Source organism: Thiospirillum jenense (assembly GCF_014145225.1).
GTDB lineage: Bacteria > Pseudomonadota > Gammaproteobacteria > Chromatiales > Chromatiaceae > Thiospirillum > Thiospirillum jenense.
Genome location: NZ_JABVCQ010000003.1, coordinates 1 through 57671 on the forward strand (window position 1 = coordinate 1; position 57671 = coordinate 57671).

Sequence of the window (57671 nt, forward strand, 5' to 3'; positions counted from 1 at the left end):
GTTTTCAAAAATCAATATATTTGAATAGCTGCATCGGTTAAGTTGCATCAACACTCCAATATCTCGTATAGTTAAGTATACCAGAACATTGGCTTGGTTGACTCAAGCCAGTGCGACTGGACTAATCACTTTAGATTTATTTGATTTTAATACAACTGCGTGATTTTAATGACAAAACAGACTTCATTTACGTCAACTGATGTCATCGGCTATCGTGCTGATATTGACGGATTACGCGCCCTGGCCGTCATTGCAGTCATCATTAACCATTTTCATCATGATTTACTGCCCGGCGGATATTTAGGCGTAGATATTTTCTTTGTCATTTCGGGCTTTGTAATTACCGCATCACTGGCGCAATCCTCACCAACAACACGCGGTGCATTTCTCATTCATTTTTATGCGCGGCGCATTCAACGGCTATTACCGGCACTCATAGTGTGCATTATTGTAAGTGCCATTCTCATTTGTTTAGTGGACCCAGAGCCAATTAAATCTTTACGCACCGGCGTTGCAGCTTTATTTGGTGTATCAAATTTTAATTTATTAAATCGTGCAACAGATTATTTTGCACCTGCGACCGAACTGAATATCTACACGCATACCTGGTCATTGGGTGTTGAAGAACAATTTTATTTGGTTTTTCCGCTATTAATGTGGTCATCTGGTATTTTCCAAACACCACACAATGCACGACGTTTATTATATTGGATAGCCGTTTTATGTGGGATTTCGGTCGTCATTTTTGTATGGATATATGCCATTAACCAGCCCGCTGCTTATTTTTTAATGCCCATGCGATTCTGGGAACTTGGCACGGGATGTTTGCTTTACTTGGGATTAAAAACCCATTCACACTTTGCCGGGTTTTGCCGCACAATTCCATTATCATTACCCGGGTTAACTCTTTTCGCTGCGTTATTTGTTCCGCCTCAATGGGCAGTTCTAGCGACAATTACTACCGTTATAAGCAGCGCGATCATCATAGCCAGCACCCGCCCACACACTATCACTTATCAAGTATTAACAACGCCCGTGATGATTTATATTGGCCGTTTATCGTATTCGCTATATCTGTGGCACTGGGTAGTATTAGCAATTAGTCGCTGGACAATTGGGATTCATGCTTGGACGGTTCCATTGCAGTTAATAGGAATCTGTGCGATTGCCGCCGCGTCTTATCATTGGATTGAAACCCCGCTGCGGCGCGCTCAGTGGTCATCTATTCATTGGCGCACCATAAGTTATGGTTTAGTTACAGCCATTACCGCCGCGCTTTTATTAAATGGGTTAATTGCATTGTCGGGACAGATTTCACAGGCGTTATATCCACCCCGCTGGGATGTTCAAGCGGTGAGTCAATTTCCACCTTGCCCATTTATTAATCAGTTTGACCTCAGCAAGTTATTTAACCAAATGCCGGCAAACCAATTGAATGAGCAATCAAATTATCAGCCAAAATTAGTGGTGGTTGGCGATAGTCATGCGGGACAATTATGTCGTAGTTTATTTGACGCACTTATACAACCAGAGCAATATACTTATAGCAGCCTGACACTCATTGCGCATCAACAACTGGCAGCTAATAACGATTTTTTTACTTATGATGCGCCTCATTCAATACGTTATCTTGCGCCAAATTCATTCGCCGCATCCTTCACAATTGGTGACATTATTGTCTTTTCATGGTCACGCGATCGGTTTAAACTTTGTCCTTTTGATGGTGAAGAGCGGACTTGTGATGATACAATTGGATTACAGCAGTTGACGGGTTATTTAGATGAATTGGTACCAATACTGGTGCAACGTGGAGTAAAAATCTTATTTGTGGGCGATGTGCCAAAATTGTGTTCCACTAAAACATTTAAGCGCGGATTAAGGGGAATTGGCGCCTGTCCTGATACGGTCTGCTGTGTATCAACAACCATTTCTCAACAAGATGCTGCGGCATTAAATCAGGTATTTCGAGCGTATTTGCATTATTCACAAGTGTACTTTCTTGATCCACATATTCAACTGTGTGACAATGATTGGTGTCAAGGCACCCGAGCGGGGCAATTATTATATTGGGATGAGTTGGCGCATTTGACTCCGGCAATGGGTGATGTTCTCAGTGAATTGTTTCGTCCGTTTTTGTCCCGCCGTGAATAATAAATTGGTTATGTGTTTTTTATTAGATACAATTGCTTAAAACCCGGTCGGTTGGGTTGTGCAATTGATTTGCTACTTCGCACGTCAGCCATTCTCTTCTGGAATAGAATCAACTCATGTCAACGATCCACCAATTGTCAATTCTCGCTTATCATCAAATTGGGCAATTTGCAGCCATGCGCCAGCACCGTGCTAATTATTGCGATCAAGCGCGATTTGCACAGCAATTGCGATTACTACAGGCGTTTGATTATCGCGTATTAAGTTTAGATCAAGCGCGGGCAGGATTAAGTGGGCGATTAGTGCTGCCACGCCATGCGGTGGTATTAACCTTTGATGATGGCTACGAAAGTTTTTATACCACGGCGGCGCCGCGTTTATTAGCATACGGTTGGAATGCAACGGTGTATGTCATTAGTGGTTGGTTGGGGCAGCGAATGCATTGGCATCCACCACAGCCATTGCGCGCCGAGCCAGAGTTGCTTTCAACTGAACAAATCCGTGAATTGCATCAATTGGGGTTTACAATTGGTTCGCACACGCATCATCATCGCCATTTAGCTGAATTGCCGCCACATGAACAGCGGAGTGAATTAGCCGATAGCAAGGCGGCATTGGAAGATTTAATTGGTGCAGCAGTGACGCATCTGTGTTATCCATTTGGCAGTTTTAATGCGACCACGCTTGAATTAGCGGCGGCGGTTGGTTATCGCACTGCTACGACCTGTTTGCGCGGTGCGGCGACCACTGCCGATCACCCACTATTATTACCACGCAAAACCATTTCTTTTGGCGATAGTTGGCTGGGTTATTTATGGAAAGTGCGCTATAAACATGCACCAACGGCGGAATTAAAACATTGGCGAGCGCGAGTTGAGAATGGTGATTTTGATTAGCGGTTAATTCAACGTGGTATTTAGAGTTGATAAATAGATTGTTAATTTTAATCGCAACATGCTCTATTGATTTTTGTTTTCCATATTGGAAACAACTCCCCGCCATTATTTCTTCGTCATTACAATTAACGCCCCCACCTCGCCCGCTTGCAGCCGCTGGGCATGAAACCGCGCCAGCGGATCCTCAGGATACTGCGCGGTTAATTGCGTGAACGCCGCGAGCGCCTCAGGTGCGGCCGCCTCCAGCAACGTGTACGCGGCCAAATACTCGCGCACCGCCGCGTCGGGCAACTCACGACAGCCCAGCGGTTCGTGAATCGTGATCGGTTCCGTTTTGCCTTTCAAAATGATCTGCCCGACGGGACGCGCCGGCTGCTGCGTTTGTGCCAGCGTCGCGCCGCTCACGCAAATGTGCGTTCCCAAATGCGCATTTAACGTCTCCAGCCGCGCCGCGGTGTTAATCGCATCGCCCAGCGCCCGATAATCGAGAATCGCTTTGCCGCCGAAATTGCCGACCATCACCATGCCGGTATGGACGCCGATGCGCGTGAGACCAAACGGCAATCCCTGTTGCTGCTGACTGTTGCTGAAGGCGCGGGCAAAGCGTTCCATTTCCAACGCGCAGGTCAGCGCCCGTGCGGCGTGATCGGGTTGCATCACCGGTGCGGAAAACATCACCGCCACCGCGTCCCCGACAATGCGATCCAATGTGCCGTCGTGGCGAAAGGCGATTTGAATCATGCCGTCGAGATAGTCATTCAACCGCGCCGCCAGCAGCGTCGGTTCGTGTTTTTCAATTAGCGAGGTGAAGCCTTGCAGGTCGGTCATCACGAACGAGCATTCGCGGTACACGCCGCCCAATTCGAGCAGTTGCGGGTCGGCTTGCAGACATTTGACGCGGTTGGGCGAGACGTAGCGTGAGAAGGCGTTGTAAATCCAGCGGCGCTCCTGTTCAGTTTGGACATAACGCGGCACGGCAATGGCGAAAAAGAGCGCGCTGATGGCGAGTGCCGGGTAGAGCGGGTCCCACAGGCGTTGTTGGGCGATCAGGAGCCACGCGGCCGTGCCAAACAGGCTGGTCAGCACTAGCACCGTGAATAGCACCGCCCAGATCGGTTTGAGGTAGCGCAGCAGTACCGCCAACGCCAGCCAAGTGATGAGTAGTACGGCGATGAAGAGTCCGCGTCCCGCTTCGAGTGGCAGCAACAGTTGTCCGGTGATAATTTGTTCCACCAGTTGCAAATGTCCCTCCACGCCGGGCACCCTTTCACCAAACGGGTTGTAAAACATGTCGCCCAGTTTTTCAGCAGTAGCGGCAATAAAAATTAAATGACCGGCGATTTCGCGCTTGGGTATTGTGCCGGACAAAACCGCTTGGGCTGATAGGTAGCGTTCCTGCTGCAATCGCCGGTAATGCAGATGAACCGAGCCGTCAAGTCCGCAGGGGATGAAGTCTGAATCAAGCATCAGACCATCCAGCCCGTAATTATCAATCGCGGTTACGTCTAATCTGCTGTCGGGTGAATAATAAATCCAGAATGCCGCCAGTCCTAATGCCGGGTATAGGTTGTTTTGAATGTAATGCAGCAATGGCAGAGCGCGTGAGAAGGATTCATCTTCTCTGGGTCGCATCGTTGTAAATCCAATTCCCGCCGCCGCCGTTTTAAGCTGCGGCAAAATCGCCAATTCGCCGTCGTAATGCGGCAACCACTGTTGCGCATTATTCCAAACTGCAATGTTTGGACGCACAACCGAGCGTTGGGTGGCCGCCGTCGCTTCAACATCCAGCGAAGTACTCAACACCACCTTGCCCCGCGTGAAACTAGCCGCGAGTTGGGCATCGTGTGACGGCAGAGCGCGCAGTTGGCGCTGCAAATCGGGATGCGCCGGCCAGAGCGCGGCTAATTGCTGTGGATCGGTGCGGTCGGGTTCAAAAAACAGGATGTCAAATGCAATGGTGTCCGCGCCCAAGTCAAACAACCGCTCGACCAACGCGGCAATGCGGTTGCGCGGCCACGGCCACTGCCCGAAGTGCTGGAGACTGGCCTCGTCAATGGCGACCACGCGCACCGGCAAATCGGGTTCAAACGTGTTGGGATAAATGCGCTGGAGTTGGTCAAAGGCGATGTCGCGCAGGCGGGTACGCAGCGGCGGTTCATCCCACTCGACCCACAGCGCCGCGCTCACCACCACCAGCGGCAGGATCAGGACGATCAGCCATTGTCGAAGGCGTGAACAGCGCCGGGCAGTGGTCATCAGATGCGGCTGAGTTTAAGGCGGCGGGGGCTGACTGCCCGGCGGCGGTGGCGGGGGTTTAGTACCGGCCGGCGGTCCCGTCTGCAACTGGTCTGACGTGAGGCCATCGGTGCCGTGCAAATTAATTTTCCCGCCCCCCGGCCGCGGCATCGCATTAGCAGTGGTCACGATGGCACTGCCGCCGGCATGAACCAGCACCGTGCCGGCCGCATTGGTCACGGCAACACTGCCCGCGTCCACCGCGATGTGCAGCACGCTGTCTAGCCGCAACGAGTACGCCGTGCCGCGCACCGCCAAATTGGCCAAGCGGGTTTTGAGACGGTAGCGATCCTTGTCCATTTTACCGGTCAGGGTGCGCATCAACCCGTTGACCAAACTAAAGTGCGCCCGATTGGTTTTCTGCGCACCGTATTGGTAATCGTTGACGGCAAAGCGCGTGTGACGATACAGCGTCAACAACGTCGCATCGGTGAACCGCACCTGCACCTCGCCCTCGCCGACCGCCAGCGTATCGCCACTCAACAGCGCCTGCTGGCGCGTGGCCGGTAACACCTGCCCAGCGCGCTCGATGCTGACCTGTCCCGTCAGCGCCAAAATGGCACCGGCAATCTCCGCCGCCCGCAGCGGGGTCATGCTCCCCAGCGCCAGCACAACGCAAACGATCACGGCGTGACGGCGGGTGCGTGTCAACAGTGGCGTGTGTGTCATCGGCTGAATTCCCATTTGACTTGCAACATGACCAGATGGCGGTCGTATTCGTACAACTCTAAATTGGACGGATTGCGGGTATAGACGTAGAGCGGCAGCAGGTGCCACTGATCGGTCAGCCGGTAATCAGCGGACAAGCCAAAGGTGTAAATCCAATCGCGGCGCTGGATGTACTCGTTCCGGCCGGGATCGGAGAATTGGTGATCAAAATCGTCGTAACGCCGCCGCTCGACCGTCAAACTGGTCGCCAGCGACAGGCGGTCGTTCACGTCTAACGTGCCGCTGATCAGTCCGCCGTGCAGGTTGAAAGTGAAATGCGGTTTGGCGCTGTCCTTGACCTTATCCACGCCGCCGTAAAATCCGTATTGCAACCGCCACGGCTGGTTGATGGGCGTGTACTCGGCCGTCGCGCCCACCACGCGCCGCACCGAATCATCAATCGGGTGATCGGGGTAGGTGAAATCCACATATTGCAAATAACCGGTCAGTTGCGTCTGATCGTTGATAACACTCGTCCAACTGGCGTAGCCACCGAGCGCCTGGCGATACAGCGTGTCACCGAGCGAATAACCCTGCGCCAGCGCCGCTAATCCCCACACCTGCCGCCCGCGCCGCGTCATCACGCCCAGATTGAGATTGGCCACGCCCTCGTTATCGTCGTGGTGTGAGGGATACAGACTGTGGCGCAGCGTGGTACTGCCGACCAACACGCTGTTGTCACCCAGCGGCTGGCTCAGATTCAACCCCGCCTCCCACTGCATCACGCCGTCAGCCGCCGCTCGTGCAGAGCCGGTTTCGGCCAATGTGCCGAGGGCGTCCCAGTACGCCGGGATAAACAACTGTTTTTGCACGGGGCCGGCGGTCAAATTGCTGTCCCAGCCAATGCCGGTGAGAACGTAACCGGAGAGCGACAGCCCGGCGTGGGTTTGATCGAGCCGCGTGCGCACCGCCGCGAGGCGCTGCTGCTGCGCCGGCGTCAGCGTTGTCGGCACCAGCGCCGTCGTCACCTCACGCCCCAACAGCCGATTGCCGCGCTCGGCGTAAATCTCCGCCATCCGCAACCGCGCTTCGACCTGCTGCGGGTCAGCCATCGCCACCCGTTCGTACGCAAACAGCGCCGCGTCACTCCGCCCAGCGCGTTCCAACGCCTGCGCCAGCAGCAAATTGAACGCCGGATCAGCGGCGTGATTGACCAATTGCGCGTCGAGCGCGGTGATCGCCGCATCCACTGCACCCGCCGCGAGCAGCTGGCGCGCCTGCGTTAAAACTGCCGCCGCGTCCGCCGCCGCCGCGAACGGGTGCGGTAACATCAACAGCAGCGCGAGTGACCCGATCCAGCGCGTGGCACGGTGTGGCATGGCAAATCCCCACGAATAATTGAGCCGTGCTTGACACTACTCGACTCGTGTGATTTTTGTCAAAAAAACCGGTGCGATTGGTTAATGCGCAGGGCAATAACATCGCTAAAACCGCGCTAATGATTGATTGAGAAATCAAATAACTGACCCTTGCGGACAAATCCTTGAAAACCATCGCGCTGGGGATCATAAATGGGATCAGGTTGATAATGATACAGCCACATTTTTTGTTTAATCTCCACCGGCAACGTGCATAATTCGGTATAGTGCGCATGAACCGGCGTATTATACGCGGTGGTTTCGCAATCATGGAAAATCACATCCGCCACCGCGCCCGTTTTAATAATGATCTCGCGCTCAAAGCGGGTATCGGTTGAAATCCACACCCGCGGCCCGTCCGCCGTGTTCAATAATAAACCATAACTGTAATGATTATGCGGCGGTGAACCGACATCAACATGCAGCATTGGTATTAACGTGAATGTGATCTTTTCCCAGTGAAACGTGGCATGAGCAGCGAGCGGTTGACAGTTGAAATAATCGGTTAATGTTTGTTGTCTGCCTTCAATCCGTCCCAACCCGCCGCGCAAACTGCATTCCCATAATTGCTGCATCATGCGTTCTTCTATAAATAAGTGCGGTTTAGGCGCGGTGGGATTAAAAAACGTACTAAACGCCAACCATTCCAATCCGCCAATATGATCGGCATGTAAATGGGAAATATACACCGCGTCAATCACATTGCCGACAGTGCGGCCATCAATACCGAGTTCCGCTAATGCAAAACGCGCATCTGTTCCGCAATCCATTAACAACCGTTTGCCGCTATCGGCAGTGATTAACAGATTGGATTGATAATACGCCGGTGTGGTGAACGCCGCGCCAACGCCAATAAATTGAATGTTCATGCTCTGTGTTACGTTCGTTAAATCAACAGTGTTGCCGCTGTTGCGTGTTAATAAAACCTGATGAGTACCAATCCGTCAATTCCACAAGGAATCACCATGTGCGCACTCACCGAACAAGAATATAACCGGATTATTTTATTTCAAAAAGTCCCGCAAGGACACATGCAGGATGTATTAGCGTCCTGCGTCATTCGTATTCTGGACGCGGGCGAATTGCTCTTATCCCCCGAACAGGAAAACGATTGTTTGCATATTCTCGTGTCCGGTACGCTGGGTATTCATTTCAAAACATTGGATACGCCAGAGATTCGCGTCATTATCGCTGGTGAATCGGTGGGCGAATTATCCTTGATTGAACAACGCTGGCCGTCCGCTTATGTCATTGCCAAAGACCCCTGCCGTGTGCTGTCAATGAATAATGAGACGTTTTGGCAATTGGTGGATGTCTCCGGTCAAGTGGCGCGTAATTTATTAGGGCAACTCGCCAAATGGCTATTGAATAATACCGAAAACCTCGTTGAAAACCGTAAAACCATTGCCGCACTCCATCAACAATCTATGCACGATGGTTTAACCGGCGTTTATAATCGCCGCTGGTTCGATCACGCATTAAATGAGCATCTCTCACGCAGCGTTCGCAGCGATAAACCCATCACGCTAATTTTATTAGACGTGGATCATTTTAAGCATTATAATGACACGCAGGGACATCAAGGCGGCGATCAGGCGTTAATTGCACTGGCGAATGTTTTACAGGAGCGGGTGCGACCAGCCGACAGTGTTGCCCGCTATGGTGGTGAAGAGTTCGCTATTATTTTGCCGAATACAACCATTAAAGAAAGCGCCGTGATTGCTGAACGGCTACGGATGGCAGTTGCATTACAACCTATTTATACGCCCGACGGTAAACAACTCCCCAGCATCACCATTTCGCAAGGTCTCGCGCAAAGTAGCAGCGTCATCACTACTCCACAATCTTTAATTGAATTAGCCGACGCGCAGTTGTATCGCGCCAAACAAGCGGGGCGGCATTGCTTTTGCTATGATTAGCTAATGAAAAATCAGCAGCTATGGCAAGCGGATTTCATGTATAGTCAATCTAAGATAACTTTGATTCCAATCCAGTAATGAATCCGCAAACAACATCGTCATTCCCGTGTCTGCGGAAACGACGAAAAGCAGAGCGCCAGTTCAATAATTATTTTATATTGGCTTAACTATAAGCATAACAAAATAATAAAAAACCTATGTCAATTAACGAAACCGTTGCCGTTACTCCAGCAGAACGGATCAATCCAACCCTGATTTTATTCATCGATGCCGACAATCAGTCATCGCGCCACGCCGGCAGTTTATTTGCTTTATTTGAGCAAACCTTTCATTACCGTATTATTGAAGCAGTGATTGCCGGCAATGCCCAACATCACGGCGTTGAGCAATGGCAAGCGGCGCTCTTGAACTGCAATGCCGATCTCACTGTAACGACTTATGTCGTTGAAAAACAAAAAGATGCGGCGGATGTGGCGTTAATTTTGGCATTGGGCGCGAATCTGGCGCGCTATCAACAGCAACACAGTTGCGTAGTGTTGGTCTCGGCGGATGAGTTATTTGCCACTGTTGCGCGGCAAGTGCAGGCGCTCGGCGGCCGCATTGTGTTGGCTCATGGCAACAGTAGTGTATTAAAACGACACGCGGAATTGAGTGTGATTCTGTTGCCAGATGACACGCCTGTTGCCACCAACTCGCCGCCCGTCGTCGCGCTAACCTGCGCAGTAGTTGCGCCATCGGCCACGCCGGCTGTCCCCGCGCTGCCTGCTGCAACCGACATTGCTAAACTAGTGCGGCTTGTGCAGGAACAGTGTAAAAAAGCCACGGGTGGTGGTTACGCAACAAATGAAGTAGGGCAGGTGTTGGCGAAATTGGGGTACGATCAGGCGGCGCGGCGCAAAATTGTTACCAGTATTCCCGGGGTGACAACGTATAAAGAGGGCAGCACCACATATTTGGTGTTTTAATCGCCCGCATCGCTCGCTCAACTCTTTTATTTTGACCCGGCAACCCAAATATCGGTTGACAAGCTGAGGTTGATCGCAACGCAGCCCAATTCACCTATTTAATTCACTTCCACTCATTTAATCACGGAGAAAATGCGTATGTTTCCTGATCGCACCGGTCAACCCGTCCCCCACGTTGTGTTTCGCACCCGCACCGATCATGATTGGCTGGATGTCACCACCGATGAATTATTCAAAAATAAAACGGTGATTGTGTTTTCATTACCGGGTGCTTTTACCCCGACCTGTTCATCCACCCATGTCCCGCGCTTTAATCATTTAGCCGCTACTTTCAAACAACACGGCGTTGATGACATCATTTGCATGGCAGTCAATGACACCTTTGTGATGAATGCGTGGCAAGAAGCCGAACGGGCGCACAATTTACGCTTCATTCCCGACGGCAATGGTGAATTCACCGAAGCAATGGGATTATTAGTAGATAAGGATGACATTGGCTTTGGCAAACGCTCGTGGCGTTATTCAATGCTGGTGCGCAACGGTATTATTGAAAAGCAATTTATTGAACCGGAAGAACCCGGCGATCCATTCAAAGTGTCAGATGCCGACACCATGTTGGCTTATTTAGCGCCAGCGGCTAATAAACCATTAGATATTACCGTCTTCACTCGCCCCGGCTGCCCCTATTGCGCGAAAGCAAAAGACCTGTTGAAAAAGTCCGGCATGGACTTTGAAGAACTGGTGTTAAATCGTGATTACACCGAATTAAGTTTGCGCGCTGTTGCTGGTGCTACGACCGTCCCGCAAATCTTTATTGGTGGTCAAAAGATCGGTGGTTCGGATGACCTCGAAACCTGGTTTAGCAAGCGTTAATCGGTCATTACAGATTTAATTGTCTCATTAAATCATCCGGCTCCAGCGGGCGTAAATCGCGCAACGGTTTAATACGCAACCTGCAATTAAACTCGCGTTAAATGATTTGCTACTCGCTGGGGCGTTTATCCGTTCATCACGGACTCTCCATCCCTTTATTATTTCCCCATTGTTATTCAGGAGGCACATGTACTCAATGATTAAACCACAGCATTCACTGACGACACTGGCATTGGCGACGGTATTAACCAGCGCCACCCTGCCTGCATTTGCCAATGAACCTGCCGCCACCGCGTTAATTAGCGGTGAGGGTTTTCAAGTCACCACCGACATGGTGGATGCTGAATTGCGGTTTCGCCCCAAATTACAATCGCAACAGATTCGTTTGAATGATGGGGCATTGCGCGAATTGATTGATGATTTTTACCGCCGCGAAGCCGTGGTTGCCGAATCACAACGCGAGCGGGTCTGGGAAAATCCCGCCGATGCGTATCGTTTGGAGCGAGCGCGTAAAGAAGAGTTATTAGCGATCATGTTAGATCGGCAACGCGCTAAGTTATTAGCTTCATTGCCGGATTTCACTGCAAAAGCGCAAGAAACCTTTTTAGCTAATCAAGCAAATTATCAAATCCCCGAAACCGTCAACGTCGCGCACATTTTATTAATGGCGAAAACCGATGAAGATAAAACCAAACGGCGGGCGGAGGCAGAGGCGATTTTAGCGCGGGTGCGTAAAGGTGAAGATTTTGGGCAATTAGCTAAACAATTATCCGAAGATCGCGGCAGCGCGGCAGCGGGCGGGCAATTGGGTTATTTCCCACGCGGGCGAATGGTGCCGGCATTTGAACAAGCAGCATTTGCATTAAAAGCGCCCGGCGATCTGAGCGAGATCATTACCACACAATTCGGGTTGCACATCATTCGACTAGACGGCAAACAGCCGGCGAAAACGCAGACCTTTGATGCCGTGAAAGACTCAATTATTGCCGGATTAAAGCAAAGTTATGTGCGGGATAAATTGCGCGATTGGTATCAGCAAATGACCGATCCAAGTCGAATCAAAGCCGATCAAGCGGCAATAGACGGGTATATTAAACGTACCGTTGAAGCTGCGAAACAAGAGCCGCAATTGACTATTCCGAGTGGCGATAAAATCGCGCCTGGCGGCAATAAAAAATAGCAGGTTTTATCAGTGTGAGTAGGGCGGTTTAATCAACCACTGTCGCGTGATTAATCACGCCATTTTTAATCGGCATTGCACCGATTGAATTGTCAGCCAAGCGAGCAGTTATTAATTAACAACCACTCGCTTTGGCGCCGTGTTTAATAATCAGCAGGTCGCGTAATGATTACCAACGACCGCCACCACCGCCATTGCCACCACGTCCACCGCCACCACCACCACTGCGTGGTGGACGTTCAGCGCGTGGTTTCGCCTGATTGACCCGCATCGGGCGTCCTTTCAACGGCGTTTCATTCAGTGCCTTAATCGCCGCATCCGCTTCCGCATTATTCGGCATTTCGACGAAGCCAAAGCCTTTTGATTCACCGGTAAATTTATCGGTAATCAGATTGGCACTTTCGACGTCGCCGTAGGCAGCAAAGGCCTCGCGCAGTTCGTCTTGGGTCACGCTATAGGCCAGGTTGCCAACGTAAATATTCATCAGTCGCTTCTCGCTCAAAAGAGTGCATTGCAAAAAAAACTGTTCCAATAATGACAATCACCGCCGTTTTTATTTAACAACAACGGTATTTTCATAGCGTCACCCGAACAGGATTGATGACGCAGGGCCGGCCACCGCCCACCAACTCACAGCGCCCACGCCCCACGCCGCCGGGCAATTGCCGACGCGCTGGATGCTGATGCTATCAGTCGTTGATGGTGAACGATCACTGCCGCTACTTGCCGGCCACTGCTGACCGTTTGACCATGCCACACCGCGTCGCGTCTTGCTTGAGTGACAAGACAGCGGACGGTTGGCATACTCTAACAGATCAGAGTGACCGCAAAGAGGGGAATACTGCCGCATTTGAAGGGCGACGGCAGCTTGAAAATGGGGAGAGCGCGGTTGATGACCAACCCATTGCGAAATGGCAATGCCATGATGTGGCGGGTGGCGCATCATTAAATTGGTCAACCGGCACTGAATGATTGTTCGACAACATGACACAACGCTGTCCGCGCTTGCAAATAATTGCGGTGTATTGGCACAGCGCCAGTCGGCAGTGCGAACTAAATGTGAAGTCGAGGTCGTCAAACGTGCGTCACGCGATACGCCTAGCGGTGGGCGTTGATATTCAGGTTAAGAATACGCGAAAATTTAGCACTCTGCAAAAAAATGTTGCAGTTGTATCACCACTGGTCAGACCGGCGGGGCGGTTTATTACCAATGGGTGGGGCGCTACCCATCACTTCTGCGCCAGCACCCATTGCACACCGCGTCCAATGAATAGAGCGCCGCATTGCAATTAACTCGCTCATAATTAATGCCAAATCATTAACCAGCGCCGCTACCGTTATGCCACCAAATCAATTTGCTGCATGGTGCCGGCGCTGCCGTTTTCATTTAAAAATACGCCAGATGAGCGCACCTGTCCGAGCAGTTCATTATCGGTATTTTTAATCGCAAAAGGCGTGGCGACATGACCAAGATAAATCGCACCGACGCCGCGCTGCCCGAGGCTCATTAATTGGTCATTTCCGCTCTCATCTTTCGACCAAATGCGCAGGCTATTATAGATGCTATCGTTTTCATCAATCCAGCCATTGCCGTCATCATCATAGTTAGCCAATTCAGAAAACCCATTGCCGCTCATTGCGCCAAATAATTCTTTGCCGTCGTTAATCACACCATCTTGATTGCGATCTAATGCCAAAAAGCCGCTGTTGGGGCTGACAAATGCAATTTGATCAGCTTGACCATTCGCGTCAATATCGAATTGATAACGGGTAGCAGTTAATTGCGCTGCCGTGCCACCAAAGTTCACAACCAGCGGGTCTTTCATACGCGCTGCGTCACCCAGCCGAATACTCACATTTTGTTCTTGTAAAAACTCCCGGCTCATGTTTAATTCAATTGCTAAAGTAATTTCACGCCCATCAGCAGTAGTCACCACCCCAGCGGCAGTGAATTGCGTTGATTCACTTTCATAATGCCGCGTATAGGCATCATATTCAACGCCCCACCCCACCGGCGCGGCCGCTTGATTATTACCGCCATTGCCCCCACCATTCGGATCAAGATGCGCCAAGTCTCCCGCAGTTGATTGCGCGTTGGCTTGCGCGTCAGCTAATTCTTTAGCAAATTGTCCCGGCGGCGCTAAGTGCAATTTTTTACCGGTCAAAACCTCAATCATTCTAATTAACAACGCCATTTTCAATTCATCTTCCGGCGTCATTTCCGCATCAGCATCCGCCACCTCTTTGGTTGGCTGCATCTCCTGCGCCGCAGAAGACAAATGCACCGCGCCAGCCGAGCGCTCCGCCGGACGTGCAACACTGGGGCGGTTGTTGTCAAACGCCGGCCGCTGATTGCCCGTCCACATCCGCAAGCGTTCGTGTTGCACCTGCGTCGTCACCGCCTCGCGTTGACTACCTAACTGCATGATAGAAGAAGTAATTTTCATACTCGATTGCTCCCGCGTGGCCGTAAAAATGTGAGGTTTACCCAGGGTATCGGCAGGCGACAGGCAAACTTAAACCGTGATGGCGATCACAGTTGCCAAGTTGAGCGGCCGGTTGGGTTAAAATCAGTTTTAATATCCTGCCCCACGATTGTGTTTAGATTTTAGTTTCATAGTTGCCATGCCTTTGAATTCCACCTGTCTTGCTCAACTTGGCTTGCGTCAGTCACCGTTTGAATCCAGCCCCGAGCCGCGTTTTATCTACGACGACGCGCTGCTGGAAAGTTTGATTGAACTGGCACAGCGTACCCTCGCCCAATCTAATGCGCTGGTAGTCATCACCGGTGCGGAGGGATCAGGTCGCACCACCCAATTGATGCGGCTGCTCGGCTTACTGCCCGACACCACCGCCGTGATCGCCTTCCGCGCCCGCCCCAACACCGCATTTGACGCGGTGGAAATGACCATCCGCCACACGCTGCGTACCAAAAGCGCCGCCCCGACCACCGAACAGCCGCTGGTGGATTTATTAGCTGACCGCCTGCGCAACGGTGCCGCTCAAGTATTAGTGGTGGATGACGCACAATTGCTCGTCACCGCCGCCATCGGGCAAATTTTTCAACTGCGCCGCCGTCTGATTGACCTGGTTGGTCAGGCGCCACGACTGGTGCTGGTGGGCGATCACACCCTGACGCAAATGAAATGGCCGGCGCTGGATAAACGTGACGAGGAGCGCGTGGTGTATTTGCACCTCCGCCCGCTCAGTCGAGAGCAGGTCGCGGCGTATTTACGCTTTCGCCTGCGAGCTGCCGGCGGTGCCGATCCTGAAACGCTGTTACGGCGAGCGCCACTGGATCGCTTGCATCAAGGCAGTCACGGCTTGCCCGCGCAGTTAAACAGCCTGGCAGAAGCGTGGTTATTGGAACTGTGCCAAGCGCCGCCCCCCGTGCCAGCCGCCCCGCCTGAACCGCCCGTCACATCCCCGCCGCCCGCCGTCACTGGTGCAGCCGCGACCAAATTATCGCTGTGGCAACGACTGCTGGCGCGGTTGACGGGACGGCGCGCCGCGCCACCGTCAGCCGCAACGTCAATCAAAGCGGACGCTTCATCACCCGCCGGGAATAAAAAAACCGCCGCAGTTTTAATCCCCATTTGGCAGCGGCGCTGGTTTATTCCGACCGCGGTCGGCGGCATTATGATCATTGGGTTAGTGCCGGTATTTTGGCAATGGCCGTATTCACCGCCGCCGCCGCCGCATCAAGACGGTCAATTCGCCCCCACGCCGCCGCTGGTTGAAACACCCGCCACGCCCGAGCCACCGCCGCCCAGCGTTACCCCAGTTGCCACGTCACCAATGCCACCGCCCGAACCGCCATCCGCTGAGGCTGTAACGCCCATGCCGCCTACACCCGCCGACGTGCCACCGCCGGCCCCGGCAACCACTGACCCCCCCCCGCCCGCCGTCGCACCGCCAGTGACGCAATCGGATCGTGATTGGCTCATGGCAGAAAATCCCAATCATTTAACGGTGCAATTGATAGCGGCGGAAACATTAGCAACGGCACAAGGACATATCACGCCTTACGGATTACAAGAAGTGCGGTTTATTTCCACGCGGGCGCGTGATCGTAATTACGTCATTGCATTATTCGGCAGCTTTCCCAATCAAGCCGCCGCCACGCAAGCAGTCAATGCGTTACCAGCGCGCCTGCGTCAACAAGGGTATTGGATTCGCAGCGTCGGTTCGGTGCAGGATTCATTGCGGTGAAATAACAACACGCAATTGAACACGGTCAACTGATACGCAAATTCAATCAGAAAAACTGATCATTTGATTACAACACCAATTAAATGCAGCCGTCATTCCCGCGAATGCGGGAATCTAGCGACGTTGCATTCTGGTTTCCGCTGGCGCGGGAATGAAGAAGCCGGGGCGCTACTTCAGTAAGTATTCCCATTCATTCTGAGTTTATTGCCTATCAACGCCCGCCATTAAACACATTAACCAACTCATTCGGCAAGGCGCGTTTCTTTCCTGACTGTTGATGAATACACACATGCACAGTCGTGACCGTGACCGCCGGTGGATTCACCTGGTTGATTGAATTAACCGATTGCCCAGCCACCGGGACGAATTGATATTGCAATGTAAAACTGCTGTTTTTTAATTCGGCAATACTCAAAATAACATCCACGACATCACCATGCCGCAATGGCGCATGATAATCGGCGCTGGCATGAACCAATGGCAATGCAAACTGTTGCTCACGCACTATCTGCGCTAATGAAAAACCCTGCTGCGTCATCCATTGTTCATAGACATCATGCGCATATCTGAACACCTGCGCAAAGAACATCACGCCCGCCGCATCAATATCATGCAAAGTCACAGTCAACCGATAATTTGCATTTAATAAAACCATCAGTGCGCCGCCTCCCAATTATCACTAACGCCAATTTCAACCCGCAATGGCACAGTTAAACTGGCCGCGTTTTCCATTAACTGCCGAATCATCTGACACGCCTCAGTCGCCGCGTCGGCAGTCACCTCAAATACCAATTCATCATGCACTTGCAGAATTAAACGCGCTGGAAATTGCGCTCGAATAATCCATTCATCTACCGCAATCATTGCCCGTTTAATGATATCAGCCGCGCTGCCTTGTAATGGCGCGTTAATTGCCGCCCGCTCCGCTGCCCGCCGCCGTTGTTGATTACTATGATTTAAATCAGGAATCCATAAACGCCGCCCAAATAAGGTCGTCACATAGCCATTATCAATCGCTTGGGTGCGCACCTGTTCAATCAATGCTTGCACGGCGGGATAGCGCGCAAAATAGCGTTCGTGATATTCCTGTGCCGCGCTGCGTTCAATTCCCAGCGTCCGCGCTATACCAAATGCTGACATGCCATATAATAAACCAAAGTTAATTGCTTTAGCGGTATGTCGTTGATCTGGCGTAACTTCTGCTAATGGAATCTCAAATACCTCAGCGGCGGTGGCGCGATGAATATCTTCACCCTGTGCAAAAGCCGTTAATAGCCGTTCATCATTCGACAAATGCGCCATTAACCGCAATTCTATTTGTGAATAATCGGCGGCCAGCAATTGATAACCGGCGGCGGGAATAAACGCACGGCGAATGCGGCGGCCTTCTTCACCGCGAATTGGAATGTTTTGTAAATTGGGATCGGTGGAGGATAATCGCCCGGTGACCACCGTCGTTTGTTGATAATGGGTGTGAATGCGCCCGGTCATTGGATTGATTAAACGCGGCAGTTTATCAGTATAGGTTGAGCGCAATTTAGTTAAGGTACGGTAATTCAGAATTAAACGCGGTAATTGTTCGCCCTCGTCAGCCAATTGTTCCAATACCGATTCGGCAGTTGAACGAGCGCCACCGCGTGTTTTCGTTTGACTGGTTAATTTTAATTGGTCAAATAAAACGGTGCTGACTTGTTGCGGCGAATTCAAATTAAATACTTGACCGGCGCAGTCGTGCGCTTGAGTTGCTAATACCGCAGCGCGGGCGGCGAATTCTTCACTCAAAACGGCTAATTCTTGGCAATCAATCCGTACGCCAACCTGCTCCATGCGCATTAACACCGCTGCCAGCGGTAATTCCAGCGTTTGATAGAGCGTCAATAATGCCGGCGTCACGTTTAATTGTGATGCCAGCGTTTGATACTGATTAAACACGGCGGCGAGTTCAAGCGCGGCGTGAGGTAATACTGACTGGGTGGTCAGGTCAATTAAAGTCAATTGTGCCGTGCTTTGATCGGATGTGAATTCAGGGTCGCTCGGCGCGGGGGATGTGTGCCGCACTCGACCATTAAAAACGTATTCAGCTAATAATACATCGTGAATGGTGCCGACTATTGCAATGCCCAGTTGTGCGCATAAATGCAAATGCCGTTTCAAATCTTGCACAATTAACACGGTCTGCGCTGCCGATAATAGCGGTTGCAATGCCGTAATGATGGTGGCGCGATCTAATGCTGTGTCAGTCGAATTAAACGGAATATCAATAATGGTGTTGGCTGAATGAACTTCGACCGTTGCTGAGTCAGATGCCGAATGAATCGCAAATGCAATGCCGGTGATGTGATTCACCTGATCGTGATGATTGCGTCGCCAATCTGTCGCATCATCTGTGAAAATTGTCACCGCACATTGCGTGGTTTGAGTTAATAACGCGACGGCGTGATTGAATGAATCGGCATTAGATACGCGCAGATAACGCGGCGCCGTGTGAATAGAATGCGATGGCGCCGGCGGTAATGTGGCTAATAACCGCCGTGCCTCAAGTCGTGTGTACCAATTGCGCAAACTATCATAATCCGGCGGCTGCGGTTTTAATTCGGTTAACTCAGGCATGGCGGGCAATTGGCAATCAATCGTGACCAATTGCCGCATTAACGGTAATTGATGGATGACGCTGCGCAAGCTGTCACCGACGCGCCCGGAGATGGTGGCCGCATTGGCGACGATGCCGTCCAGATCGCCGTAAGTTGCCAGCCATTTCGCCGCTGTTTTCGCGCCGCAATGCGGAACACCGGGCAAATTGTCGCTGGGATCGCCAACCAATGTGAGGTAATCGGCGATGCGTTCGGGGGCGACGCCGAACTTGGCAATTACGCCGTCGCGGTCAAGATGGCGCTCGCTCACCGGGTCAAATAACGTGACGTGATCGTTAACTAATTGCGCTAAGTCCTTGTCAGACGTGAAAATTAATGTGGTGAAGCCGGCGGCGGTGGCGTGCGTGGCGAGGCTGCCAATCACGTCGTCGGCTTCAATGCCGGGCATTATTAATAATGGATAGCCGAGGGCGCGAATAATCAATTGCAATGGTGCGATTTGCGCAATCAAATCATTGGGTGACGGCGGGCGATTGGCTTTGTATTCGCTGAATAATTGATCGCGGAAGGTTGGCTCGGGGGTATCGAATACGACTCCGAGATAATCGTATTGATATTGATTGAGTGATTTGTGCAGACTGTTTAATACGCCAATTAATGCGCCCGTCGGTTCGCCATGTGCATTGGTTAATTTGGGGAGGCCGTGATAAGCGCGAAATAGATAACCGCTGGCGTCAATTAAAATGAGTAATGGTGCAGTCGTTTTCATTAACCCGGTCCAAATGACGGTACTTTCGGTGGCGCGGGACGTGGCGGCGCGGCCGGCGCTGTAGTATTTGCGCCACCTGTACCAGAAATGCTACCCGGCATTGGCGCTTTAGCCGCCGGCGGCGCTTGCCCGACTACCGCACTGTCCGTGGCGGGTTTGCCGGATGGGCGATTACCGCCAACCGTGCGCGGCGTCGGCGGGATCAGGGGCGGCGGTTTGTCGTAATCGCGCAACACCAGTCGCTTAGTTTGCCCCTGTTGCTCTAATAACACACTGTCGGCGGTAATTTCTTTCACCATCCAGCCTTCCAACAGCTCGCCATGTCGCACCCGTACCACTTCAGGGCCGCGTGTTTTGCGAATCCACGCCGAATGCGTCGCGCCGATGATGAGAATTGCGCTCAAATCGAAACTGTCTAACACCGCCACGTCCACCGGCACGACCGTCGCTTCGGGTTCACCCGCCGTCGTTTTAGAGGATGGCGGTGGCGGGCGGCGGTCGGGCAGAAACAGCGGTCGCTCAATAACAACACTGTAGCTTTCTTGCGACGGCGGCGGCGGGGCGGTCAACGCGGGCGCGGGGGGCGCGGTTGATGCGGCGGCGGGCGGCGGCGGCGGGGCGGTGGGTGGTGTCCAGTGCCACCACTGCTGGTATAAAATTGCTGACAATGCCAAAATAACCAGTGTTAACAACCACTTCACGGCGCATTGCTCCCGAGTACGAAGCCGAAAATGTCCAGCCGCACGGTCAAATCGTCACGTTCACGCGGCGGCACGGGCGGTGGGGCGTTGTTGGGCAAACGCCGGCGAGCGGCGGGCGGATCAGGTGAATCATTCGCGGCGCTGCGAATAGATAATTGGTCAATAAATAAAAACGGGCGGGCGGCTTCAATCTGATACAGCAGTTTTAATAACGCTTCATTGGTGGCTTGTAATTGCAACCGTATTCGCACTCGCGGCGGCTGTTCTTTTTCATCTAATGGCAGCATTTGAGTGCTGACCGGCCGGCCGCCGGCGGTACGAATCATTTCCTGCACCTGCTCTTGCAATTGCGCGCCGGCTAAACTGACGGTCGCGGCGCTGAAATAAAATGCTTTGGTATTTTTATCTTGGGTTTTGACCTGCGCTAATTCGGCTTGCAATTGCGGAATGGTGGCGACTAATTGCTGATAGCGCACCAGTTGATCTTGATCGCGGGTGAGGCGCGTATTCAAGGTTTGCAGCCGTTGCCACCAGGGAATTCCAATCGCCAAAATTATTAACATGGGTAATAAAACGACGCTTGACCAGGCGAATATACAGCGCAGGTTGGAGAATGAAGTGGTTGGCATGGTTGAATATAAATGTTATTGCGGCGGGGGCGCGGGTGGATCGTGACGATAGGTAAAGGCGATTTGAAAGCGTTCTTTGCCGGTATTGGAAAGCTGCATCACTGGTGAACTGAAATGGACGCTATTGATACCCGGCGCTGGTTCTAATAATCCAATTAACGCGGTAGCGGCGGCTGATTGCCCACGCATATCTACTTCTTGATTGACGTAATTCAAGGTCTGAATCCAGGTATCATCCGGCAAGCGCGTAGTTAATTCACGCCATAAATCAGTTAAGCGCGCCGCTTGTGCATGATAATTCAAGACCGCCATGCTGCCGGCGCGGGCTTGTTCTAATTCGGTGCGCAGCGCGGGAATCAAGTCAGCTTGCCGTTTTATTTGGCGCAATGCTTTTGTTAATGCACGATGTTGTTGTTGTTTTTGCCATAGCGGCGTGGCTAATGTCGCAGTCACGAAGGCGAAAGTTATGATTATTAACGTGGTGGTCATCCACGTTGTTAAATACCGCCGCCGCGGGCGTTCATTTAATGGCAATAGATTCGCATTCGGCCACGCGCCAATCCAAGTCAGATCATTCGGCGCGGCGCCCGCTTGACGCAACCGTTGCAGCCAGGGGGCGAGTTGATCGCGGCGGCACAGCGCCAGCGTCACGGCGATTTTGGTGTGCCGTGCCACGCTGCCGTGAGTGCGCACGTCAAAATACACCTCGGCGGGTTGGAACGGGGTCAGCCGATTCATTTCGTACATAACCGTTTGATGCAACTGGTTTTTTACTTGAATCGGTAGCTGCAATTCGCGGGTCAGCACCGCTTGGGCGGGTAACTCGACGTGCGTGTCCTGCCAGTCAAAACGGGTGCCGGGCAGCAGTTGCGCCAGTGTTTCCTTGCCATCGCGGGTCAATTCGCCCAAAAAATCGCGTTGTTCGTCCACAATTCGCCACAATTCGGCGACTGGGGCGTCCAATCCGGCCGCCGGACACACCACGAGGCGCGGTGGTTGGCGACTGAGCAGCGATTTGAGGCGCGGCGGCAGACAGGTCAATAACGCCGCCCGCCATGCCTGACCGATGCGCGGGAGCAATTGCGCGGGTGTTGCCCCTGAATATGTCACAGGTGTTGTCGTTTGTTGATTGTCACATGTCAATCATACAACAATTGCACGGCAAAACTAATCAGAGATAACGCTCGCTGGAATACACCGCCGCTGGTTTAATAGCAATTTCTGGGTGGTTAATCAATGAACGCGACTGGTTTTTAATAGCCAACCACTGGGTCTTTAATCCCAGTTAAAGTGGCGGCGTCAATTGAACGATGCACAGTTGTTAACGGCGTAACCGTCGCATCACGGCCGCTAATAAAACTCTGCTCGCGCACGATTACTTGATAGGCTTTATTTAATGTCATTGCACGTTCTGGTGATGCCGCTAATAAGACGCTAATATCCGTGCGCAATTGTTCAAGCTGCGCTGGGTTGAGTTGGTGATTGGCATCAAAAAAGCGGGTTTTGATTTCATCATTGCTGCGAAATTCATCACCGGCACCATTGGTTTGTAAATAAAACGTGTATTCCAATTGACCATCTTGACGGGCGCGGTCGGGAATACCTGTTAATCCACGTTGATCCCAATGATACCACCCGCGTTGCCAAGCGGTGGTTGCTGGTAATTTGCGTGGAAAAGCAAAACTGCCATCAGTTATCGCACCAATTCCACTATGACAGCCAATGCAAAACACTAATTCTTCATAATTCTGCGGGCGTAATTGACCCTCGGCATCTTCAATCATTGCCGCGTAAACCCAGCCTTGATCATTGCTCACACCGGCTTCTAAATTGCCGTGAATGGTGCGAATACGATCAGGAAAATCATGTTGTTCTTTAATTTCAGCCGCCGTTTGCAAATCCAAATCTGCATAGGTCATCCAATACTGTTTGCGCGCATAACGCACTTCTTTCATTCGCGCCGCTAATTGATTTTCACCCTGTTCATTCACGTCAATATAGCGCACCGTATGCAAAAATTCCGTGCCTTCGGGATACAGTCGGGCGGCTAAATGTAATCGGCCGGTACGCTGTTCTATTAACGCCTGCCCGACATACCACATATACCGATTGTCGCGTGGCGCCCAATCATATTTAATTAATTCAGCCCGTCCAATTTGACCGTCATGGTCAAGATCAATTCCGCCCAATGCCGCTTCATCAACCGGTTCAATCGGAATATCACGGGTGGTGATTAACGCTTCGACAATCGCCAAATTGACTTTATAAACCGTGAGATCAAAATTGCCATTCACGTCACGCCGAAATGAGTCAGGTAGGCGAATTAACACGTCGTCGGTTGAGCCATTGGTTGGCCAAAAGGTGCCCAAGAATGGATAATAGGCAAAGCTGCGCCACCCGGTGAATTGATTATCTGGCGTTCGATCAAAGCCTTCATTGTCAAATTGAAATTGGGCATCGGGAATAAACCCATCCCAGCGGCCGTTTTCATCATAATCCCATTCAATTGGCACTTGATTCAACCGAGCGGCGGGTATGATATTGCCATTGCTATCAAAATAATTGCTTTGGCGAATATACGTTAGAATGGCGTCATCACTGATTGCGGCAACTTGCGCTTGGCGATCTTGAAATAAATTGTGCCAGGGATTGTCTTCCGCAGAGAGCGGAAACGCATAGGTTAATTGCAACTCGTCATCATTGATTTTATTTGGTGATAATGACGCCGTATGACAACTATAGCAGGGGTTGTGCAATTGCCCATGCTCATCGGTGGTCTGAGTGTAGCACTGCGGCGGAATATAAGCGGTGGCGTTGGTTAATAACCGTTGTTTAAACGTATTCGGTTCTGTCGCGGCGCTATTGAATGCGTAAAGCAATGCAATACTCAAGGTTGGGAGAATAGTCCATTGTGGGTTCATGTGCGCAGTTCTATCAATACTGGTTGCAAAATAAAAGCCATTGTCACGACTAATCTTATTTGTGACAATGGCTAACGATGCAGTGAATGACTGAGAATTAATTACCGGGTCATGGCAGGAAATACGAAATAACCCGTATAACCCCGAGCGGCGGTTGCATCTTCCAGTTTATCGGCATCTGATTCGCCATACGGATGCTGAATCACCGACATTAAATACGCAAACCCATTCACATTAGGATAGAAATAAGGCGATGTCGTTTCTGAACCATAGGGCGTGGTTTGAATGCGCGTTAAACGACCAGAGGAGAGTTGATACGCCCACACCATATCGTTTTGATGTCCCGTGCCGCTATCTTCACCAATAATTAACGTGTCATAGCCTGGCATGTAAGTTAAGTTATCTGGATTAGCAATGCTATTCAAATCACATTCGTTATTGCCGTCAAAATTGGCTGAATCATTTGCGGCGCCATAATTCTTAGTTAATGGTATGCCCATCACTAATCCTGACATGCTGCGCGCTGTATAGCTGCCATCAATATCCAGCGCATACACCGCACCGCAGACATTGCCATTGGTTAATGTGATGTGATTATGACCACCGAGATCATATTTATCATAGCGGCCAGTTTTACCAACCCGCCCGAAATTCAACATACCGCGATCCACTTCTGAAATAGCAATGTACAGTTTATTCGCCTGTGAATTAAAAGTAATGCCTTCCATTTTGCGGAATTCAGTAGTCGCACCTTCCATTGCCGCCCAACGGCGCGTTTCTAATCGGGAAGCAATGCGTTCATCTTCACTGCCAATAGCGCCGTCTTGATTGACATCGCGCAATTTTAAGCATTGATGACTGCCGTCTTCATGCCCGGCGTTAATTGAAGTATAACCCACAGGACAGGCGCCGGTATCTACACCATTGGCGTCAAGCACTGGCGTTGTTTCATCAAAAATATCAGCGAAGCGGTACGCCGCAATCCACTCCTTGACCTGTTCATCATTCGCATAACCAAGATTAACCCAATTCAATTTTGCCGTGCCAGCGCCGCTGCTGTTGATTTGATTCCATTGCGCCGCCCATAGCGTGCCATTGCTTAGATCACCGGCAGTTTTGGCGACAAATCGGAATAAACCAACGTTGGTGCCATCATCCGATAAATACACGGTTTTATTATCCGGCATGACGTAACCCAATTCTAATGCAATTCGCCCCATGCTGTAGTGTTTAGTCACGGTGGCGTGATTAAAATCATCAACTTTAATTTCAACTGGATAGCCGTAATCATAGGGATTAACAACGGTGGCAGCAGCACTTGGTGCGGCATTAAAATAGCTTGCCATTGCCGCATTATATTCGGTAATTGTATTGTCGCGCCATTGTTTGGCATCGGGTTCGTATTCTTCTGAACCTAAATGCGTTCCCCAGGGTGTGACACTGCCCGCGCAATGCACCCAACCGCCACGCACGGCGGCAAAATCTAATGAACGAGTGCGGACTGCGGTTAATACGCCAGAGGTGGCATCTTGATTGATTTCAGTTAAATACATGGCGCCGGGGCGGGATTCAAAATGTGACACGCTGTAGAGTTTATTATCCGTACCGCGCAGAATTGAGGTGAAATCGTTGTCATTAGAAATGTAATAAGAGCCGTCTTCAGCGACTAATGGATTGCCATTGCTGGTGTAAAGCAAACCGAATACACCGCCATTCGGATCAGCGGCAGTGGTGGCGCCGGCGCGTAATAACACTTGGTAATTGATGGCGACACGATTGCCATCTATCATGGCGTAATCAGAAGTTAAAATGCTGCGCTTTTCGGCGTCGGTAACGGGAATTGGTGCGCTGGCAAATTCAATTGTGCCGGCAGCGGCAGGCAGAGTGATAATTGCATTGAAAAGTAGCCCAGTGGCTAATACTGATTTATTTGAAAACATGCTGAATTCCTGGCGGTGAATAAAAATGATGCAACAAGTGATGTTAACCAATCAATATGAATTTAACATGACCAAATGGTGACGGCGTTAATAAAACTGGTTCAGGCGTTAATCGGTTCATTCACAGATTTAATTCACCACCGTCACCAGCCAAACTGGATTAAGCGCCGCCAGCCGCTGATGACTGCCCAACGCTTGACTGCGGGCGACGGTCAATTGCACCAATTCCCAATTCACGCCCTGCGCGTCCAGCCAATTGGTTAATTGGGCGAGCGCGTCCAGCAGCACCACGCTCATCACCAGCCGCCCGCCTGTGCGCAGCCGCGCTAAACTCTGTTGCACAATGGCGACAAGTTGCCCACTGTTGCCGCCAACAAACACCGCATCCGCCGCCGGCCAATTGGTCAAGTCCCGCGGCGCCTGCCCGACGGTCAAATGGTAATTGGTTGCGCGTAACGCCCGCGCCGTTGCCACGATCTGCGCCGCCCGCTCGGGGTGTTGCTCAATTGCCCACACGTCGCCAAATTGACACAACCGACTTGCCTCCAATCCCACCGCCCCGCTGCCTGCGCCCACGTCCCACATCACGCTGTCCGCTCGCAGCGCCAGCTTTGACAACGCCACCGCACGAATTTCAGCTTTGGTAATTAAGCCACGCTGCGCGCTGTTCGTGGTAAAAAAGTCATCGGCAATGCCCGTCAACGGCAGCGGATTGGGCGGCGGCTGGCGGTCAACGATCACGACATTTGGTGTGGCAAATTCGCACTCAGCCGCGGCCGCGAGTGGTAAATCAGCAACGACCTGCTCGTCGGGACTGGTCAGCCGCGAGGCGATACTCAACCGCACCTCGTCGCCATACCCGGCGGTCAACAACGCCCGTGCCAGTCGCGCCGGGGAATTGGCGGGGCTGGTCAAGACGGCGACCAACTCGGCGCGGGCGACGCTGCGCAGTGTTGAATACAGCGCGTGGTGCGGCGTGGCTGACCAGTGCCACTCGCCGCTGTCGTGGTGGTGACACGAGGCGATGGTCACGGTTTGCCAAGCGCGGCCGAGGCGGGCGAATGCCAGTTGAACGCTGGAGACGGCGGGTAAAATTTCCACTCGTTCAACGCCGAGCGCGGCGGTCAATTGGCTGCCGAGGCCGTGACAGAGCGGGTCGCCACTGGTCAGCACGACGACGCGCTGGTGGCGAGCGTGGGCGGCGCGGATCCAGTCGGCAACGGCGGCGAGTTGCCCGTCAAATGGGCGTCGTTCGACTTGCGGCGGGAGTAATTCGCCAAGTTGCGCCAATGTTTGCGCGCTGCCGATCACGCAGTCGGCGGTCAACAAGCGAGCGCGGGCGGCGGCAGTTAAACTCGCGCCGTCGTCGGGGTGAATGCCGATGATGGCGCAGCGGGGCGCGGGTGGCGGAGCGGTGGACATGGCGGGTGACATCCGGGCAGAGCGGGTGGTTTTGGTTAAAATGCGCGACCGGCGCCATGCTACCACCGGCTCTAAAATCGCGCCGCCTCAACTATTTTTCATTTTCCCTTAACCAATCAACGAGTTATTTCCCATCATGCACCTACACATTCTCGGCATTTGCGGCACGTTCATGGGCGGCATCGCGCTGCTGGCGCGGCAACTGGGGCATCAGGTCACGGGTTCAGACGCCAACGTCTATCCGCCCATGAGTACCCAACTGACCGCGGCCGGGATTGCGCTGACCGACGGCTACGCGGCCGAGCAACTCCAGTTGCGGCCGGACGTGGTCGTGGTCGGCAACACCATGAAACGCGGCGTGCCGGTGATCGAGGCGCTGCTCGACAGCGGGCTGCGGTATGTGTCGGGGCCGCAGTGGTTGGCCGAAAACCTGTTGCATCAGCGCCACGTTTTGGCGGTGGCCGGGACGCATGGCAAAACCACCACGGCGAGTGTATTGGCGTGGCTGTTGGAGAGCGCTGGGCTGCAACCGGGGTTTTTGATTGGCGGAGTACCACGCAATTTTGGTCACTCGGCACAACTGGGCAGTGCGCCGTATTTTGTTGTGGAGGCGGACGAGTACGACACGGCGTTTTTTGACAAGCGTTCCAAGTTTATTCACTACCGCCCGCGCACCTTGATTATTAATAACATCGAGTTCGATCATGCTGACATCTTCGACGATCTGGGCGCAATTCAGCGGCAATTTCATCATCTGATCCGCACCGTGCCGGGCAACGGCTGTATTTTGCACCCGTGCGGTGATGCGGTGATTGCGGCGACGTTGGCGCAGGGCTGCTGGACGCCGACGCCGACGTTGGCGGTGCTGGAAAAAAATCACGCCAGCGCAGAAATCTCCGCCAGTCCGGAAGAAATCCCCCCCGGCCCCCCTTTTGCAAAAAGGGGTGAAGAGTTGACTTTTGCAAAGGGGGGGGCGGGAAGCGACTGGTCAGCCGAGCTGTTGCAACCGGACGGCAGCCAATTCGCCGTTTATCACGCCGATCAACCCTGCGGTGTGGTGAATTGGTCACTGTGCGGCCGGCACAACGTCGCCAATGGGCTGGCCGCCATCGCCGCCGCTGCGCACATTGGCATCGCGCCAGCACAGGCGATCACCGCGCTGGCACAATTTCGCGGCGTGGCACGGCGGTTGGAATTGCGCGGCGAGGTGGGCGGAGTGCGGGTGTACGATGATTTTGCGCACCACCCCACCGCCATCGCCACGACGTTGGATGGGTTGCGGCAGTCAGTCGGGGCGACGGCGCGGGTGATCGCCATTTTAGAGCCGCGTTCCAACACGATGCGGTTGGGCGTTCACGCGGACAGTTTAGCGGGTGCGTTGCAAACGGCTGATTTGGTGTACATTTTTACCCCGCCGGATTTGGGTTGGGACGCGGCCGCGGCGCTGGCGCCACTCGGATCGCGGCTGACGGTTGCCAGTGACATCGCGCAACTGGTTGCGCAAATCACCGCCGCCGCGCAGCCGGGCGATCAATTATTGGTGATGAGCAATGGTGGTTTTCAAAATATTCACCAGCGGCTATTGACGGCGCTGGCCGAGCGAGTGACGGTAAATGTTTAATTTGTCAGTATTGAATTAAGAATTAAGAAAAGACTCTCTGGATCATCACATGCCATTAGCTCAAGAAGACATCATTTTTATTAAACAACACCTCGGCGAATGGTTGGCGGAACAATCACTCGGCAAGCCGCCGCTGGTGTATGAAATTGAATTGCGCGAGCGGATGGTGCGGGTGGAGGAAGAACTCAAGCACCAGCGCGAATTGATGCGCGAAGGCTTCATGCGCATGGATGAGCGCTTTGAAACTATGCAAATTAGCATGGATAAACGCTTTGAGCAGATGGATAAGCGGTTTGAAACTATGCAAGCCGCAATGAATAAGCGGTTCGAAACTATGCAAGCTGCAATGGATAAGCGGTTTGAAACTATGCAAGCCGCAATGGATAAGCGCTTTGACGAAGTCAATAAACGCTTTGAACGAATGGATCAACGTTTTGAGCAGATGGACAAGCGTTTTGAGCAGATGGATAAGCGTTTTGAAGCCATGCAAGCGGCAATGGATAAACGTTTTGAAGCCATGCAAGCGGCAATGGACAAACGCTTTGATGAAATGCTCAAACGTCACGATCAGCAATTCTTCTGGCTGCTGGGTTTTATTGCGACCGGCGTGGGTTTGGTCATTGCCGCCATGCGCTATCTCTAGCGCGTGTCGGCACATGTTTGAATTGTCAGCATTGAATTGAGAACAGACTCTCTGGATCATCACATGCCATTAGCCCAAGAAGACATCATTTTTATTAAACAGCACCTCGGCGACTGGTTGGCGGAACAATCACTCGGCAAGCCGCCGTTGGTGTATGAAATTGAACTGCGCGAGCGCATGGTGCGAGTGGAGGAAGAACTCAAGCACCAGCGCGAATTGATGTTGCTGTTACAACAACAAATGCGCGAAAGCTTTGAACGGGTAGATCTGCGTTTTGAAGAAGTGAATAAACGCTTTGAAATCATGCAAGCCACGATGGATAAGCGCTTTGATGAAGTCAATAAGCGCTTTGAGCAAATGGATAAGCGTTTTGAAGCCATGCAAGCGGCAATGGATAAGCGTTTTGAAGCCATGCAAGCGGCAATGGATAAACGTTTTGAGCAGGTAGATAAGCGCTTTGAGCAGGTGGACAAACGTTTTGAAACGATGCAAACCAGCATGGATAAACGCTTTGATGAAATGCTGAAACGGCACGATCAGCAATTCTTCTGGCTGCTGGGTTTTATTGCGACCGGCGTGAGTTTGGTCATTGCCGCCATGCGTTATTTCTAGCGAGTGCCGGCAAATGTTTGAATTATTAACATCGGACGGCAATGCGCCAGCGCCGCTCGGCTGGTCAAAAACCGTCACGCTGGCGTGGACGGGCGCATCGGGAATGCAGTACGGCTGGCGGCTGCTGGAGTGCCTGATCGCCGCGCAGGTGCGGGTGTACCTGTTGATCTCGCCGGCCGCGCAGGTGGTGAGCAAACTGGAATTAGGCGTGACCATTCCCGCGCAACCGCTTGTTGCGCAACAGTTTTTTAGCGATCACTGCCGCGCCGCGCCGGGACAATTGCGGGTGTTTGGGCGGCAGCAGTGGACAGCGCCGGTCGCCTCGGGCAGTCACGCCCCGGACGCGATGGTGATTTGCCCCTGCACCGTCGCCACCCTCGCCAGCGTCGCCGCCGGGTTGAGCGATGATTTAATCAACCGCGCTGCCGACGTGATGTTAAAAGAACAGCGCAAATTGATTATGGTGCTGCGCGAAACGCCGCTGTCGGTGATTCATTTGGAAAACATGCTGCGCCTCGCCCGCGCTGGTGCCGTCATCATGCCCGCCAGCCCGGGGTTTTATGGTCAACCACAGACGGTCAACGATCTGGTTGATTTTATTGTCGCCCGCGTGTTAGATCACTTGCAGGTCGCGCATTCACTCCTGCCGCGCTGGGGTGACGAGTCACCGCCCGCTGCGATTGATTAACCCCGCCCCGTCACTTTTCCACCACGAGAATTAGCCATCATGTCATTACAACCGGTCATACTGTCAGGCGGTTCGGGGTCGCGGTTATGGCCGCTGTCCCGCGAAGCGCTGCCCAAACAATTTTTGCCGCTGACCAGCGATCACACCATGTTGCAGGAAACGGTGCGGCGGCTGGATGGCTTGGCGGCAGAACATCCGACGCTCGATCTGGCAACCCGCGAGCCGATTGTGGTGTGCAATGACGCGCACCGCTTCCTCGTTGCTGAACAATTCCGCCTGATGCAGCGGCGGACAGCGGCCATTATTTTAGAACCCGTCGGGCGTAACACCGCGCCGGCCTTGACGCTCGCCGCGCTCGCCGCCGTTGAAAACGCGACTGCCGCTGACGCGCCGATTCTGCTGGTCATGCCCGCCGATCACACGATGGTCAACGCCGCCGGCTTCCGCAGCGCCGTGGCTGACGGCTACCGCCTCGCCGCTGCTGGCGCGGTAATTACCTTTGGCATCGTGCCAATGAAACCGGAAACCGGTTACGGCTATTTGCAGCAAGGCACACGCCTCGCCACCGCTGACCTGACCACCGCCGCGTATCAACTCGATGCGTTTGTTGAAAAACCCGATGTGGACACCGCGCAACAGTATCTGGCCTCGGGGCAGTATTTGTGGAACAGCGGCATTTTCATGCTGTCAGCGCGGCGGTGGCTCGAATTAATTGCGCATTTCCGCGCAGACATGGCAGCGACTACTGCGGCAGCCATGCGCACCAGCAAACGCCTGGGGGATTTCATCACGTTGGACGCCACCGCCTTTGCCGCCTGCCCGAGCGATTCGATTGATTACGCAGTGATGGAACCGCTGGCGGCCGCGGCTGGTACAACGTTCAACGCTCACGACGGGGGGGAAAGTGACCTGCCAACCGCTGTCGTGCTGCCGCTCGATGTCGGCTGGTCGGATGTCGGTGCGTGGTCGGCGTTGTGGGAAGTGCGCGACCGCGATGAAGCGGGTAACGTACTCGATGGCGACGCATTCGTGCATGATTGCCGCAATACGCTACTGATCGCGCAACATCGCATGGTCGCGGCGGTGGGCGTTCACGACCTGATTGTGGTGGAAACGCCGGATGCCGTGCTGGTGGCGGATCAAGCGCGGGCGCAGGATGTCAAAACGGTGACGCAATTTTTGAGTCAATCGCACCGCCACGAGCATCGCCATCATCAACAGGTGCATCGCCCGTGGGGGATTTTTAAAGCGATTGATCGCGGCGAGCGCTATCAAGTCAAGCATTTGACCGTCAAACCCGGGCAGGCATTGTCGCTGCAAATGCACCACCATCGCGCCGAGCATTGGGTGGTGGTGTCAGGCACGGCGAAAGTCACCTGTGATGAGCGCGTCTATCTATTAACCGAAAACCAATCCACTTATATTCCCGTCGGGGCGCGGCATCGGTTGGAAAATCCCGGCACCATTGATTTGGAAATCATTGAAGTGCAATCGGGCAGTTATTTGGGCGAGGATGACATCGTGCGGTTTGATGATATTTATCAACGCGATACGACGGACGGGAATCAATAGAACGCGGTAATGCTGGCGCGGCGGGTGATTAGATTACACGCCAGTTTCAATAATAACCGGCAATAAAAAACTCCCAGCACCGCAAATGCCATGCTGGGAGTTGATAATTAAAAAACCGCAGCGGTTTATTAGATAAATAAATCGAAGTTAATTCGTTTTCATCTTGCGCAACTTTTCAATCGTGCGCAACTGCGCAATCGCTTCAGCCAACTCCGACTGCGCTTTGGCGTATTCAAACTGCGCCATCTGACCGGACAGTGCATCTTCTGCGTGACGCTTCGCCTCCAGCGCCGCCGCTTCATCAATGTTCTGCGCCAAAATAGCCCGATCCGCCAGAATCGTCACGACATCCGGTTGAACTTCCAACAACCCGCCGGAAACGTAAAACTGCCGAACCTGCCCCTGCGCATCCTCAACCCGCACATCGCCCGGTTTCAACCAAGTAATCAGCGGGGCATGACGCGGCGCAATGCCTAACTCACCCATTTGACCAGGCGCGTACACCATTGCCGCCTGACCGGAGTGCATCGCCCCTTCCGCACTGACAATCTCAACTTGAACGGTCATTGCCATCGCATTTGCTCCTGCGCCGCCGAATTACTCACATCTTCTCGCCTTTGGCCACCGCCTCATCAATCGAGCCGACCATGTAAAACGCCTGTTCGGGCAGCGCGTCGTGGTCGCCGTTGACGATGGATTGGAAGCCGGCAATCGTATCCTTGAGTGAAACGTATTTGCCTTGCGCACCGGTGAACACTTCCGCCACAAAGAACGGCTGCGATAAAAACCGCTGAATCTTGCGCGCCCGAGCGACGATCAACTTGTCATCTTCGGACAATTCATCCATGCCCAAAATGGCGATGATGTCCTTCAATTCCTTGTAACGTTGCAACGTCCCCTGCACCGCCCGCGCCGTTTCGTAATGCTCCTGACCGACGACATTCGGATCCAAAATACGGCTGGTCGAATCCAGCGGATCAACGGCGGGATAAATGCCCAACTCCGCAATCTGCCGCGACAAGACCAACGTCGCATCCAAGTGCGCAAAGGTCGTCGCCGGTGACGGGTCGGTCAAGTCATCCGCTGGCACATACACCGCCTGGAACGACGTGATCGAACCGGTGCGGGTGGAGGTGATGCGCTCTTGCAACGCACCCATTTCAGACGCCAGCGTCGGTTGATAACCCACCGCCGATGGCATCCGCCCCAGCAACGCCGACACTTCCGTACCCGCCAACGTGTAACGATAGATGTTATCAATAAACATCAACACGTCACGCCCTTCGTCACGGAAATACTCAGCCATCGTCAAGCCAGTTAATGCCACGCGCAACCGATTACCCGGCGGCTCATTCATCTGACCATAGACCAGCGCGACCTTATCTAAGACGCCGCCTTCTTTCATTTCGTGATAAAAGTCATTGCCTTCACGAGTCCGTTCACCGACACCCGCAAACACCGAATAACCCGAATGCTCAACGGCAATATTACGAATTAACTCCATCAGCGTCACGGTTTTACCGACACCCGCACCGCCGAATAAACCAATCTTGCCACCTTTGGCAATTGGCATAATCAAGTCAATAACTTTAATACCCGTTTCTAATAACGCAGTCGTACTGGCTTGATCTTCATATTTCGGCGCTGAACGATGAATCGGCCACGTTTCAGCATGACCAATTTCACCTAATTCATCAATCGGATTGCCCAGCACATCCATAATGCGCCCGAGCGTTGCTTTACCAACGGGAACACGAATCGGCGTACCAGTATTACTGACACTCACACCGCGTCTTAATCCATCCGTACTCCCCATCGCAATGGTACGCACAATGCCATCGCCAAGCTGTTGTTCGACTTCCAGCGTCAGACCAGCGGCATCAACACTAAGCGCATCATAAACTTTGGGCATGGAGTCACGCGGAAACTGTACGTCAACCACCGCGCCGATGATTTCCACCACCTTGCCGGAACTCATAATTCGTGTCCTCATTACATTCGCCTTGCGGCACTTTGAATACGGAACTAACTAATTAGTTAGGAATACGGGAATGCGTTTTGAGTATCAGCTGCTTAAAAGGTTTATCTACACAGCCGCCGCGCCACCGACAATTTCGGAAATCTCTTGTGTAATTGATGCCTGCCGCGCTTTGTTATACACCAATTGCAATTCACCAATGAGATTGCCGGCGTTATCTGATGCAGATTTCATTGCCACCATCCGCGCCGCCTGTTCACACGCACCATTTTCTACGACTGATTGATAAACCAGCGATTCAACATAGCGCGCTAATAAGCGATCCAAAACGTAATGCGCATCGGGTTCATAGATATAATCCCACACAGCCCCCGTTTTATGAGCGTCAGGGCCGGCAATGGGAATCAATTGTTGCAATGTCGCTTTCTGGGTCATGGTATTGACGAACGCATTATAAACTATGACCACCTGGTCAACTTCACCGCGCTCAAACGCATCCAACATCACCTTCACTGGACCAATTAAATCCTCGACGTGCGGCTTATCACTCAAATGCGTTGCGTGCGCTAATACACGACCACCAAAACGCTTAAAAAACCCGAGTGCTTTTGAACCAATCGTGCAAAACACCGGTTCAATTCCCGCCTGATGTTGGTCTTTAATATGGTGCGTCAGCGTTCGGAATAGATTGCTATTCAACCCGCCGCACAAGCCACGATCCGAGGACACCACGATGTAACCAACATGCTTGACCGACCGCGACTCCACCATAAAACTATGATGATATTCGGGTGAGGCTTTGGCTAAATGATGAATGACCTGCAACATCTTTTCTGAATAGGGACGTGACGCCCGCATACGTTCTTGCGCTTTACGCATCTTAGATGCCGCCACCATTTCCATGGCGCGAGTAATCTTCTGGGTGCTTTTGATGCTCGCAATTTTAGTGCGAATTTCTTTAGCGCCTGCCATAACTAGATTCCTTGATGTTGATAGCGAATAGACGGGGCATCACTTAATTAACCACGCACATTCATTACCAAGTGTTATGCGCCTTAAAGTCCTTAATTGCCGCATGTAACTCATTCTGAATCGTCTCGTTGTAATCACCCGTTGCGTTAATTTTATCAATTAACCCGCGATAATTACTCAGCATAGTTGTTTGCAAAGCGTGCTCGAAATCAACGACTTTCTTGACTTCGACGTCGTCCAAATACCCTTCATTTGCCGCAAATAAACTCACCGCCATTTGCCCAATACTCAAGGGGGAATATTGCACTTGTTTCATCAATTCAGTGACACGTTCGCCGCGCTCTAATTGCTTGCGCGTCGTTTCATCTAAATCCGAAGCAAATTGTGAGAAAGCCGCCAGTTCACGGTATTGTGCCAATGCCAAGCGAATGCCACCGCCCAACTTTTTAATGATTTTAGTTTGCGCAGCGCCACCCACCCGTGACACGGATAAACCCGCGTTAATGGCAGGACGAATACCCGAGTTGAATAAATCGGTTTCTAGGAAAATTTGACCGTCAGTAATGGAAATCACATTGGTTGGCACGAACGCCGACACGTCGCCCGCTTGGGTTTCAATAATGGGCAAGGCTGTTAAAGACCCGGTTCGACCTTCAACTGCGCCATTGGTCACTCTTTTGACGTAATCGGCATTCACCCGCGCCGCCCGTTCTAATAAGCGCGAATGCAAATAGAACACGTCACCAGGATACGCCTCACGACCCGGCGGGCGCCGTAATAATAATGACACTTGACGATAAGCCCAGGCTTGTTTGGTCAAATCATCATAAATAATCAGCGCATCTTCACCGCGATCACGGAAATACTCACCCATTGCACAACCAGCATAGGGCGCGATGTATTGCATTGCCGCTGAATCAGATGCCCCAGCATGAACAATAATAGTATGATCCATTGCGCCAAACTCTTCGAGCTTGCGCTGCACGGCGGTCACCGACGAATTCTTTTGTCCAACAGCAACATAAATGCACTTAACGCCCGTGCCTTTTTGGTTAATAATCGTATCAATTGCAACCGCTGTTTTACCCGTTTGCCGATCACCAATAATTAACTCGCGCTGACCACGCCCAATCGGCACCATCGTATCAATGGCTTTTAATCCCGTTTGGAGTGGCTGATCAACGGATTGACGACTAATAACACCGGGGGCAATTTTTTCAATCGGTGAAGTGACAGTGGCATTGACCGGTCCCTTGCCATCTAATGGAGCGCCCAATGAATTAACCACGCGACCTAATAAGCATTCACCGACTGGGACTTCTAATACCCGCCCAGTACAGCGCACCCAATCACCTTCAGATAAATGCGTGTAATCACCTAAGATAACTGCACCAACTGAATCGCGTTCCAAATTCAACGCTAACCCGAACGTATTATTCGGAAACTCCAGCATTTCATAATACTGGGCATCAGACAGTCCATAAACGCGCACAATACCATCGGTCACACTGACAATAGTACCTTCTGTCCGCGCTTCAGTTTTAATATCAAATTGTGCAATTTTTTGTTTAATGAGATCGCTGATTTCAGCGGGATTCAGTTGCATGGCGGTATTCCGTTCAGAATTGCAATTCAGTTGCGAGCTGCTGGAGACGTCCCCGAATCGAACCGTCAATCACGACGTCATCGGTGCGAATTTCAAGACCACCGATGAGTGTCGGGTCTTCCTCAATGCTCAGGGTGACTTGTGCGCCAAACCGTGTGCGGAGTGCGGTCGCCAGCGTCTCTTGATCCTCCGCACTCAGCGGATAGGGCGTGCGCACCACAACATGACGTAACCCTTGCTCGGCATTTTTTTGCTGTTCAAACAACCGGGCAATGTCAGGCAAAAGCATCAACCGATCATACTCACCCAACAGTTGCACCAAGTTAACCAGTTCGGGGGCAAGATCAACTCGCGCCGCGGCACTGGTCACAATCAGGTCGCAAAGCCGCTGACGTGGCACATTCGGGTCGCCAATGTGTACGGATATTTGAGGGTCGCTGAGAACGGCACTAAGCATTGTTAGTGCATCAGACCAGCGTTGCAGCGCGTCTTGCTCATGCGCGATGGCAAAAACTGCCTCCGCGTAGGGACGTGCGATAGTGGTGGTGTCTCCAGCCATAACCTCGCCTTAAATCTGTTTTGCAAAGGTATCAAGCAGGTTCTTATGAACCCCAGCATTGATTTCCTGTTGCAGGATTTTTTCAGCCGCCGCAATGGTAAGGGTCGCAAACCGCTCGCGCAGTTCCTCACGCGCCCGATTTGCCTGCTGTTCAATTTCAGCCTGCGCAGCCAGCTTGAGCCGTTGACCTTCCGCCACTGCATCCTGCTTGGCTTGATCGAGCAACTCATTATAACGCCGCTGGGCTTGGCTAATAATTTCAGCCGCATCCGCCTTCGCCTTGTGCATCACCTCAAGCGCCCGCTGACGTCCCAGCTCCTGTTCGTGGAGCCCGCGTTCAGCCGCTGCTAACCCTTCGGCGATTTTGTTTTTGCGTTCTTCCAACGCCTGCATGATCGGCGGCCAAACATAAGTCATGCAGAACCAGACAAATGCCGCAAAGGAGATCATCTGGAGAATCAGTGTCAGATTGATATGCATCTGTATGCCTTGTGGAGATGAATAACTAAATGGCTACAACTGCTGGTACATCTGTTTGGCCAAACAGTGCGCATCACACCGCAAACATCAGGTACAGACCCATCGCAATCGAAATGACTGGCAGTGCGTCGGTTAAACCCATGACAATAAAGAATTGTGTGCGCAACATTGGAATCAATTCCGGTTGACGCGCTGCACCTTCGAGAAAACGACCACCAAGAACACCAATACCGACGGCGGCACCGAGTGCGCCTAATCCCAGCATAAGACCGGCGGCGATGTATAGGATGGCTTGTGCAAGTTCCATGTTTTTCCCCCTGTGGGTCTGACCGTGTGAAACAATTAAAAACTAAACGAAATCAAAAACTGGTATTAAAACCGTTAGCAATTCAGCGCTTGCTCGATCTTAATGATGCGTTTGATGCGCCATGTCTAAATAAACGATGGTCAGCACCATGAAAATAAACGCCTGCAAGGTGACAATTAAGATGTGGAAAATTGCCCATGCCAGCTGCATGACGCCCGCTGACACATCCATCACCAACCCGTGTCCATACATTAGTGCGATCAGGATGAAGATCATTTCACCTGCATATAAGTTGCCGAATAACCGCAATGATAATGACACTGGCTTAGACAATAAATTAATGCCTTCTAACAACAAGTTGGCCGGCATTCCCCATTTGCCAAATGGTTCGAGCGTTAATTCACCTAAGAAACCACCCACGCCTTTGATTTTAACACTGTAATACAGCATGGTGAAAAATATCATTAGCGACATCGCAAAGGTTGCATTCGGATCAGTGGTTGGCACGACCTTGAGAAATACATGATGCGGATCAGCGCCCAATGCTGCCATGCTGTGTTGGAAAAAGAATGGCACTAGGTCAACGGGCAGCAAGTCCATTGCGTTCATTAGGAACACCCAAACAAAAATTGTTAGGGCTAATGGTGCAACAAGTGGATTGCGGCCACTGAATGAACCACGCACGTTGTCATTCACGAAATCAATAATCCATTCGGCAAAATTCTGGGCGCCACTTGGTACGCCTGCCGTTGCTTTTTTAGAAACCGATTGAAAAAACCATAAAAACAACAACCCCAGCACGAGTGAAAAAAACATTGTGTCAACATGAATCGCCCAAAACCCCATTTCACCAGCTTCGATACTGCTGTGGGCAAACCCTAAACCATGTTCGGGATGAAACCCAAACGTTAAATTGGTCAAGTGATGTTGAATGTAGGCTTGTGCAGTGAGCGCTTCTGTGGTCATAAGTTTTTAATTATCCTTTAACGCTTGCAATTACTTAGCGCCGGTGAAACGCGAAGTGAGAAATGCGGGTAGCATTTGCACGATAAAATAAGCGCCGAGCAGCGCGAGTGGATAAAGCGGTTTGATTGTCACGAACGTAGTAATCAATAAAAGTGTAACAAGTGTAAGTTTAATCAGTTCGGCAGTGTACATACGCAACATGAGCGATTGTAATTGCTGCGCTTGGTAGCACCGAAAAATCCATTTAGCGCTGATCCAATTGGTCAGAAAACATACCACTGCGCCAATACTCACCGACACCAGCATCGCTGTACCAAATGGCAACACAATTACAATTAATGCAACGGTCACGTTGGCTTGCCAGCGGAGCAGTTGCTTGATCTGCGGTTGATTTGATGTCTGCTTATTTGGGATGCTCAACGCAACAAGGCAGTGTGTGGATAATTTCCTGTTAAGAACGCGAAGTATAAGCATCTTCGCGTGAGTGGTCAAATCAAGAAACATACTACTGCGCCAATACTCACCAACACCATCTTCGAGATTTCTGTTGAATCCTGTTGTCTTTCGGAAGTGACGCAGTTCAAGTTGTAACTAACTAATTTTCAATGAAAAGTACGTTCCTACGCTGGAACGTAGGAACGATCAATCACTGGCCGCACAATAGCGTAATGTGCTGTCAGATTGAGACGTTTTCCGAAAACTGTGCCGTATTCAAACCGCTGGTTTTTCCGCAACGCAGAGCCATCCTATTGAAGCAGTACTGTCATATATCGCGTCGTCATACAAACCATACAGCGAACCAATAATGTGCTGTACTAATGGCAAAAGAGGGTGTTCTTGGTCACTGTCAGGTAGCTTAATAGTGAAGTTTTCTGCTTGTAACCCTCGTGATTGAGCATCATTAATAATCCCGTCTAAAATGAATGCGGTTGTCCCCTCGATGGAGTTCGATGATGGTAATAATTTAAGAATACGAAAACCAGCTTCTTCTAATCTGCTTTTAAGGCCGTAGCGAGTGAAACGATTGAAATCGTAGGGAGTTTCATGTTCAAGGTACATGAATGGAACGTTGAGAAATAATCTGCCGCTTTGTTTTAGACATTTTATTGCATTAGCAAAAAATTTCTCTGGCCTTTCAATGTGTTCCAAAACAGAATGGGAATAGATGAGATCAATTGAATTGTCGCTTGGTAAAAAGTTGTCTCCATCTAGTTCACAAACATAATCGTAAGAAATATGTGCCATACCCTTCATTGCAATGCCGGATGGATGCTCAAGGGTTAGATAGTTTGATTCTGTAAAAAACGGTTCAAATCTTTTTTGACCGGCACCAGCATCTAATACCGTTTTTCCCTTAGAAAAGTTTCTTGCTTCAATCAAAAATTCAAAACATGCCCTGCTGCTCATTAATTCCCCCCAACCTAAATCTTTCGCGAAATACTCGTAAAGCACCTGTTCACGCAAATCAATGTACTGCTCTTTATTTTTCGGAACATATAAAGGGGGTTGCATAGCGATTCCTATTAAAAGTTGAGAAGTGATAAAATTGTTCCGGGCGTAATTCTGCTCATACTCGCGCAATCGTCCGCTGAATCACGCCCCCCGCCAACGTCAACCCAAACAATGCCGGCAAATAACTAATGCTCCCAATCACCCGCGCTGCTGCCGGCCGCGGCGGTTCATCAGACCACACCGCCACCACACCGCGCTCAAATCCGTGCTGCCGCACCCGCACCCGCACCGCTCGCGCCAGCGGACAGATTTGCGTATCCATCAAATCAGTCACGCGCAGCCGCGTCGGATCAAGCCGCCCGCCTGCGCCCATGCTACTGGCGACGGGAATGCCGCTCGTCAACGCCGCGGCCAGCAACGCCACTTTACTGTCCACGCTATCAATCGCATCAATGACTTGCGTGAAATCATCACTCGTCACCAACGCCGGCATCTGCTCAGGCGTGACAAATTGATTGACCAATTGCACACGGCAGGCGGGATTGATGTCGTGAACGCGAGCGGCCAGGACGGCGGTTTTAGGTTGATGCAACGTGGATTCCAGCGCCAGCAGTTGGCGATTGCGATTGGAGCGGCTGACGCGGTCGCCGTCCACCAGCGTCAACTGCCCAACCCCAGCGCGGGCGAGTGCCTCCACCGCGTACCCGCCCACGCCGCCCAAACCGACGACTAAAATCCGCGCCACCGCGAGGCGTTCACAACCCGCGTTGCCGATCAGGTGTTCGGTGCGATCTTGCCAGTGCGCGTCATCCGTGAATTGGTCAACTGTCATGTCGGCAACCGTAAATTCAACACCTCAGCGGCAGTTTGAGTCGTTTGCGCGGCGGCCAATTCAGGCGTGATCTGGCGTAACTCAGCCAACGCGGTCAGCACCTCGGGCAAATACGCCGGACTGTTGCGCTGGTACTGGTGCGAGGCGACGGTCAAATCCGGCGCGTCAGTCTCCAACACGATAGCCGACAGCGGCAGAATTTGCGCCAGCCGCCGCAGGCGAGTCGAGCGCGTGAAAGTCAACATGCCACCAAATCCCAGTTTAAATCCCAACTCCAAGTAGCGCCGCGCCTGATCCGCGCTGCCGTTGAAAGCGTGAACAATCCCGCCGTGATTTGGCTGGCGCTGGAGAATGGTCAACACGTCATCGTGGGCGCGGCGGACGTGCAACAACACCGGCAGCCGCGCCGCGTGTGCCAGCGCCAGTTGACGGGTGAACAGTAACTGCTGACCAGCGCGATCTGCCGCCGCGGGCGCGTAATCCAACCCAATTTCACCCACCGCCGTCAGCGTCGTGTCAGCCAACTGCCGCTCCAGTGCCGCCAAATCCCGCGCCGCGTCGTGTTGGTCAAGAAACAACGGATGCAAGCCGAGCGCGGGGTACAGGTCGGCGTGACTGGTGCATAATTGCAACAGATGCGTCCAGCCGGCGGCGGCAATGCCCGGAATCACCTGCGCAATCACGCCCACCGCTCGCGCCGCCGTTAATACCAATTCACGGTCAGCATCGAATTCGGTCACGTCAAGATGGCAATGCGTATCAATTAACTGCATTTAATAACCGAGGCGCAATGATTAACATTAATCAACCTTATCAACGTGTTACCACATCAAATCATCCGGGACTTGATAGGCGGCGTATTCATCCTCGGCGGCCTTGGCGTGGTCAGCATTGGATTGATCGGCATGATTCCACACGAGAATAAAACTGGCATCGCGCTCGGCAACCCGCTGGGCGATGTCGGCAGGAATTAACTCGTAAAAATGATCTTGGCGTACAATTGCCAAGCGGCCGGTGACGATGGCGTGATGTTGCGCGGAAGTCACATACAAGCGTTTCAGCGTCTTGCCGTCGGCAAAATGATACGCGACCTCGGCGGGATCACGCGGCAAGCGATTGGCGTGAATCAATTCGCGCAGCGCATGAGCCGCCGCTCGCCGTTCAGCGTCGGCATCGCGTTGGCGGTTAAGTTCCCGATCCTGCGCCTGTTTTTCGGCAAGCGCCGTTTGCACCGCCTGCTGGCGCACCTGCGCAGACGGATCACCGCCGGCGCGTTTTTGTTTGCGCTGCGCGGTCTTGACCTGTTTGACCTGTTGCGTTTTTACCAATCCCAGTTGTAATAGTTGATCTTGAAGCGACGTGACCATCAGCGCAGTTCCTCTCGCGGCAGACTATTGTGAATGAGGCCGCTAATGCTAATCAAAAATTGGCGACTTTGCTGATCGGAATGCGCCCGCTCGGCGGCTGGCAGTGCAATTTCCCGCCACGATTTCATGCCAATATGGGTATAATAAATGACGCCGTCGTGTGTATTAAAAACGCAGATCAACGCTGTTTATCATTCGCCATTCATGTCAAATTAACTCTGGAGAATTCCATGAAACGTTTAATCACTTCTGTCTGTGTCACACTGAGTATTTTATTGAGTTTAGCAGCGGTTAATAATGCGGCCGCGGCCGAACTTGGCTCAGTGGACATGGCACGGGTCTTAAAAGAAAGTCAATTGGGCAAGGATGCCGAAGCGCGATTGGAGGCACGGTTTAGTGAAAAAACCAAACCTTTTGCCGAAGAAGAACAGGAAATTCGCGGATTGCAACAAGCATTAGCGCGGGATAAACCGTTAATGAGTCAAGCGCAGGCGGAGAAAAAAGAAGCGGAGATTCAAACGCGAATTAAAAAGTTTGAAAAGGACTTTGCCGCTTTGCAACGTGAATTGATGCAGGCGCAGCAGGAAGAAGGGCGTAAAATCCTTGTGCCAGCGCGGGATGCAGTTGGCATCGTGGCAAAAAAGAAAAAGTTATTAGCCGTGTATGAATCGAGCCAATCCAACATGCTCTATTTATCCAGTCAAATAGATATTACCGATGCCGTCATTGCACAAATCAACGGCAGCGCGAAAACAAAATCTAAATCAACTGATTAAATAAAACTGCTTGCCCGCCTCGCACAACGATTGATTTGCGTGTGATTCACTTGAAATAACTTTGTCAGATCAAGAGCGGGCATGATACGATTAATACATCACTCAATCCTAACTCACCTAATCCATTTTTGAGGTTCTCAAATGTCTGTTATTTCTGAAGTGTTTGCGCGTGAAATTCTTGATTCTCGCGGCAATCCAACCGTCGAAGTTGATGTAATGACCGCTGACGGCGCAATTGGCCGCGCTGCCGTGCCATCGGGCGCATCAACTGGCTCCCGCGAAGCATTGGAATTGCGCGATGGTGATAAAACCCGCTATAACGGTAAAGGCGTCCGCACCGCTTGCGCGAATATAAGCGGTGAAATACGCGCCGCCGTTTTGGGAATGGAAATCAGTGAACAAAGCGCCCTCGATCATTGCATGATTGAACTCGATGGCACGGATAATAAAGCGCGACTCGGGGCGAATGCGATTTTGGGCGTATCAATGGCCGCTGCCCATGCCGCCGCGCAAGAACAACAATTACCGCTGTATCAATATTTGGGTAAAAATGGCAATTATCGCCTGCCCGTGCCAATGATGAATATCATTAACGGCGGTCAACACGCGGACAATAGCGTTGACTTCCAAGAGTTTATGATTCTGCCGGTTGGTGCCGCCAATTTGCGTGAAGCAATTCGCTATGGCGCGGAAGTGTTTCACGCATTAAAAGCGGTATTACATGCACGCGGATTGGCGACCTCAGTGGGTGATGAAGGCGGATTTGCACCCGATTTACCCTCGAATGAAGCGGCAATTGAAGTGATTTTAGAAGCGATTCATAAAGCTGGCTATCAAGCCGGGCGAGATATTTATCTTGGCATGGACGTCGCCAGTTCTGAGTTTTATAGCGACGGGCGTTATCATTTGAAAGGTGAAGGGCGCGTATTAGATGCCGCCGGCATGACCGATTTATTACTCGATTGGGTGAATAAATACCCAATTATCACCATTGAAGATGGATTAGCCGAAGGCGATTGGGCGGGTTGGAAAGATCACACCGACCGCTTGGGCGCTAAAGTGCAATTGGTTGGCGACGATTTATTTGTCACTAACACCAAAATATTACAAGAAGGCATCGCAAAAGGCATCGCCAATTCCGTGTTAATTAAAGTCAATCAGATCGGCACACTCACCGAAACCATTGCGGCAATTGACATGGCACATGCGGCTGGTTATACCGCCGTTGTTTCACATCGCTCGGGTGAAACTGAAGATACCACCATTGCCGATTTGGTGGTCGCCACTGCCACCGGTCAAATAAAAACCGGCTCATTATCGCGCTCAGATCGCGTTGCCAAATATAATCAATTGATGCGTATTGAAGATCAATTGGGTGAGGCGGCGGTCTATGCAGGACGGGCTGCGTTCAAACGGCTCTAATGATAAAAATCCACCCGTGACTAATTCCCGGTGTTAACCAGTTGATTATCACCGGGGATCAGGGCAAGAGGTGAGAATCATGCGTTGGTTAATGATTGTTTTAATCGTTTTATTAAGCTGGCTGCAGTATCGGCTGTGGCTTGGTACTGGCAGCTTAGAAGAATTATACTCACTCAAAACCCAATTAGCAGAATACCAAACTGAATTAAAACGTCTTGAAGCGCGTAATCGGGCGTTGGCTGCCGAGGTGGACGATTTAAAAGTCGGGTATGCGGCAATTGAAGAGCGGGCGCGTTTTGAACTCGGCATGATTAAACATGGCGAATTGTTTTTACAATTAGTTGAACAACCTGCGCAGCCGCATAGTGCGGTACCGCAATTATCTCCCCCGATTGCACCATGAATCATGCACATTCCTCCATAATCACCCCGCGCCTGTGGGCGTTAATTCCTGCCGCGGGCGTGGGACGCCGTTTTGGTGCAACAGTGCCAAAGCAGTATTTAGAATTAGGCGGGCGGCGCGTGATTGATTATGTCTTAGAAATGTTTATTTTTCACCCCAAATTGAGCGGATGCGTCGTCGCATTAGATCGCAATGATCCGTATTGGAATGATGGTATTTATGCAGCGCATCCTAATATCCATCGTGCTATTGGCGGCAATGAACGCTGTCATTCGGTGAATAATGCGCTGGCAACATTGACGAATGATTTGGGCGCGCAAGATGATGATTGGGTATTGGTACACGATGCCGCTCGTCCTTGTTTACGGCGCAGTGATTTAGATGCGTTAATTGCCGTTTTAACCAACGAACCCGTCGGTGTGTTATTAGCTGTTCCCGTGCATGACACGGTTAAACAAAGTCAATTAACTGAGAATGAAAAAATTGTGCGCGTCGCCACGACGGTTGCTCGTAGCACATTATGGCGCGCCTATACACCGCAAGTATTTCGATTAGGTTTATTACGGCAGGCGCTGAATCAGGCATTGGCAAATAACCAATTGGTAACCGATGATGCCAGTGCAATAGAATTATTCGGATTATCTCCGCGTTTAGTCGAAGGTCACGCAGATAATATAAAAATTACGCGCCCAGAAGATTTACCTTTAGCGCAGTTCTTTTTAATACAACAGGGGCGGCTATGTTAATTGGGCAGGGATTTGATGTACACCGTTTTGCACCAGAACGGCAATTAATTCTCGGCGGTGTGACAATTGAACATCCGCTGGGTTTAGCGGCACATTCTGATGGCGATGTTGTGATTCACGCCTTGTGTGATGCGTTATTAGGCGCGGCGGCATTGGGTGATATTGGGCATCATTTTCCCGATAATTCTGCCGAATTTCTCAATATTGACAGCCGCATTTTATTACGTCGCGTCATTAAAACACTGCAAGAACATCATTTGTCAGTGCATAATGCGGATTTAACTATCGTTGCACAAGCGCCAAAACTCGCGTCGCATATTGCGTTAATGCGCCAACATCTGGCTAATGATGTGCAGTGCACTATTCAACGCATGAATGTTAAAGCCACCACAACGGAATGGTTGGGATTCACCGGACGCGGCGAAGGTATTGCAGCATTCGCGGTGGTTTTATTAACTGGCGATTAAACCTAATAACTAAAAATCACAAATTTTAAAAAGGACTTAAATATGCCAGTGCGTATTTCCAATACAAATGACAACACACGAGTTATAGTAGCTGAAGAGTTTAATGGTTGTCCAGGTTTAACTAAACCGGATGTTGCTGTTTTGTTTAATAATGGTACGCTACTACAATGCACTGCCGGCGAACAATTATTTAGTGCCAATACACAAGTAGATAAGCTATACATTCTATTGGCAGGACATGTAGTACTTAATCAACCCGGTACACATCTCAGCACTGTATTAGAACCGGGCGATTGGTTTGGTGATGTTGACTTTAATGCCAATGTCACGCATTTTTCTGAAGCTATTACGCAAACACCAGTGCGCACTCTCGCAATTGATGCAAATGCGTTTGCGGCCTTGCCCATTGGTATTAAAACATATCTCACCGATCAAATGCGGCAACTCAATCGCCGCCGTTTGAATGCATTACAAATTGAAGTGGACCATCTGAGTAAAGACAGACGCAGTTTGATTGAGATGTTATTTGCCTTGCGCACACAGAATGGCAACGGATTTGGTAAAACAATAACCGCACAGCAATTGTTTGCTAAAGTGCCATCATTACCAGTTTCAACAGTCAATCTGTTAAATAAAATGTTGGATGAGCGCACAACTAAAACAGAAATTGTCGAACTGGTTTCGACGGACGCAGCATTAACTGCAATTCTGTTAAAAGCAGCCAATTCACCAACCTACGGGTTTAATAATCCAGTCACCAACGTTAATCATGCTGTGGTTTTACTCGGACATAATGCCGTTTATCAAATCATTATGTCGGAGAGTATGCGTCAAAGTTTGCCCAATAAACCATTATTCACGGAAATCCACCAACGTGCAATTGAATTATCACGATTAACTTTTACACTTTCGCAAATGCTGAATATTGGAAAACCAGCTGAGGTTGCTACCATTGGGATTTTGGGCGAAATTGGCAGCGTCATAGTTGAATTATTAAAAACGTATAACTCACGATTAGAGTTATTATTCAGTTTTGCGGACGATGCTGAAATGGGGGCGGAATTATTGCGCAGTTGGAGTTTGCCCGATAGTTTGTGTACCAGTTTGGAATATCAACATTATCCCGAATTCGCCGCCCCAGAACAGATTCCCGATACAGCACGAATAAATGTGGCGATCTTATATTTGGCGCGACAGTTTTATCATCAATTACATCAAACCAACGTCACCTTGCCGAACTTTTTTATGCGTGAGTATTTGCAGCTACTCGGGTTGCGCAATACTAGCAGCCATGAATTATTATATGAACGACTCTTGCCGCGCTTACGGACACAACGCCACGTTTTACCTAAATCATTAGTTGAAGTATTAGGGGTTGATTTAGAAACGAGCTAATTAACCCGGTGCAGATAATTCCAGTTTAATCTGCTATTTCTATTCTGGTGCTGTGACATCCAATAACAGCGGTGTTGTGATTTTCACGCCATCTAATTCGGGAATACCAGCGGCATTTAATTGTAACCGCCGCTGCGCAAACCACCGCACGACTCGCGGATATAATCGGTGTTCTTGAATTAACACGCGGGCGGCGAGGCAATTAGCATCATCATCTTTTAATACCGGTACCCGCGCTTGGGCAATGACCGGCCCGCCATCTAATTCAGCGGTCACGAAATGAATGCTCGCGCCGTGTTCTACTTCACCATTCGCCAAAGCGCGTGCGTGGGTATGTAAGCCGCGCAGTTTGGGTAATAATGACGGGTGAATGTTTAATAAACGGCCGTCATAATGATTGACCAATACCGGCGTTAAAATGCGCATGAATCCTGCTAATAAAACCAACTCCGGTGCTGCTTGGTCAATTAAGTTGATTAAAGCGGCATCGAATTGTTCACGCTGGAAAAATGTCCGATGGTCAAGCACTTGCGTGGCAATACCGGCACGGCGGGCGCGTTCTAATCCATACGCATCAGCGTTATTACTAATCACTGACCGAATGATGATGGGCAATTCAGCGCGCTGTTGCGCGTCAATGAACGCTTGTAAATTGCTGCCGCCGCCGGAGATTAACACCACGACGGCTAATGGTGATTGATTCATAACCGCCATCACGCGCAATAAATGACCTGCGGCGCGGCATCCGACGCAGGTTGCAACCGCCCAATCACCCACGCTTGCTCGCCCGCCTGTGCTAGTTGCGCACAAACCACATCAACGTCAGTGTTGGCTACGCACAACAGCATCCCCGCGCCGCAGTTAAAGGTGCGCAATAATTCCGCGTCGCTTATTCGCCCCTGTTGTTGTAACCACGCAAATACTGGCGGCAGCGACCAACTGCTGCGTTGGATCACGGCTTGACAGTGCGACGGCAACACGCGGGGCAGGTTGTCGGTGATGCCGCCGCCGGTGATGTGCGCGGCGGCGTGGATCAATCCGTCGCGCATGAGCGGCAGCAATGCTTGCGCGTAAATACGGGTTGGCGCAATTAATGCGTCGCCGAGGCTGGTTTCGCCGCAAGGTTGTGCTAAATCAGCGCCGGATACCGCAAGGATTTTGCGGATGAGGGAGTAGCCGTTGGAGTGCGGGCCGGAGGCGGCGATGGCGATTAAAACGTCAGTGGATTGGACGCGGTCGGGCGTCAACAGCGCGGATTTTTCCACGATCCCGACGCAAAAGCCGGCCAAATCGTACTCGTCACCGCTGTACATGCCGGGCATTTCGGCGGTTTCGCCACCCAGTAGGGCGCAGCCGGCTTGCTGGCAACCCGCTGCAATGCCGGCGATGACGGTCGTGGCGACCTCGACGTCCAGCCGGCCGGTGGCGTAATAATCAAGAAAAAACAACGGTTTAGCGCCGGTGACGAGTACGTCGTTAGCGCACATGGCGACCAAATCAATGCCGATGCTGTCGTGACGGTTGAGTTGCAGCGCGAGTTTGAGTTTGGTGCCGACGCCGTCGGTGCCGGCAACCAACACTGGCTCGGAAAATCCCGTTGGCAAGGCAAATAATCCGCCAAATCCGCCCAACCCGGCGAGGACGCCCGTGCGGTGCGTGGCGGCGGCGAATGGTTTAATACGTTCAATTAAATCTGTGCCGGCGTCAATATCAACACCGGCATCACGATAGGTTAGCGAATCATTTGTCATGGCAGGAATTGGTATTGAGTTGTTCAGTGTTTAATCATTCACGCAATGGTACGGTATTGATTAGCGCGAGCGCAATTAAACATTAAAACGAAAATGCACCACGTCACCATCTTTCATACTGTAATCCTTGCCTTCACTGCGCAATTTGCCCGCTTCTTTTGCACCTTGTTCACCGCGATAGGTGACAAAATCATTGTAGGCAATGACCTCGGCGCGAATAAACCCGCGCTCAAAATCGCTATGAATCACGCCGGCGGCTTTAGGTGCAGTCACACCGCGCGGAATAGTCCAAGCTCGCGCTTCTTTTGGGCCGGCAGTGAAATAAGTATCTAAACCTAATAAATGATAACCGGCGCGCACCACGCGATTTAATCCCGGTTCAATTAAACCCAAATCGGTGAGAAATTCGGCACGGGCGGCGGCATCTAATTCAACTAATTCAGCTTCAATTGCGGCGCACACCGCGACTACTTCGGCATTTTCATTCGCGGCGTGTTGTTGTACTTGCGTTAATAACGCATTATTTTCAAAACCCGATTCAGCAACGTTAGCAATATACAACGTTGGTTTAGCGGTAATCAAAAATAAATCGCGCAGTTCGGTTTGTTCATCCGCAGTTAATGCTAATGTGCGCACGGCTTGACCGGTATTTAAATGCTCTGCCACGCGCTCTAATAATGCTTTACGGGTGAGCAATTGTTTATCACCGCCTTTACTCAATCGTTGAGCGCGATCTAATGCGCGTTCAACCGTTTCAATATCGGCCAATGCTAATTCGGTATTGATAATGTCAATATCGCGCAAGGGATCAATTTGACCGGCGACATGAATAATGTCATCATCTTCAAAACACCGCACGACATGCGCAATTGCATCAGTCTCTCGAATATTGGCTAGGAATTGATTCCCCAAACCCTCACCTTTAGAGGCGCCGGCAACTAATCCGGCAATGTCCACGAATTGCATCGTTGTCGGTACAATGCGCGCCGGTTTAACAATATCGGCAATCACATCTAATCGCGCATCGGGTAATGGCACAATGCCAATATTGGGATCAATTGTGCAAAACGGATAATTCTCCGCCGCAATACCCGATTGCGTCAACGCATTAAATAATGTGGATTTACCAACGTTCGGTAATCCGACAATGCCACACTTAAAACCCATGCTGACAATTCGCTCAAATCAAATAAAGGTGAAAATTAACTGTGAAAAATTCAGCATTATTGATAATAATAATGCGATATAATCAAATGTAGTGTCATCATAAACGATGGGAGAATAACGCATGAAACTGAATCATCAACAACACGCAGGGCTGTTAATATCATTATTAACCGCGCTATCCAATGCTGCTGCTGATCCAGCATTAAACACCGCCGAGCCGCCACAATCGCAATCAGCCGACGTTTGGCAACACTCGCAGCAGCAGGCAGAGCAATTATGGCAGCAATCGCGCTCGACGGTCAGCGATTGGTGGCAACGCGCCCAGCGTAAAGCGGCGCCGACGGACATGCAACCGCCGCTGTCTGATGCCGAACACCTCAGTCATTTGTGGAACAGCCTATTGCCAACGCTGGAACGCACCCTCGTTTTGCAAGATGAGCAACGCACCCGCCCGCCGCAGGCGTGGTTGCGCCGCGATCAGGTTGATGTGCAAGCCGACATTGCCGCATTACTTGATGAGGCGGTCGCGGTATTATCTGAGGCGCCAGTGCAGCAGTATCGTGCGCGAATTCGTGAATTAGAACAGGCAATTAGCAATGCCCGTCAAGATATAGATCAATATCGGCAACAGCGGATTGGTGCGCCATTAAATGCCACACTGGGCAAAACCCGTAGCGAATATGATGCGTTAATTGCCAAATGTCAGGCAACGATTAACACCAATACCCAAGAATTGAACTCAATTAAACAACAGTTCGCGCAGGAATTACGCCAAATTGGATTAAATCTGACCGATGAACAAGTGGACTTTTTATTGACAACGGTCGTGGGTGATAATTTAATTGATTTAGGCATTGTGTTTGACAATATTAAAATCATCACCGAGCAATTAGAAGAATTGGTGCGTGACAGTGGCGAAGATTTGAATAGCACACGACGCTATTATGGATTATACGTCGTATTATTACGCGCCTTTACGCACATGCACCTGACCGTCGAACAGGTGATTGAAGCTGATTATATTCCGCGCATTGACGCAATTGCCCAGCGGGCGCGTGAACTCAGTCAAGAAACTCGCGCACTCCAACAAACTCAACTCACGCAGGCAAATGTTCTGAATGCCAATCTCGCAGCACAAGAATTAACGATGCGTGCCACTCAACTGTATAGTGATTATTTGCTGCAACAAGCAGAGCAGGTGCGGGCTGCACGTTTGGTATTAGAACGTGATTTAGCGACGGCGCTCAATACTTATGAAACAGTGCGGGTATCGGGGGAGTTTGTTAATTTGGTTAAAACCAGTCAGCAATTGATTGACGGCGTATTAAAGCGACAAGTACCTGCGTTACAGCCATTCCAAAATCTCGCATTAAAGCGAGAATTTGAAAAGCTCACTGTGCAATTACGCACTCATCACATTGCAGCACGTTAGATCATTTGCTTTAATCGGCTGCCGCTGTTTCGGTCGCCCGATCAACTAATTCAACGTAAGCCATTGGTGCCGAATCACCAACGCGATAACCACATTTCAAGATGCGCAAATAACCGCCCGGGCGCGTATCATAACGCGGGCCTAACACGGTAAATAACTTGGCGACTACTTCGCTATCACGCAGCCGCGCAAACGCTAACCGCCGCCGGTGCACCGAATCACTTTTAGCAAGGGTAATTAACGGTTCAGCAACACGCCGTAATTCTTTTGCTTTTGGCAGAGTTGTTTTAATCAACTCATGCCGAAATAGCGAACTTGCCATATTGCGAAACATCGCCTCTCTATGTCCAGTTGGGCGATTAAATTTTCTTCCAGATTTGCGATGACGCATTATCCCGATCTCACAGTCACGTTGTTGTTATTTAACGACGAGTTCTTCAATATTGTCAGGTGGCCAATACTCCAAACGTGTCCCAAGTGCAAGCCCTTTATTTGCCAAAACATCTTTAATTTCAGTCAAAGATTTTTTACCTAAATTAGGTGTTTTTAATAACTCAACTTCAGTACGTTGAATTAAGTCACCAATCAGATAGATATTTTCAGCTTTCAAGCAATTCGCCGAACGTACAGTCAACTCCAGCTCGTCAACCGGACGCATCATTATCGGTTCAATACCATGATTTTCTTGGCGTTCTTCACGCCGTTCTTCACGGAATCCCGCATCATCCAATTCGACAAAAGTTGACAATTGGTCACGCAAAATCAGAGCGGCGCGTTGAATGGCTTCCTTGGGGTCAACCGTACCATTTGTTTCAATGTCTATAACCAGCCGGTCAAGATCAGTCCGTTGCTCAACTCTAGCCGCCTCGACATTCACGGCAACTCGCACAACTGGGCTAAAGGACGCATCTAATGGCAGCTTACCAATTAAGCGATCCTCATTTTCCAGCGCCCGTTGGAGTGCTGGTACATAACCACGCCCGCGTTTTATAGTCAACGTCATACTCAATTCGCAATCGCCAGTCAAATGCGCAATTTCTAATTCTGGATTAGCAAGTTCCGCAGTATGATCAATTGCAATATCATTTGCCGTGACTACCCCAGGTCCTTTTTTACATAAGGCAAAGGTTGCAGAATCACGTCCTTTTAAAGAAATTGCCAATTTTTTTAGATTCAGCAAAATTTCTAAAACATCTTCTTGCACACCTTCAATAGTCGAGTATTCGTGCAAAATGCCTTGAATCTCAACTTCCGTCACCGCAAACCCATCAATCGAAGAAAGCAAAACTCGCCTCAACGCGTTACCTAACGTATGACCAAATCCACGCTCGAATGGTTCGAGCGAGATACGGGCACGACGACAGTCCCCCGTAACAGCTTCAACGGTCACAGTACGCGGCTTTAAAAAACCACTGCCAATATCGGTCATGAAGAAAACTCTTTGCCAGTACTTTACTTTGAGTACAATTCGACGATCAGAGACTCATTAATATCCGCAGGCAAATCAGCGCGATCGGGAATGCGTTTGAATACACCTTTGCGTGTTTTCGTATCTACTTCTACCCAATCCGGAAAGCCATATTGTTCAGCTAAAGTGAGCGAATCTTGCACACGCTTTTGTTCCTTTGCTTTCCCGCGTACTTCTACCTGATCTTCAATCGTCACTTGATAGGACGGAATATTGACGGTTTTGCCATTCACTAGAATCGTCTTATGGCTGACAAGTTGTCTCGCTTCGGCGCGTGTTGCACCGAATCCCATCCGATATACAACATTATCGAGGCGCCGCTCTAGTAACTGCAATAAATTCTCACCCGTAGCACCCTTAATCCGCGCCGCAGTTTTATAATAGTTGCGAAACTGACGCTCCATAATGCCGTACATACGCCGAACTTTTTGTTTCTCGCGCAACTGCAATCCATAATCAGACAAGCGCCGCCGCCGATCAGCCGCCTGACCTGGAATCTTTTCAAGATTGCACTTAGTCTCAAGTGCGCGCATCCGACTTTTGAGACTTAGGTCTACTCCTTCACGCCGCGCCAGTTTACAAGTGGGACCAATATACCTTGCCATAGTTCCTTAGCCTGTTTTTATTTAGACACGCCGCTTTTTTGGAGGACGACAACCATTGTGAGGGATTGGAGTCACATCAGTAATACTGGTGACTTTAAACCCCGCGCTATTTAATGCACGCACTGCCGATTCACGCCCAGGCCCTGGACCATTCACGTTTACATCGAGATTTCTAATCCCAAACTCTTTAGCGGCCTGACTGGCACGACTTGCAGCAACCTGCGCTGCAAATGGTGTACTTTTGCGCGAACCACGAAACCCAGAACCACCCGAAGTCGCCCATGCCAACGCATTGCCCTGTCGGTCAGTGATCGTAATAATTGTGTTATTGAAAGAAGCATGAACATGCGCAACACCATCTGCGACTTGCTTCCTAATTTTTTTCCGAGTGCGTAACGGTTTAGCCATTGTAATTTGAGTATCGAAACAAAGACGGGTTAACGTTTAATTGGACGCCGCGGACCCTTACGAGTACGCGCATTAGTTCGTGTACGTTGTCCTCGCACAGGCAATCCGCGCCGATGGCGAATACCACGATTACAACCCAAATCCATCAATCGCTTAATATTCATAGAAATTTCACGGCGCAAGTCTCCCTCCACAGTATATTTTGAGACTTCAATACGCAACCGATCAACTTGCTCTTCAGTCAGAGTGTGGATTTTAGCATCAAATGGGATGTTCGCTGCTGTGCAAATCTTGGCGGATAAAGTGACGCCAATGCCATAAATAGAAGTTAAAGCAATACGAGTATGCTTACGATCAGGAATGTTGACGCCAGCAATACGAGCCATGCAAACTAATCTCCTTAATAAAACTAGATTAAATCTCAAACAGATATTTTAAGTTTAGCCTTGACGTTGCTTGTGACGCGGGTCTGAACAAATCACACGAACAATCCCATTGCGGCGAATCATTTTACAATTACGACAAATCTTTTTCACAGATGCACGAACTTTCATAATAGTATCTCCTAAATAGATATGTGCTGCTTGATAGGGTCAATCTTTATTTGATTTAATCTACCATTAACAAGTATTGACGCAGAATGTGCGCCTATGTAATCGCTACGTTTTTTCTGAAAATGAAGTCATTTCACAACTCAAAAAATCAATCTGTTTTCTTACTTTATAATTAGTCAAATAACAATAAATGAATATACTGTTTTAACGTGTTAACTTAGTGTTAGATGACTTAAAATTCGCTTTCTTCATTAACCCTTCGTATTGATGGGACATCAGATGTGCTTGAACTTGAGCCATAAAGTCCATCACGACAACTACAACAATCAGCAGTGACGTGCCGCCAAAATAAAATGGGACATTCCAACCAACAATTAAAAACTCGGGCAACAAACAAACCGCCGTAATATAAAGCGCACCCGCCGCTGTCAATCGTGTCATAACGGCATCTATGTAACGGGCTGTTTGATCTCCTGGACGAATCCCTGGAATAAAAGCACCCGAACGTTTTAAGTTGTCTGCGGTTTCTTTCGCATCAAATACCAAGGCAGTATAAAAGAAACAGAAAAAAACAATTGCCGCTGCATAGAGAAGCACATAAATCGGTTCACCAGGTGACAGCTTCGCCGCAATATCTGCAAGCCAACTCAGACTTTCGGTTTGACCAAACCATTGCCCTAATGTACCTGGAAATAAAATAATGCTGGAGGCAAAAATTGGTGGAATGACCCCAGACATATTGAGTTTCAGTGGTAAATGCGTACTTTGTGCTGCCAACATTCGGCGACCTTGTTGGCGCCGTGCATAATTAACAGTGATGCGTCGTTGCCCGCGCTCGACAAACACAACAAACGCTGTTACTAACAATGCAAGCGCAAATAAAGCTAACACGGCTAACGCATTCATTTCACCAGTACGAACTAGTTCTAAAGTCCCCCCAACAGCAGAGGGAAGACCGGCAACAATTCCTGCGAAAATAATGAGAGAAATCCCGTTACCAATACCACGTTCTGTGATTTGTTCACCCAGCCACATTAAAAACATCGTACCCGTGACAAGTGACACCGCCGCAGTAAATACAAAAGCGAACCCTTGTTGAACAACAATCGCTGATCCACCTGCAGTTTGACCTTGTAGCGCAATTGAAATACCAATCGCTTGGAAGGTGGCTAAAACAACGGTGCTGTACCGAGTATATTGAGTAATTTTACGGCGTCCCGCTTCACCTTCTTTCTTTAACTGCTCAAGTTGCGGAATAACAGAAGTCATCAATTGCAAAATAATACTTGCCGAAATGTAAGGCATGATACCTAAGGCAAAAATACTTGCACGTTCTAATGCACCGCCTGAAAACATATTAAACATATCAAGGATTGAACCTTGATTTTGATCAAATAAAACAGCGAGCGCTTCAGGATTCACACCGGGAACGGGAATAAAGGTACCAATACGGTAAACTAATAGTGCGCCTAACACAAATAATAATCGCTGGCGCAACTCTGTTAAGCGATTGATCCCACCTAATGCCTGTGTGATCGGTGCATTATTTCTAACCATGAATCTAGATAACCTACTCTACACTTCCGCCAGCCGCTTCAATTGCCAAACGTGCACCTTTGGTGACCAATATTCCGTGTACTCGAAAAGAACGTTGCGGTTGACCAGAGAGGATAATTTTTACCTGGGTAATATGATGTGCAATTAAACCAGCGGTGCGCAAAGTTATCAAATCAATCAAATCACCTTCGACTTGATTAAGTTCACTGGTACGGATTTCATCGCGCTGCAATCCACTTCTAGAACGAAATCCTAATTTTGGCAGGCGCCGCTGCAACGGCATTTGTCCACCTTCAAACCCCAATTTATGAAAACCGCCAGCGCGGGCCTTTTGA

The 57671-nt window shown here is 50.7% G+C and carries 60 protein-coding genes (1 of these 60 running past the window's edge); 20 read left to right on the top strand and 40 right to left on the bottom strand.

Annotated elements, in window-relative coordinates:
- Positions 1-168 precede the first annotated feature (168 nt).
- Together HUK38_RS01455 and HUK38_RS01460 are read left to right on the top strand one after the other, a co-directional pair.
- Positions 169-2151, top strand: coding sequence for an acyltransferase family protein (locus HUK38_RS01455; RefSeq protein WP_182582010.1), 1983 nt, complete (start codon positions 169-171; stop codon positions 2149-2151).
- A gap of 116 nt (positions 2152-2267) precedes the next feature.
- Complete coding sequence (locus HUK38_RS01460; RefSeq protein WP_182582011.1) at positions 2268-3047, top strand: polysaccharide deacetylase family protein; 780 nt, start codon at positions 2268-2270, stop codon at positions 3045-3047.
- A 105-nt stretch (positions 3048-3152) separates the two neighbouring features.
- Here HUK38_RS01460 and HUK38_RS01465 read toward each other — a convergent pair whose 3' ends face one another.
- The 4 genes from HUK38_RS01465 to HUK38_RS01480 form a co-directional block, all read right to left on the bottom strand.
- Positions 3153-5303: a CHASE2 domain-containing protein gene (locus tag HUK38_RS01465; protein WP_182582012.1), complete on the bottom strand. Its 2151-nt coding sequence runs from the start codon at positions 5301-5303 to the stop codon at positions 3153-3155.
- Between the two features lie 15 nt (positions 5304-5318).
- Positions 5319-6011, bottom strand: coding sequence for a FecR family protein (locus HUK38_RS01470; protein WP_182582013.1), 693 nt, complete (start codon positions 6009-6011; stop codon positions 5319-5321).
- Positions 6008-7369 carry a surface lipoprotein assembly modifier gene (locus HUK38_RS01475; protein WP_182582014.1) on the bottom strand — a complete coding sequence of 454 codons (1362 nt, stop codon included), beginning with the start codon at positions 7367-7369 and terminating at the stop codon, positions 6008-6010. Before HUK38_RS01475 ends, HUK38_RS01470 begins: the two co-directional genes overlap by 4 nt.
- Positions 7370-7485: 116 nt before the next feature.
- The gene (locus tag HUK38_RS01480; RefSeq protein WP_182582015.1) at positions 7486-8277 is read right to left on the bottom strand and encodes an MBL fold metallo-hydrolase; all 792 of its coding nucleotides are present in this window, start codon (positions 8275-8277) and stop codon (positions 7486-7488) included.
- A 60-nt stretch (positions 8278-8337) separates the two neighbouring features.
- On the opposite strand from HUK38_RS01480, the gene HUK38_RS01485 reads away from it, so the two are divergent.
- From HUK38_RS01485 to HUK38_RS01500, 4 genes are all read left to right on the top strand, one after another.
- Positions 8338-9327, top strand: a complete 990-nt coding sequence (locus HUK38_RS01485; RefSeq protein ID WP_238787352.1) for a GGDEF domain-containing protein — start codon at positions 8338-8340, stop codon at positions 9325-9327.
- 197 nt (positions 9328-9524) lie between these two features.
- Positions 9525-10292: an NYN domain-containing protein gene (locus HUK38_RS01490; RefSeq protein WP_182582017.1), complete on the top strand. Its 768-nt coding sequence runs from the start codon at positions 9525-9527 to the stop codon at positions 10290-10292.
- 138 nt (positions 10293-10430) lie between these two features.
- The gene (locus HUK38_RS01495; protein WP_182582018.1) at positions 10431-11165 is read left to right on the top strand and encodes a glutathione peroxidase; all 735 of its coding nucleotides are present in this window, start codon (positions 10431-10433) and stop codon (positions 11163-11165) included.
- 196 nt (positions 11166-11361) lie between these two features.
- Positions 11362-12345: a peptidylprolyl isomerase gene (locus tag HUK38_RS01500; protein WP_182582019.1), complete on the top strand. Its 984-nt coding sequence runs from the start codon at positions 11362-11364 to the stop codon at positions 12343-12345.
- A gap of 169 nt (positions 12346-12514) precedes the next feature.
- On the opposite strand, the gene HUK38_RS01505 is transcribed toward HUK38_RS01500, so the two are convergent.
- Positions 12515-12829: an RNA recognition motif domain-containing protein gene (locus tag HUK38_RS01505; RefSeq protein WP_182582020.1), complete on the bottom strand. Its 315-nt coding sequence runs from the start codon at positions 12827-12829 to the stop codon at positions 12515-12517.
- A 99-nt stretch (positions 12830-12928) separates the two neighbouring features.
- On the bottom strand, positions 12929-13102 hold the full coding sequence (locus HUK38_RS01510; protein WP_182582021.1) for a hypothetical protein: 174 nt from the start codon (positions 13100-13102) through the stop codon (positions 12929-12931).
- On the opposite strand from HUK38_RS01510, the gene HUK38_RS01515 reads away from it, so the two are divergent.
- Complete coding sequence (locus tag HUK38_RS01515) at positions 13096-13317, top strand: hypothetical protein (RefSeq protein WP_182582022.1); 222 nt, start codon at positions 13096-13098, stop codon at positions 13315-13317. The two genes, HUK38_RS01510 and HUK38_RS01515, sit on opposite strands and share 7 nt — an antisense overlap.
- Before the next feature lie 201 nt (positions 13318-13518).
- On the opposite strand, the gene HUK38_RS15315 is transcribed toward HUK38_RS01515, so the two are convergent.
- On the bottom strand, positions 13519-13647 hold the full coding sequence (locus HUK38_RS15315) for a hypothetical protein (RefSeq protein WP_275284993.1): 129 nt from the start codon (positions 13645-13647) through the stop codon (positions 13519-13521).
- Positions 13648-13682: 35 nt separating this feature from the next.
- Entirely contained in the window at positions 13683-14792 is a 1110-nt protein-coding gene (locus HUK38_RS01525) for a VCBS repeat-containing protein (RefSeq protein ID WP_182582024.1), read from the bottom strand.
- A 178-nt stretch (positions 14793-14970) separates the two neighbouring features.
- Here HUK38_RS01525 and HUK38_RS01530 point away from each other — a divergent pair, with 178 nt between their 5' ends.
- A complete protein-coding gene (locus tag HUK38_RS01530) occupies positions 14971-16557 on the top strand; it encodes an AAA family ATPase (RefSeq protein ID WP_182582025.1) in 1587 nt (528 codons plus the stop codon).
- Between the two features lie 211 nt (positions 16558-16768).
- Here HUK38_RS01530 and HUK38_RS01535 read toward each other — a convergent pair whose 3' ends face one another.
- The 8 genes from HUK38_RS01535 to cbiE form a co-directional block, all read right to left on the bottom strand.
- A complete protein-coding gene (locus HUK38_RS01535) occupies positions 16769-17212 on the bottom strand; it encodes an acyl-CoA thioesterase (RefSeq protein ID WP_182582026.1) in 444 nt (147 codons plus the stop codon).
- A complete protein-coding gene (gene polA, locus HUK38_RS01540) occupies positions 17212-19917 on the bottom strand; it encodes a DNA polymerase I (RefSeq protein ID WP_182582027.1) in 2706 nt (901 codons plus the stop codon). The genes HUK38_RS01535 and polA overlap by 1 nt, the downstream gene beginning before the upstream one ends.
- Positions 19917-20618, bottom strand: coding sequence for a hypothetical protein (locus HUK38_RS01545; protein ID WP_182582028.1), 702 nt, complete (start codon positions 20616-20618; stop codon positions 19917-19919). Before HUK38_RS01545 ends, polA begins: the two co-directional genes overlap by 1 nt.
- A complete protein-coding gene (gene gspM, locus HUK38_RS01550) occupies positions 20615-21247 on the bottom strand; it encodes a type II secretion system protein GspM (RefSeq protein ID WP_182582029.1) in 633 nt (210 codons plus the stop codon). Before gspM ends, HUK38_RS01545 begins: the two co-directional genes overlap by 4 nt.
- Positions 21248-21262: 15 nt before the next feature.
- A complete protein-coding gene (locus HUK38_RS01555) occupies positions 21263-22357 on the bottom strand; it encodes a PilN domain-containing protein (RefSeq protein WP_182582030.1) in 1095 nt (364 codons plus the stop codon).
- A 143-nt stretch (positions 22358-22500) separates the two neighbouring features.
- The gene (locus tag HUK38_RS01560; protein ID WP_238787353.1) at positions 22501-24168 is read right to left on the bottom strand and encodes a hypothetical protein; all 1668 of its coding nucleotides are present in this window, start codon (positions 24166-24168) and stop codon (positions 22501-22503) included.
- A 101-nt stretch (positions 24169-24269) separates the two neighbouring features.
- Positions 24270-26108, bottom strand: a complete 1839-nt coding sequence (locus HUK38_RS01565; RefSeq protein ID WP_182582031.1) for a PhoX family protein — start codon at positions 26106-26108, stop codon at positions 24270-24272.
- Positions 26109-26237: 129 nt separating this feature from the next.
- Positions 26238-27530 carry a precorrin-6y C5,15-methyltransferase (decarboxylating) subunit CbiE gene (gene cbiE / locus HUK38_RS01570; RefSeq protein WP_182582032.1) on the bottom strand — a complete coding sequence of 431 codons (1293 nt, stop codon included), beginning with the start codon at positions 27528-27530 and terminating at the stop codon, positions 26238-26240.
- A 136-nt stretch (positions 27531-27666) separates the two neighbouring features.
- Between cbiE and mpl the strand changes: the two genes are divergently transcribed.
- From mpl to HUK38_RS01595, 5 genes are all read left to right on the top strand, one after another.
- On the top strand, positions 27667-29151 hold the full coding sequence (gene mpl / locus HUK38_RS01575; protein ID WP_182582033.1) for a UDP-N-acetylmuramate:L-alanyl-gamma-D-glutamyl-meso-diaminopimelate ligase: 1485 nt from the start codon (positions 27667-27669) through the stop codon (positions 29149-29151).
- A gap of 49 nt (positions 29152-29200) precedes the next feature.
- A complete protein-coding gene (locus HUK38_RS01580; RefSeq protein ID WP_182582034.1) occupies positions 29201-29794 on the top strand; it encodes a hypothetical protein in 594 nt (197 codons plus the stop codon).
- 63 nt (positions 29795-29857) lie between these two features.
- Positions 29858-30406 carry a hypothetical protein gene (locus HUK38_RS01585; RefSeq protein ID WP_182582035.1) on the top strand — a complete coding sequence of 183 codons (549 nt, stop codon included), beginning with the start codon at positions 29858-29860 and terminating at the stop codon, positions 30404-30406.
- A gap of 103 nt (positions 30407-30509) precedes the next feature.
- Positions 30510-31094: a flavin prenyltransferase UbiX gene (locus HUK38_RS01590; protein WP_420825160.1), complete on the top strand. Its 585-nt coding sequence runs from the start codon at positions 30510-30512 to the stop codon at positions 31092-31094.
- 39 nt (positions 31095-31133) lie between these two features.
- On the top strand, positions 31134-32666 hold the full coding sequence (locus HUK38_RS01595) for a mannose-1-phosphate guanylyltransferase/mannose-6-phosphate isomerase (protein WP_182582037.1): 1533 nt from the start codon (positions 31134-31136) through the stop codon (positions 32664-32666).
- Positions 32667-32813: 147 nt separating this feature from the next.
- On the opposite strand, the gene HUK38_RS01600 is transcribed toward HUK38_RS01595, so the two are convergent.
- The 13 genes from HUK38_RS01600 to HUK38_RS01660 form a co-directional block, all read right to left on the bottom strand.
- Entirely contained in the window at positions 32814-33239 is a 426-nt protein-coding gene (locus HUK38_RS01600; protein WP_182582038.1) for a F0F1 ATP synthase subunit epsilon, read from the bottom strand.
- A gap of 28 nt (positions 33240-33267) precedes the next feature.
- Positions 33268-34644, bottom strand: coding sequence for a F0F1 ATP synthase subunit beta (gene atpD / locus HUK38_RS01605; protein WP_182582039.1), 1377 nt, complete (start codon positions 34642-34644; stop codon positions 33268-33270).
- 108 nt (positions 34645-34752) lie between these two features.
- The gene (gene atpG, locus HUK38_RS01610) at positions 34753-35616 is read right to left on the bottom strand and encodes a F0F1 ATP synthase subunit gamma (protein WP_182582040.1); all 864 of its coding nucleotides are present in this window, start codon (positions 35614-35616) and stop codon (positions 34753-34755) included.
- A 64-nt stretch (positions 35617-35680) separates the two neighbouring features.
- Complete coding sequence (atpA, locus tag HUK38_RS01615) at positions 35681-37222, bottom strand: F0F1 ATP synthase subunit alpha (protein WP_182582041.1); 1542 nt, start codon at positions 37220-37222, stop codon at positions 35681-35683.
- Between the two features lie 13 nt (positions 37223-37235).
- The gene (locus tag HUK38_RS01620; RefSeq protein WP_182582042.1) at positions 37236-37781 is read right to left on the bottom strand and encodes a F0F1 ATP synthase subunit delta; all 546 of its coding nucleotides are present in this window, start codon (positions 37779-37781) and stop codon (positions 37236-37238) included.
- A gap of 9 nt (positions 37782-37790) precedes the next feature.
- Entirely contained in the window at positions 37791-38261 is a 471-nt protein-coding gene (locus HUK38_RS01625; protein WP_182582043.1) for a F0F1 ATP synthase subunit B, read from the bottom strand.
- Positions 38262-38334: 73 nt separating this feature from the next.
- Positions 38335-38568, bottom strand: coding sequence for a F0F1 ATP synthase subunit C (gene atpE, locus HUK38_RS01630; protein WP_182582044.1), 234 nt, complete (start codon positions 38566-38568; stop codon positions 38335-38337).
- A gap of 99 nt (positions 38569-38667) precedes the next feature.
- Positions 38668-39534: a F0F1 ATP synthase subunit A gene (gene atpB, locus HUK38_RS01635; RefSeq protein WP_182582045.1), complete on the bottom strand. Its 867-nt coding sequence runs from the start codon at positions 39532-39534 to the stop codon at positions 38668-38670.
- Between the two features lie 30 nt (positions 39535-39564).
- Positions 39565-40038, bottom strand: a complete 474-nt coding sequence (locus tag HUK38_RS01640) for an ATP synthase subunit I (protein ID WP_182582046.1) — start codon at positions 40036-40038, stop codon at positions 39565-39567.
- Positions 40039-40245: 207 nt separating this feature from the next.
- Entirely contained in the window at positions 40246-41046 is an 801-nt protein-coding gene (locus tag HUK38_RS01645; protein WP_182582047.1) for a class I SAM-dependent methyltransferase, read from the bottom strand.
- A 55-nt stretch (positions 41047-41101) separates the two neighbouring features.
- Positions 41102-41818, bottom strand: a complete 717-nt coding sequence (locus tag HUK38_RS01650; protein WP_182582048.1) for a tRNA threonylcarbamoyladenosine dehydratase — start codon at positions 41816-41818, stop codon at positions 41102-41104.
- Entirely contained in the window at positions 41815-42591 is a 777-nt protein-coding gene (locus HUK38_RS01655) for a TatD family hydrolase (protein WP_182582049.1), read from the bottom strand. Before HUK38_RS01655 ends, HUK38_RS01650 begins: the two co-directional genes overlap by 4 nt.
- Positions 42592-42639: 48 nt before the next feature.
- Entirely contained in the window at positions 42640-43185 is a 546-nt protein-coding gene (locus HUK38_RS01660) for a DUF2058 domain-containing protein (RefSeq protein WP_182582050.1), read from the bottom strand.
- Between the two features lie 29 nt (positions 43186-43214).
- On the opposite strand from HUK38_RS01660, the gene HUK38_RS15480 reads away from it, so the two are divergent.
- The 6 genes from HUK38_RS15480 (at position 43215) to HUK38_RS01690 (ending at position 48394) form a co-directional block, all read left to right on the top strand.
- Positions 43215-43961 carry an OmpH family outer membrane protein gene (locus HUK38_RS15480; RefSeq protein ID WP_182582051.1) on the top strand — a complete coding sequence of 249 codons (747 nt, stop codon included), beginning with the start codon at positions 43215-43217 and terminating at the stop codon, positions 43959-43961.
- Positions 43962-44102: 141 nt separating this feature from the next.
- The gene (eno, locus tag HUK38_RS01670; RefSeq protein WP_182582052.1) at positions 44103-45383 is read left to right on the top strand and encodes a phosphopyruvate hydratase; all 1281 of its coding nucleotides are present in this window, start codon (positions 44103-44105) and stop codon (positions 45381-45383) included.
- Between the two features lie 79 nt (positions 45384-45462).
- A complete protein-coding gene (ftsB, locus tag HUK38_RS01675) occupies positions 45463-45786 on the top strand; it encodes a cell division protein FtsB (RefSeq protein WP_182582053.1) in 324 nt (107 codons plus the stop codon).
- Positions 45783-46532: a 2-C-methyl-D-erythritol 4-phosphate cytidylyltransferase gene (gene ispD, locus HUK38_RS01680; protein ID WP_182582054.1), complete on the top strand. Its 750-nt coding sequence runs from the start codon at positions 45783-45785 to the stop codon at positions 46530-46532. Before ftsB ends, ispD begins: the two co-directional genes overlap by 4 nt.
- Positions 46526-46999 carry a 2-C-methyl-D-erythritol 2,4-cyclodiphosphate synthase gene (gene ispF, locus HUK38_RS01685; protein WP_182582055.1) on the top strand — a complete coding sequence of 158 codons (474 nt, stop codon included), beginning with the start codon at positions 46526-46528 and terminating at the stop codon, positions 46997-46999. The genes ispD and ispF overlap by 7 nt, the downstream gene beginning before the upstream one ends.
- A gap of 42 nt (positions 47000-47041) precedes the next feature.
- Positions 47042-48394: an HDOD domain-containing protein gene (locus HUK38_RS01690; protein ID WP_182582056.1), complete on the top strand. Its 1353-nt coding sequence runs from the start codon at positions 47042-47044 to the stop codon at positions 48392-48394.
- A gap of 39 nt (positions 48395-48433) precedes the next feature.
- Here HUK38_RS01690 and purN read toward each other — a convergent pair whose 3' ends face one another.
- From purN to ychF, 3 genes are all read right to left on the bottom strand, one after another.
- Positions 48434-49099 carry a phosphoribosylglycinamide formyltransferase gene (gene purN, locus HUK38_RS01695; RefSeq protein ID WP_182582057.1) on the bottom strand — a complete coding sequence of 222 codons (666 nt, stop codon included), beginning with the start codon at positions 49097-49099 and terminating at the stop codon, positions 48434-48436.
- A gap of 8 nt (positions 49100-49107) precedes the next feature.
- Positions 49108-50145 (bottom strand): phosphoribosylformylglycinamidine cyclo-ligase, encoded by a 1038-nt coding sequence (gene purM / locus HUK38_RS01700; RefSeq protein ID WP_182582058.1) that lies wholly within the window; start codon positions 50143-50145, stop codon positions 49108-49110.
- Positions 50146-50220: 75 nt separating this feature from the next.
- Complete coding sequence (ychF, locus tag HUK38_RS01705) at positions 50221-51312, bottom strand: redox-regulated ATPase YchF (RefSeq protein ID WP_182582059.1); 1092 nt, start codon at positions 51310-51312, stop codon at positions 50221-50223.
- 121 nt (positions 51313-51433) lie between these two features.
- Between ychF and HUK38_RS01710 the strand changes: the two genes are divergently transcribed.
- Positions 51434-52744, top strand: a complete 1311-nt coding sequence (locus HUK38_RS01710) for a hypothetical protein (protein WP_182582060.1) — start codon at positions 51434-51436, stop codon at positions 52742-52744.
- A 10-nt stretch (positions 52745-52754) separates the two neighbouring features.
- Here the strand turns inward: HUK38_RS01710 and rplQ are convergent, their stop codons facing one another.
- The 8 genes from rplQ to rplO form a co-directional block, all read right to left on the bottom strand.
- Positions 52755-53135, bottom strand: a complete 381-nt coding sequence (rplQ, locus tag HUK38_RS01715; protein WP_182582061.1) for a 50S ribosomal protein L17 — start codon at positions 53133-53135, stop codon at positions 52755-52757.
- Between the two features lie 27 nt (positions 53136-53162).
- Positions 53163-54173, bottom strand: a complete 1011-nt coding sequence (locus tag HUK38_RS01720) for a DNA-directed RNA polymerase subunit alpha (RefSeq protein ID WP_182582062.1) — start codon at positions 54171-54173, stop codon at positions 53163-53165.
- A 23-nt stretch (positions 54174-54196) separates the two neighbouring features.
- Positions 54197-54817 (bottom strand): 30S ribosomal protein S4, encoded by a 621-nt coding sequence (rpsD, locus tag HUK38_RS01725; protein ID WP_182582063.1) that lies wholly within the window; start codon positions 54815-54817, stop codon positions 54197-54199.
- Positions 54818-54838: 21 nt separating this feature from the next.
- Entirely contained in the window at positions 54839-55225 is a 387-nt protein-coding gene (gene rpsK, locus HUK38_RS01730; RefSeq protein ID WP_182582064.1) for a 30S ribosomal protein S11, read from the bottom strand.
- A gap of 29 nt (positions 55226-55254) precedes the next feature.
- A complete protein-coding gene (rpsM, locus tag HUK38_RS01735) occupies positions 55255-55611 on the bottom strand; it encodes a 30S ribosomal protein S13 (protein ID WP_182582065.1) in 357 nt (118 codons plus the stop codon).
- Between the two features lie 54 nt (positions 55612-55665).
- A complete protein-coding gene (gene rpmJ, locus HUK38_RS01740) occupies positions 55666-55779 on the bottom strand; it encodes a 50S ribosomal protein L36 (RefSeq protein ID WP_182582066.1) in 114 nt (37 codons plus the stop codon).
- A 204-nt stretch (positions 55780-55983) separates the two neighbouring features.
- Entirely contained in the window at positions 55984-57336 is a 1353-nt protein-coding gene (gene secY / locus HUK38_RS01745) for a preprotein translocase subunit SecY (protein WP_182582067.1), read from the bottom strand.
- 13 nt (positions 57337-57349) lie between these two features.
- Positions 57350-57671: the 3' portion of a 50S ribosomal protein L15 gene (rplO, locus tag HUK38_RS01750; RefSeq protein ID WP_182582068.1), read on the bottom strand. The gene runs 110 nt beyond the window's last position; the window shows 322 of its 432 coding nt (coding positions 111-432); the start codon falls outside the window, past its right edge — the gene reads right to left on this strand; the stop codon is at positions 57350-57352.

Bases quoted from the DNA above. Each gene is read 5' to 3' on its own strand.
- HUK38_RS01650 (WP_182582048.1), bottom strand. From the start codon at position 41,818: ATGACAGTTGACCAATTCACGGATGACGCGCACTGGCAAGATCGCACC.
- HUK38_RS01500 (WP_182582019.1), top strand. From the start codon at position 11,362: ATGATTAAACCACAGCATTCACTGACGACACTGGCATTGGCGACGGTA.
- HUK38_RS01475 (WP_182582014.1), bottom strand. From the start codon at position 7,369: ATGCCACACCGTGCCACGCGCTGGATCGGGTCACTCGCGCTGCTGTTG.
- HUK38_RS01585 (WP_182582035.1), top strand. From the start codon at position 29,858: ATGCCATTAGCCCAAGAAGACATCATTTTTATTAAACAGCACCTCGGC.
- ispF (WP_182582055.1), top strand. From the start codon at position 46,526: ATGTTAATTGGGCAGGGATTTGATGTACACCGTTTTGCACCAGAACGG.
- HUK38_RS01495 (WP_182582018.1), top strand. From the start codon at position 10,431: ATGTTTCCTGATCGCACCGGTCAACCCGTCCCCCACGTTGTGTTTCGC.
- HUK38_RS01485 (WP_238787352.1), top strand. From the start codon at position 8,338: ATGAGTACCAATCCGTCAATTCCACAAGGAATCACCATGTGCGCACTC.
- atpA (WP_182582041.1), bottom strand. From the start codon at position 37,222: ATGCAACTGAATCCCGCTGAAATCAGCGATCTCATTAAACAAAAAATT.
- HUK38_RS01565 (WP_182582031.1), bottom strand. From the start codon at position 26,108: ATGTTTTCAAATAAATCAGTATTAGCCACTGGGCTACTTTTCAATGCA.
- rpsM (WP_182582065.1), bottom strand. From the start codon at position 55,611: ATGGCTCGTATTGCTGGCGTCAACATTCCTGATCGTAAGCATACTCGT.
- HUK38_RS01660 (WP_182582050.1), bottom strand. From the start codon at position 43,185: ATGGTCACGTCGCTTCAAGATCAACTATTACAACTGGGATTGGTAAAA.
- HUK38_RS01590 (WP_420825160.1), top strand. From the start codon at position 30,510: ATGCAGTACGGCTGGCGGCTGCTGGAGTGCCTGATCGCCGCGCAGGTG.
- eno (WP_182582052.1), top strand. From the start codon at position 44,103: ATGTCTGTTATTTCTGAAGTGTTTGCGCGTGAAATTCTTGATTCTCGC.
- HUK38_RS01620 (WP_182582042.1), bottom strand. From the start codon at position 37,781: ATGGCTGGAGACACCACCACTATCGCACGTCCCTACGCGGAGGCAGTT.
- rpsK (WP_182582064.1), bottom strand. From the start codon at position 55,225: ATGGCTAAACCGTTACGCACTCGGAAAAAAATTAGGAAGCAAGTCGCA.
- HUK38_RS01460 (WP_182582011.1), top strand. From the start codon at position 2,268: ATGTCAACGATCCACCAATTGTCAATTCTCGCTTATCATCAAATTGGG.
- HUK38_RS01525 (WP_182582024.1), bottom strand. From the start codon at position 14,792: ATGAAAATTACTTCTTCTATCATGCAGTTAGGTAGTCAACGCGAGGCG.
- HUK38_RS01645 (WP_182582047.1), bottom strand. From the start codon at position 41,046: ATGCAACCCCCTTTATATGTTCCGAAAAATAAAGAGCAGTACATTGAT.
- rplQ (WP_182582061.1), bottom strand. From the start codon at position 53,135: ATGCGTCATCGCAAATCTGGAAGAAAATTTAATCGCCCAACTGGACAT.
- HUK38_RS01480 (WP_182582015.1), bottom strand. From the start codon at position 8,277: ATGAACATTCAATTTATTGGCGTTGGCGCGGCGTTCACCACACCGGCG.
- atpG (WP_182582040.1), bottom strand. From the start codon at position 35,616: ATGGCAGGCGCTAAAGAAATTCGCACTAAAATTGCGAGCATCAAAAGC.
- purM (WP_182582058.1), bottom strand. From the start codon at position 50,145: ATGACAAATGATTCGCTAACCTATCGTGATGCCGGTGTTGATATTGAC.
- cbiE (WP_182582032.1), bottom strand. From the start codon at position 27,530: ATGTCCACCGCTCCGCCACCCGCGCCCCGCTGCGCCATCATCGGCATT.
- ispD (WP_182582054.1), top strand. From the start codon at position 45,783: ATGAATCATGCACATTCCTCCATAATCACCCCGCGCCTGTGGGCGTTA.
- ftsB (WP_182582053.1), top strand. From the start codon at position 45,463: ATGCGTTGGTTAATGATTGTTTTAATCGTTTTATTAAGCTGGCTGCAG.
- HUK38_RS01535 (WP_182582026.1), bottom strand. From the start codon at position 17,212: ATGGTTTTATTAAATGCAAATTATCGGTTGACTGTGACTTTGCATGAT.
- atpE (WP_182582044.1), bottom strand. From the start codon at position 38,568: ATGGAACTTGCACAAGCCATCCTATACATCGCCGCCGGTCTTATGCTG.
- atpD (WP_182582039.1), bottom strand. From the start codon at position 34,644: ATGAGTTCCGGCAAGGTGGTGGAAATCATCGGCGCGGTGGTTGACGTA.
- HUK38_RS01595 (WP_182582037.1), top strand. From the start codon at position 31,134: ATGTCATTACAACCGGTCATACTGTCAGGCGGTTCGGGGTCGCGGTTA.
- polA (WP_182582027.1), bottom strand. From the start codon at position 19,917: ATGAAAACGACTGCACCATTACTCATTTTAATTGACGCCAGCGGTTAT.
- gspM (WP_182582029.1), bottom strand. From the start codon at position 21,247: ATGCCAACCACTTCATTCTCCAACCTGCGCTGTATATTCGCCTGGTCA.
- ychF (WP_182582059.1), bottom strand. From the start codon at position 51,312: ATGGGTTTTAAGTGTGGCATTGTCGGATTACCGAACGTTGGTAAATCC.
- HUK38_RS15315 (WP_275284993.1), bottom strand. From the start codon at position 13,647: ATGAGCGAGTTAATTGCAATGCGGCGCTCTATTCATTGGACGCGGTGT.
- HUK38_RS01600 (WP_182582038.1), bottom strand. From the start codon at position 33,239: ATGGCAATGACCGTTCAAGTTGAGATTGTCAGTGCGGAAGGGGCGATG.
- HUK38_RS01640 (WP_182582046.1), bottom strand. From the start codon at position 40,038: ATGTTTCTTGATTTGACCACTCACGCGAAGATGCTTATACTTCGCGTT.
- HUK38_RS01515 (WP_182582022.1), top strand. From the start codon at position 13,096: ATGCCACACCGCGTCGCGTCTTGCTTGAGTGACAAGACAGCGGACGGT.
- HUK38_RS01505 (WP_182582020.1), bottom strand. From the start codon at position 12,829: ATGAATATTTACGTTGGCAACCTGGCCTATAGCGTGACCCAAGACGAA.
- rpsD (WP_182582063.1), bottom strand. From the start codon at position 54,817: ATGGCAAGGTATATTGGTCCCACTTGTAAACTGGCGCGGCGTGAAGGA.
- HUK38_RS01470 (WP_182582013.1), bottom strand. From the start codon at position 6,011: ATGACACACACGCCACTGTTGACACGCACCCGCCGTCACGCCGTGATC.
- HUK38_RS01710 (WP_182582060.1), top strand. From the start codon at position 51,434: ATGAAACTGAATCATCAACAACACGCAGGGCTGTTAATATCATTATTA.
- secY (WP_182582067.1), bottom strand. From the start codon at position 57,336: ATGGTTAGAAATAATGCACCGATCACACAGGCATTAGGTGGGATCAAT.
- atpB (WP_182582045.1), bottom strand. From the start codon at position 39,534: ATGACCACAGAAGCGCTCACTGCACAAGCCTACATTCAACATCACTTG.
- mpl (WP_182582033.1), top strand. From the start codon at position 27,667: ATGCACCTACACATTCTCGGCATTTGCGGCACGTTCATGGGCGGCATC.
- HUK38_RS01720 (WP_182582062.1), bottom strand. From the start codon at position 54,173: ATGACCGATATTGGCAGTGGTTTTTTAAAGCCGCGTACTGTGACCGTT.
- HUK38_RS01560 (WP_238787353.1), bottom strand. From the start codon at position 24,168: ATGAACCCACAATGGACTATTCTCCCAACCTTGAGTATTGCATTGCTT.
- HUK38_RS01490 (WP_182582017.1), top strand. From the start codon at position 9,525: ATGTCAATTAACGAAACCGTTGCCGTTACTCCAGCAGAACGGATCAAT.
- HUK38_RS01465 (WP_182582012.1), bottom strand. From the start codon at position 5,303: ATGACCACTGCCCGGCGCTGTTCACGCCTTCGACAATGGCTGATCGTC.
- purN (WP_182582057.1), bottom strand. From the start codon at position 49,099: ATGAATCAATCACCATTAGCCGTCGTGGTGTTAATCTCCGGCGGCGGC.
- rpmJ (WP_182582066.1), bottom strand. From the start codon at position 55,779: ATGAAAGTTCGTGCATCTGTGAAAAAGATTTGTCGTAATTGTAAAATG.
- HUK38_RS01455 (WP_182582010.1), top strand. From the start codon at position 169: ATGACAAAACAGACTTCATTTACGTCAACTGATGTCATCGGCTATCGT.
- HUK38_RS01580 (WP_182582034.1), top strand. From the start codon at position 29,201: ATGCCATTAGCTCAAGAAGACATCATTTTTATTAAACAACACCTCGGC.
- HUK38_RS01655 (WP_182582049.1), bottom strand. From the start codon at position 42,591: ATGCAGTTAATTGATACGCATTGCCATCTTGACGTGACCGAATTCGAT.
- HUK38_RS01530 (WP_182582025.1), top strand. From the start codon at position 14,971: ATGCCTTTGAATTCCACCTGTCTTGCTCAACTTGGCTTGCGTCAGTCA.
- HUK38_RS01690 (WP_182582056.1), top strand. From the start codon at position 47,042: ATGCCAGTGCGTATTTCCAATACAAATGACAACACACGAGTTATAGTA.
- HUK38_RS01625 (WP_182582043.1), bottom strand. From the start codon at position 38,261: ATGCATATCAATCTGACACTGATTCTCCAGATGATCTCCTTTGCGGCA.